Annotated in this window: 62 protein-coding genes, 7 tRNA genes, 1 rRNA gene, 2 pseudogenes and 1 riboswitch; of the genes and pseudogenes, 68 read left to right on the forward strand and 4 right to left on the reverse strand. The window is 46.0% G+C overall.

Annotated features, from left to right (window positions below):
* Positions 1–148: 148 nt before the first annotated feature.
* From rrf to H9630_RS08565, 8 genes are all read left to right on the forward strand, one after another.
* Positions 149–264: ribosomal RNA gene (gene rrf / locus H9630_RS08530) — 5S ribosomal RNA — on the forward strand.
* A gap of 43 nt (positions 265–307) precedes the next feature.
* Positions 308–380: transfer RNA gene (locus H9630_RS08535), tRNA-Thr, on the forward strand.
* A 51-nt stretch (positions 381–431) separates the two neighbouring features.
* Positions 432–506: transfer RNA gene (locus tag H9630_RS08540), tRNA-Glu, on the forward strand.
* Positions 507–510: 4 nt separating this feature from the next.
* Positions 511–586 (forward strand) — tRNA-Val (locus H9630_RS08545).
* A gap of 20 nt (positions 587–606) precedes the next feature.
* A tRNA-Tyr gene (locus tag H9630_RS08550) sits at positions 607–690 on the forward strand.
* Between the two features lie 16 nt (positions 691–706).
* Positions 707–781, forward strand: a tRNA-Gln gene (locus tag H9630_RS08555).
* 10 nt (positions 782–791) lie between these two features.
* Positions 792–864 (forward strand) — tRNA-Lys (locus H9630_RS08560).
* A gap of 30 nt (positions 865–894) precedes the next feature.
* A tRNA-Ala gene (locus tag H9630_RS08565) sits at positions 895–967 on the forward strand.
* A gap of 70 nt (positions 968–1,037) precedes the next feature.
* On the opposite strand, the pseudogene H9630_RS08570 reads toward H9630_RS08565, so the two are convergent.
* A pseudogene (locus H9630_RS08570) lies at positions 1,038–2,117 on the reverse strand (citrate synthase/methylcitrate synthase).
* 104 nt (positions 2,118–2,221) lie between these two features.
* On the opposite strand from H9630_RS08570, the gene H9630_RS08575 reads away from it, so the two are divergent.
* From H9630_RS08575 to H9630_RS08620, 10 genes are all read left to right on the forward strand, one after another.
* On the forward strand, positions 2,222–3,103 hold the full coding sequence (locus H9630_RS08575) for a LysR family transcriptional regulator (protein WP_191715104.1): 882 nt from the start codon (positions 2,222–2,224) through the stop codon (positions 3,101–3,103).
* Between the two features lie 15 nt (positions 3,104–3,118).
* A complete protein-coding gene (locus H9630_RS08580; RefSeq protein ID WP_191715105.1) occupies positions 3,119–3,682 on the forward strand; it encodes a GNAT family N-acetyltransferase in 564 nt (187 codons plus the stop codon).
* 70 nt (positions 3,683–3,752) lie between these two features.
* Positions 3,753–4,661, forward strand: coding sequence for an arginase (gene rocF, locus H9630_RS08585; protein ID WP_191715106.1), 909 nt, complete (start codon positions 3,753–3,755; stop codon positions 4,659–4,661).
* 192 nt (positions 4,662–4,853) lie between these two features.
* A complete protein-coding gene (gene sigW / locus H9630_RS08590) occupies positions 4,854–5,417 on the forward strand; it encodes an RNA polymerase sigma factor SigW (protein ID WP_191715107.1) in 564 nt (187 codons plus the stop codon).
* 12 nt (positions 5,418–5,429) lie between these two features.
* The gene (locus tag H9630_RS08595) at positions 5,430–6,065 is read left to right on the forward strand and encodes an anti-sigma factor family protein (RefSeq protein WP_191715108.1); all 636 of its coding nucleotides are present in this window, start codon (positions 5,430–5,432) and stop codon (positions 6,063–6,065) included.
* 101 nt (positions 6,066–6,166) lie between these two features.
* Positions 6,167–7,003, forward strand: coding sequence for a diadenylate cyclase CdaA (gene cdaA / locus H9630_RS08600; RefSeq protein ID WP_191715109.1), 837 nt, complete (start codon positions 6,167–6,169; stop codon positions 7,001–7,003).
* Positions 6,996–7,982: a CdaR family protein gene (locus H9630_RS08605; protein WP_191715110.1), complete on the forward strand. Its 987-nt coding sequence runs from the start codon at positions 6,996–6,998 to the stop codon at positions 7,980–7,982. Before cdaA ends, H9630_RS08605 begins: the two co-directional genes overlap by 8 nt.
* A gap of 80 nt (positions 7,983–8,062) precedes the next feature.
* Positions 8,063–9,412, forward strand: a complete 1,350-nt coding sequence (glmM, locus tag H9630_RS08610; protein ID WP_191715111.1) for a phosphoglucosamine mutase — start codon at positions 8,063–8,065, stop codon at positions 9,410–9,412.
* Positions 9,413–10,205: 793 nt separating this feature from the next.
* Positions 10,206–12,008 carry a glutamine--fructose-6-phosphate transaminase (isomerizing) gene (glmS, locus tag H9630_RS08615; RefSeq protein ID WP_191715112.1) on the forward strand — a complete coding sequence of 601 codons (1,803 nt, stop codon included), beginning with the start codon at positions 10,206–10,208 and terminating at the stop codon, positions 12,006–12,008.
* Positions 12,009–12,226: 218 nt separating this feature from the next.
* On the forward strand, positions 12,227–13,042 hold the full coding sequence (locus H9630_RS08620; RefSeq protein ID WP_191715113.1) for an STAS domain-containing protein: 816 nt from the start codon (positions 12,227–12,229) through the stop codon (positions 13,040–13,042).
* A gap of 54 nt (positions 13,043–13,096) precedes the next feature.
* On the opposite strand, the gene H9630_RS08625 is transcribed toward H9630_RS08620, so the two are convergent.
* Entirely contained in the window at positions 13,097–14,914 is a 1,818-nt protein-coding gene (locus H9630_RS08625) for a putative bifunctional diguanylate cyclase/phosphodiesterase (protein WP_191715114.1), read from the reverse strand.
* A 405-nt stretch (positions 14,915–15,319) separates the two neighbouring features.
* Between H9630_RS08625 and H9630_RS08630 the strand changes: the two genes are divergently transcribed.
* From H9630_RS08630 to flgL, 22 genes are all read left to right on the forward strand, one after another.
* The gene (locus H9630_RS08630) at positions 15,320–16,738 is read left to right on the forward strand and encodes a purine-cytosine permease family protein (RefSeq protein WP_191715115.1); all 1,419 of its coding nucleotides are present in this window, start codon (positions 15,320–15,322) and stop codon (positions 16,736–16,738) included.
* A gap of 80 nt (positions 16,739–16,818) precedes the next feature.
* Positions 16,819–17,298: an SRPBCC family protein gene (locus tag H9630_RS08635; RefSeq protein WP_225218467.1), complete on the forward strand. Its 480-nt coding sequence runs from the start codon at positions 16,819–16,821 to the stop codon at positions 17,296–17,298.
* A 222-nt stretch (positions 17,299–17,520) separates the two neighbouring features.
* Entirely contained in the window at positions 17,521–18,648 is a 1,128-nt protein-coding gene (locus H9630_RS08640; protein WP_191715117.1) for an HD-GYP domain-containing protein, read from the forward strand.
* A gap of 17 nt (positions 18,649–18,665) precedes the next feature.
* Positions 18,666–19,010: a DUF3307 domain-containing protein gene (locus H9630_RS08645; protein WP_191715118.1), complete on the forward strand. Its 345-nt coding sequence runs from the start codon at positions 18,666–18,668 to the stop codon at positions 19,008–19,010.
* Positions 19,011–19,021: 11 nt separating this feature from the next.
* The gene (locus tag H9630_RS08650) at positions 19,022–20,845 is read left to right on the forward strand and encodes an adenylate/guanylate cyclase domain-containing protein (protein WP_191715119.1); all 1,824 of its coding nucleotides are present in this window, start codon (positions 19,022–19,024) and stop codon (positions 20,843–20,845) included.
* 106 nt (positions 20,846–20,951) lie between these two features.
* Complete coding sequence (gene fliW, locus H9630_RS08655; RefSeq protein ID WP_191715120.1) at positions 20,952–21,407, forward strand: flagellar assembly protein FliW; 456 nt, start codon at positions 20,952–20,954, stop codon at positions 21,405–21,407.
* Between the two features lie 3 nt (positions 21,408–21,410).
* Positions 21,411–21,635: a carbon storage regulator CsrA gene (gene csrA, locus H9630_RS08660; protein ID WP_191715121.1), complete on the forward strand. Its 225-nt coding sequence runs from the start codon at positions 21,411–21,413 to the stop codon at positions 21,633–21,635.
* A gap of 173 nt (positions 21,636–21,808) precedes the next feature.
* Positions 21,809–22,954, forward strand: a complete 1,146-nt coding sequence (locus H9630_RS08665; RefSeq protein ID WP_191715122.1) for a flagellin N-terminal helical domain-containing protein — start codon at positions 21,809–21,811, stop codon at positions 22,952–22,954.
* Positions 22,955–23,012: 58 nt separating this feature from the next.
* A complete protein-coding gene (locus H9630_RS08670; RefSeq protein ID WP_191715123.1) occupies positions 23,013–23,189 on the forward strand; it encodes a YjfB family protein in 177 nt (58 codons plus the stop codon).
* A gap of 205 nt (positions 23,190–23,394) precedes the next feature.
* Positions 23,395–24,084 carry a glucosaminidase domain-containing protein gene (locus H9630_RS08675; RefSeq protein ID WP_225218468.1) on the forward strand — a complete coding sequence of 230 codons (690 nt, stop codon included), beginning with the start codon at positions 23,395–23,397 and terminating at the stop codon, positions 24,082–24,084.
* Between the two features lie 127 nt (positions 24,085–24,211).
* Positions 24,212–24,556, forward strand: a complete 345-nt coding sequence (gene flaG, locus H9630_RS08680) for a flagellar protein FlaG (RefSeq protein WP_191715125.1) — start codon at positions 24,212–24,214, stop codon at positions 24,554–24,556.
* 18 nt (positions 24,557–24,574) lie between these two features.
* Positions 24,575–26,056, forward strand: coding sequence for a flagellar filament capping protein FliD (gene fliD, locus H9630_RS08685; RefSeq protein ID WP_191715126.1), 1,482 nt, complete (start codon positions 24,575–24,577; stop codon positions 26,054–26,056).
* Positions 26,056–26,445, forward strand: a complete 390-nt coding sequence (locus tag H9630_RS08690; RefSeq protein ID WP_191715127.1) for a flagellar protein FliT — start codon at positions 26,056–26,058, stop codon at positions 26,443–26,445. The genes fliD and H9630_RS08690 overlap by 1 nt, the downstream gene beginning before the upstream one ends.
* Positions 26,446–26,466: 21 nt before the next feature.
* Positions 26,467–26,844: a flagellar export chaperone FliS gene (fliS, locus tag H9630_RS08695; protein WP_191715128.1), complete on the forward strand. Its 378-nt coding sequence runs from the start codon at positions 26,467–26,469 to the stop codon at positions 26,842–26,844.
* 233 nt (positions 26,845–27,077) lie between these two features.
* The gene (motA, locus tag H9630_RS08700) at positions 27,078–27,887 is read left to right on the forward strand and encodes a flagellar motor stator protein MotA (RefSeq protein ID WP_191715129.1); all 810 of its coding nucleotides are present in this window, start codon (positions 27,078–27,080) and stop codon (positions 27,885–27,887) included.
* Positions 27,865–28,629 carry a flagellar motor protein MotB gene (gene motB / locus H9630_RS08705; protein ID WP_191715130.1) on the forward strand — a complete coding sequence of 255 codons (765 nt, stop codon included), beginning with the start codon at positions 27,865–27,867 and terminating at the stop codon, positions 28,627–28,629. The genes motA and motB overlap by 23 nt, the downstream gene beginning before the upstream one ends.
* A 10-nt stretch (positions 28,630–28,639) precedes the next feature.
* Positions 28,640–29,074, forward strand: a complete 435-nt coding sequence (locus tag H9630_RS08710) for a flagellar basal body-associated FliL family protein (RefSeq protein WP_225218469.1) — start codon at positions 28,640–28,642, stop codon at positions 29,072–29,074.
* Positions 29,075–29,173: 99 nt separating this feature from the next.
* Positions 29,174–29,602 (forward strand): flagellar protein, encoded by a 429-nt coding sequence (locus H9630_RS08715; protein ID WP_191715131.1) that lies wholly within the window; start codon positions 29,174–29,176, stop codon positions 29,600–29,602.
* A 30-nt stretch (positions 29,603–29,632) separates the two neighbouring features.
* Positions 29,633–29,902 (forward strand): flagellar biosynthesis anti-sigma factor FlgM, encoded by a 270-nt coding sequence (gene flgM, locus H9630_RS08720; RefSeq protein ID WP_191715132.1) that lies wholly within the window; start codon positions 29,633–29,635, stop codon positions 29,900–29,902.
* Positions 29,903–29,922: 20 nt separating this feature from the next.
* Entirely contained in the window at positions 29,923–30,408 is a 486-nt protein-coding gene (locus tag H9630_RS08725; protein ID WP_191715133.1) for a flagellar protein FlgN, read from the forward strand.
* A 25-nt stretch (positions 30,409–30,433) separates the two neighbouring features.
* Entirely contained in the window at positions 30,434–31,705 is a 1,272-nt protein-coding gene (gene flgK, locus H9630_RS08730; RefSeq protein WP_191715134.1) for a flagellar hook-associated protein FlgK, read from the forward strand.
* Positions 31,706–31,722: 17 nt separating this feature from the next.
* On the forward strand, positions 31,723–32,604 hold the full coding sequence (flgL, locus tag H9630_RS08735) for a flagellar hook-associated protein FlgL (RefSeq protein WP_191715135.1): 882 nt from the start codon (positions 31,723–31,725) through the stop codon (positions 32,602–32,604).
* A 54-nt stretch (positions 32,605–32,658) separates the two neighbouring features.
* On the opposite strand, the gene H9630_RS08740 is transcribed toward flgL, so the two are convergent.
* Together H9630_RS08740 and H9630_RS08745 are read right to left on the reverse strand one after the other, a co-directional pair.
* Positions 32,659–33,501, reverse strand: a complete 843-nt coding sequence (locus H9630_RS08740; protein WP_191715136.1) for a flagellar hook-basal body protein — start codon at positions 33,499–33,501, stop codon at positions 32,659–32,661.
* A gap of 16 nt (positions 33,502–33,517) precedes the next feature.
* Complete coding sequence (locus tag H9630_RS08745; protein ID WP_191715137.1) at positions 33,518–34,354, reverse strand: flagellar hook-basal body protein; 837 nt, start codon at positions 34,352–34,354, stop codon at positions 33,518–33,520.
* Between the two features lie 221 nt (positions 34,355–34,575).
* Positions 34,576–34,662, forward strand: a riboswitch (cyclic di-GMP riboswitch).
* A gap of 82 nt (positions 34,663–34,744) precedes the next feature.
* On the opposite strand from H9630_RS08745, the gene flgB reads away from it, so the two are divergent.
* From flgB to H9630_RS08885, 28 genes and pseudogenes are all read left to right on the forward strand, one after another.
* The gene (gene flgB, locus H9630_RS08750) at positions 34,745–35,146 is read left to right on the forward strand and encodes a flagellar basal body rod protein FlgB (protein WP_191715138.1); all 402 of its coding nucleotides are present in this window, start codon (positions 34,745–34,747) and stop codon (positions 35,144–35,146) included.
* A 5-nt stretch (positions 35,147–35,151) separates the two neighbouring features.
* Positions 35,152–35,607 (forward strand): flagellar basal body rod protein FlgC, encoded by a 456-nt coding sequence (flgC, locus tag H9630_RS08755; RefSeq protein WP_191715139.1) that lies wholly within the window; start codon positions 35,152–35,154, stop codon positions 35,605–35,607.
* 346 nt (positions 35,608–35,953) lie between these two features.
* Positions 35,954–36,250 carry a flagellar hook-basal body complex protein FliE gene (gene fliE / locus H9630_RS08760; RefSeq protein ID WP_191715140.1) on the forward strand — a complete coding sequence of 99 codons (297 nt, stop codon included), beginning with the start codon at positions 35,954–35,956 and terminating at the stop codon, positions 36,248–36,250.
* A 25-nt stretch (positions 36,251–36,275) separates the two neighbouring features.
* Positions 36,276–37,922: a flagellar basal-body MS-ring/collar protein FliF gene (gene fliF / locus H9630_RS08765; protein ID WP_191715141.1), complete on the forward strand. Its 1,647-nt coding sequence runs from the start codon at positions 36,276–36,278 to the stop codon at positions 37,920–37,922.
* Positions 37,923–37,933: 11 nt separating this feature from the next.
* Positions 37,934–38,947, forward strand: coding sequence for a flagellar motor switch protein FliG (fliG, locus tag H9630_RS08770; RefSeq protein ID WP_191715142.1), 1,014 nt, complete (start codon positions 37,934–37,936; stop codon positions 38,945–38,947).
* Positions 38,940–39,737, forward strand: coding sequence for a FliH/SctL family protein (locus tag H9630_RS08775; protein WP_191715143.1), 798 nt, complete (start codon positions 38,940–38,942; stop codon positions 39,735–39,737). Before fliG ends, H9630_RS08775 begins: the two co-directional genes overlap by 8 nt.
* Positions 39,718–41,034 (forward strand): flagellar protein export ATPase FliI, encoded by a 1,317-nt coding sequence (fliI, locus tag H9630_RS08780; RefSeq protein WP_191715144.1) that lies wholly within the window; start codon positions 39,718–39,720, stop codon positions 41,032–41,034. The genes H9630_RS08775 and fliI overlap by 20 nt, the downstream gene beginning before the upstream one ends.
* Positions 41,021–41,506, forward strand: coding sequence for a flagellar export protein FliJ (fliJ, locus tag H9630_RS08785; protein WP_191715145.1), 486 nt, complete (start codon positions 41,021–41,023; stop codon positions 41,504–41,506). The genes fliI and fliJ overlap by 14 nt, the downstream gene beginning before the upstream one ends.
* Positions 41,507–41,510: 4 nt before the next feature.
* On the forward strand, positions 41,511–42,860 hold the full coding sequence (locus H9630_RS08790; RefSeq protein WP_191715146.1) for a flagellar hook-length control protein FliK: 1,350 nt from the start codon (positions 41,511–41,513) through the stop codon (positions 42,858–42,860).
* 16 nt (positions 42,861–42,876) lie between these two features.
* On the forward strand, positions 42,877–43,338 hold the full coding sequence (gene flgD / locus H9630_RS08795) for a flagellar hook assembly protein FlgD (RefSeq protein ID WP_191715147.1): 462 nt from the start codon (positions 42,877–42,879) through the stop codon (positions 43,336–43,338).
* Positions 43,339–43,380: 42 nt separating this feature from the next.
* Positions 43,381–44,133, forward strand: coding sequence for a flagellar hook-basal body complex protein (locus tag H9630_RS08800; protein WP_191715148.1), 753 nt, complete (start codon positions 43,381–43,383; stop codon positions 44,131–44,133).
* Between the two features lie 27 nt (positions 44,134–44,160).
* The gene (locus H9630_RS08805; protein ID WP_301610584.1) at positions 44,161–44,397 is read left to right on the forward strand and encodes a flagellar FlbD family protein; all 237 of its coding nucleotides are present in this window, start codon (positions 44,161–44,163) and stop codon (positions 44,395–44,397) included.
* Between the two features lie 13 nt (positions 44,398–44,410).
* Positions 44,411–45,394: a flagellar motor switch protein FliM gene (gene fliM / locus H9630_RS08810; protein WP_191715149.1), complete on the forward strand. Its 984-nt coding sequence runs from the start codon at positions 44,411–44,413 to the stop codon at positions 45,392–45,394.
* Positions 45,384–46,431, forward strand: a pseudogene (gene fliN, locus H9630_RS08815) (flagellar motor switch protein FliN). The gene fliM and the pseudogene fliN overlap by 11 nt, the downstream one beginning before the upstream one ends.
* 26 nt (positions 46,432–46,457) lie before the next feature.
* Positions 46,458–47,099: a flagellar biosynthetic protein FliO gene (locus H9630_RS08820; protein WP_225218470.1), complete on the forward strand. Its 642-nt coding sequence runs from the start codon at positions 46,458–46,460 to the stop codon at positions 47,097–47,099.
* Entirely contained in the window at positions 47,096–47,785 is a 690-nt protein-coding gene (fliP, locus tag H9630_RS08825) for a flagellar type III secretion system pore protein FliP (RefSeq protein ID WP_191715151.1), read from the forward strand. Before H9630_RS08820 ends, fliP begins: the two co-directional genes overlap by 4 nt.
* Before the next feature lie 16 nt (positions 47,786–47,801).
* Positions 47,802–48,071: a flagellar biosynthesis protein FliQ gene (gene fliQ, locus H9630_RS08830; protein WP_191715152.1), complete on the forward strand. Its 270-nt coding sequence runs from the start codon at positions 47,802–47,804 to the stop codon at positions 48,069–48,071.
* Positions 48,072–48,077: 6 nt separating this feature from the next.
* Entirely contained in the window at positions 48,078–48,857 is a 780-nt protein-coding gene (fliR, locus tag H9630_RS08835; protein ID WP_191715153.1) for a flagellar biosynthetic protein FliR, read from the forward strand.
* On the forward strand, positions 48,858–49,946 hold the full coding sequence (flhB, locus tag H9630_RS08840) for a flagellar biosynthesis protein FlhB (RefSeq protein WP_191715154.1): 1,089 nt from the start codon (positions 48,858–48,860) through the stop codon (positions 49,944–49,946).
* 22 nt (positions 49,947–49,968) lie between these two features.
* Complete coding sequence (gene flhA, locus H9630_RS08845) at positions 49,969–52,008, forward strand: flagellar biosynthesis protein FlhA (protein ID WP_191715155.1); 2,040 nt, start codon at positions 49,969–49,971, stop codon at positions 52,006–52,008.
* Positions 52,005–53,045 (forward strand): flagellar biosynthesis protein FlhF, encoded by a 1,041-nt coding sequence (locus H9630_RS08850; protein ID WP_191715156.1) that lies wholly within the window; start codon positions 52,005–52,007, stop codon positions 53,043–53,045. The genes flhA and H9630_RS08850 overlap by 4 nt, the downstream gene beginning before the upstream one ends.
* Positions 53,038–53,907 (forward strand): MinD/ParA family protein, encoded by an 870-nt coding sequence (locus tag H9630_RS08855; RefSeq protein WP_191715157.1) that lies wholly within the window; start codon positions 53,038–53,040, stop codon positions 53,905–53,907. Before H9630_RS08850 ends, H9630_RS08855 begins: the two co-directional genes overlap by 8 nt.
* Positions 53,908–53,943: 36 nt before the next feature.
* Positions 53,944–54,702: a FliA/WhiG family RNA polymerase sigma factor gene (locus tag H9630_RS08860; protein ID WP_191715158.1), complete on the forward strand. Its 759-nt coding sequence runs from the start codon at positions 53,944–53,946 to the stop codon at positions 54,700–54,702.
* Positions 54,703–54,729: 27 nt separating this feature from the next.
* Complete coding sequence (locus H9630_RS08865) at positions 54,730–55,161, forward strand: DUF6115 domain-containing protein (RefSeq protein ID WP_225218471.1); 432 nt, start codon at positions 54,730–54,732, stop codon at positions 55,159–55,161.
* Complete coding sequence (locus H9630_RS08870; protein ID WP_191715159.1) at positions 55,162–55,599, forward strand: YaaR family protein; 438 nt, start codon at positions 55,162–55,164, stop codon at positions 55,597–55,599.
* A gap of 20 nt (positions 55,600–55,619) precedes the next feature.
* Positions 55,620–55,970: a PilZ domain-containing protein gene (locus H9630_RS08875; RefSeq protein ID WP_191715160.1), complete on the forward strand. Its 351-nt coding sequence runs from the start codon at positions 55,620–55,622 to the stop codon at positions 55,968–55,970.
* Between the two features lie 148 nt (positions 55,971–56,118).
* Entirely contained in the window at positions 56,119–56,892 is a 774-nt protein-coding gene (locus tag H9630_RS08880; protein ID WP_191715161.1) for a hypothetical protein, read from the forward strand.
* Between the two features lie 39 nt (positions 56,893–56,931).
* On the forward strand, positions 56,932–57,396 hold the full coding sequence (locus tag H9630_RS08885; RefSeq protein ID WP_191715162.1) for a hypothetical protein: 465 nt from the start codon (positions 56,932–56,934) through the stop codon (positions 57,394–57,396).
* Positions 57,397–57,479 lie beyond the last annotated feature (83 nt).

Below are 57,479 nucleotides of genomic sequence, written 5' to 3' on the forward strand. Positions count from 1 at the left end.
GAGGTAGATAGGTTCGAGGTGGAAGCGTGGCGACACGTGCAGCTGACGAATACTAATCGATCGAGGACTTAACCAAACAATGTACGGAACCTTGCATAGTTCCGGTGTCGTGTATCCAGTTTTGAGCGAACAAGCTCAATGAAAATAGTCCAGTGATGATGGCAAAGAGGCCACACCCGTTCCCATCCCGAACACGGAAGTTAAGCTCTTTTGCGCCGATGGTAGTTGGGGGTCTCCCCCTGTGAGAGTAGGACGTCGCTGGGCTATTCTATGTTTACTTTTTGTACCTGAATGATTCTTTTGCCTTGCTTCCATAGCTCAGCAGGTAGAGTGCTTCCATGGTAAGGAAGAGGTCACCGGTTCGAATCCGGTTGGAAGCTTTTGTTCTTTTTAAGAGTTTCTTTGCAGAAAGTTAAACAGTTTTTAATTAAGGCCCCTTGGTCAAGCGGTTAAGACACCGCCCTTTCACGGCGGTAACACGGGTTCGAATCCCGTAGGGGTCACCATTTTGGAGGATTAGCTCAGCTGGGAGAGCATCTGCCTTACAAGCAGAGGGTCGGCGGTTCGATCCCGTCATCCTCCACCATTTTTTTCGAAACAGCATACGGTGGGGTAGCGAAGTGGCTAAACGCGGCGGACTGTAAATCCGCTCCTTCGGGTTCGGCAGTTCGAATCTGCCCCCCACCACCAGTTTTCTTTTAGTTATTGGGGTATAGCCAAGCGGTAAGGCAACGGGTTTTGATCCCGTCATGCCCTGGTTCGAATCCAGGTACCCCAGCCATTTTTACTATGAGCCATTAGCTCAGCTGGTAGAGCATCTGACTTTTAATCAGAGGGTCGAAGGTTCGAATCCTTCATGGCTCATTTTTTATTTTCCTTGCGCCTGTTCAGCGCGGGGCCTTAGCTCAGCTGGGAGAGCGCGTCGCTGGCAGTGACGAGGTCAGGGGTTCGAGCCCCCTAGGCTCCATTGTTCCATGTGTATTTGTACTATCCATGTGTAAAAAACCCGTATCCATTAACTTGGATACGGGTTTTTTTTATTTTCCGACATATTCGGATTGTGGGCGGAAAATGACGTTGTCCTGCTGCTGTTCCAAGGCATGTGCGGTCCAGCCGACAATGCGGGCAACGCTGAATGTCGGAGTGAACAGCTGCGTCGGCATGGCAATCGACCGCATGATGGCGGCTGCGTAAAATTCCACATTGGTGTAGAGGGCGCGTCCTGGTTTGCGTTGGTTCAATTGTTCAATGATGCGGGTTTCAGCCGCAACGGCTAAATCCAGCCAGGCGTCTTCGCCTTGCAGTTCCTGGCATTTTTTCCGGAGGATCACGGAACGGGGATCTTCGGTCCGGTAAACCCGGTGGCCAAAGCCCATGATTTTCTCGCCGCGGTCGAGTTTGTCTGCGATGACGGCATCGATGCGGTCTTCGGTTTCTATTTCATCCAGCAGATCGATTACGCCGGATGGTGCACCGCCGTGAAGTGGGCCTTTCATAGCACCGAGTGCCGAAGTGACTGCAGAGACAAGATCGGATTCAGTGGAGATGGTGACGCGTGCTGCAAATGTCGAGGCATTCATGCCGTGCTCCATGGTCAGCTTCAAGTATGTTTCCAAGGCTTAGGTTTGGGCACTGGTCGGCTCTTGGCCGTTGATCATCCACAAGTAATTGGCGGTATGCCCCAAGTCGTCACGCGGTGCTGCAGGGTCCTGTCCATTTTGAAATCGGTAAAAACAAGCAGTCATGACCGGCAAGGCAGCAGTCAGCGCAACAGCTTGTTCCCGGGAAGGCAAAGCGGTGAAAGCCGCATGCGTATAGGCCGACGCCAAGGTGCGCATGGCGTCCATCAAAGGTGTTTCTTTTGGCAATGCCTGGGCAATCGCGATGATATGTGCAGGCAGTTTCCGGTAGCCAATCATTTGCTGCTGCAGCTTTTTCAGCGATTCGGCATCCGGCCATTCCCCGTACCATAGATAATAGGCGGTTTCTTCAAACGAGCGATTTTTAATCACTTCATCCACCAGTTGGCCGCGATACCGCAACTCTCCTTTATCTCCATCTACGGAAGCAATAGCTGTCTGAACTGCTACAATTCCTTTCAACCCTTTTTGGAACATAAGAAATTCCTCCTTTTCTTTTAGTTTACCCCCGTGGATTGATAAAAAAAATTAAAGATATATAATTAGAATAATTAAAATTATTAATTGAAATGGGGAATGTCATGGAAGTCCAGTGGTTGAGAACCTTCGTGGACGCATCCGAAACATTGAATTTCAGAATGACATCGGAGCGGCTGATGATGTCACAGCCCAGTGTTACTGTCCATATCCGTTTATTAGAGGAAAGCTTGGGGCTGCTTCTCTTTATACGCAGCAATAACCGGGTGTCATTGACCGAAGAAGGCCGGCATTTTAAAGAACGGGCCAGCAAAGTGCTGGAACAGCTGGATGACAGTGTCGAAGAACTTCATTCATTTGCGCAGGGCTATCGAAAAAAGTGGATTTTGGCCATTTCCCCTTTGATGGCGGAAACGATTTTGCCTTATGTGCTGAAGTCATTCACAGCTGAGCATCCCCAAGTGGAATTGGTGATCCGCGTGGAGGAATCCGAACAGATTGAAGCTTTGGTGGAAGCGGGAGAAGTATCCGCAGGCATCTCTGCTTTGCCGCCTCACGGGCGCAGTATCGCTCAGCATGTGGTTTATGAGGATCCGTTGTTGTTCATCCTGCCGCGGGACGCTTATGACGATGAGACAGGGCCAGCGATTTCCGTCGAGCAGGCGCTTCGGACCTCGGTGCTGTTTTCTCACCATCATCCGTTGTTTTGGGAAGAGCTGTTGGGGAAGCTGCGGCTTCATGTTCCAGGCATCCGGACAATGAAAGTGACACAGGCTCACATTGCCAAACGTTTTATTCAGGAAGGTTTGGGTGTTTCTTTTTTGCCGAAATCGATGGTCCGGCGGGAACTGGTGGAAGGACGACTAATGGAAGCCCATTTTGACTTGTTCCCCTTGCCGGTAGCATCGACTTACTTTTTAACAAAAAGAATGGGAGAGCTTGAGCAGGATTTTCTGCAGCGGATCCAATCAGTGTATTTTATTTAATAGGGGGAAACCGGTATGATTATAGAATCGGATGGCATTCGTTTGCGGTTATTGAAAAGAGAGGATTTTGAAGCTCTATGGGCTCTTTATACGCCCAAGATCTTCGAGTATATGCTCAATAAAGTCGAGGTTTTTGAAGACATGGTGACGTGGCTGGAAGCCGGATTGAACCAGTCGAATGTGCTGATATTTGCGGTGGAAAATCCACTGACGGATGAAATCATCGGCACCACACGCATATATGCAATTGATGAAACCCATAAAAGCTGCGAAATCGGTGCCACTTTTTATGCACAATCGGCGCAGCGGACGCATGTCAATACAGCAGTCAAACGGGCATTGCTCAGTTATTGCTTTGAAGAACGCGGTATGATCCGTGTGCAATTCAAAACGGATGCCGAAAATATCCGGTCGCAGAAAGCGATTGAACGCATCGGCGCTGTAAAAGAAGGTGTCATGCGCAATGAACGCATCCGTTCAACCGGCAAGCCAAGAAATGCCGTGGTTTATTCAATTATCGATAAAGAATGGCCGAAAGTTAAAAAAGACTTAGCAAAAAAAGTGAATAAATATACCTGATTTTGTACGGTTGAGCCAATGAGACCTTAGCGGTTACAATGAATCTATCTTGCTAAGGGGGTATAAAATAATGAATAAATTAAATATATCTATTATCGGCGTTCCAATGGACCACGGTCAAAATCGCCGTGGTGTCGACATGGGACCAAGCGCTATCCGTTATGCGGGTGTCGTAGAACGCATTGAAGAATTGGGCCATCACGTAACGGATGAAGGGGACATCCAAATCGGCCTGGCAGACGGCAGCGTTGATACATCAACAAATTTACGCAACTTGAAAGTGATCACTGAAGCGACTGAAGCGCTTGGAGATAAAGTATTTGAAGTGGCAGAAGCGGGCAATTTCCCGTTGGTGCTGGGCGGCGACCACAGCATTGCCATCGGCACGCTTTCCGGAATTTCGGAGCGCCACGAAAACCTGGGCGTCATCTGGTACGATGCACATGCAGACATGAACACCAGCGAAACGTCGCCATCCGGCAACATCCACGGCATGCCGCTTGCTGCAAGCTTTGGGCATGGCCACGAAAAGCTGACGAACATCCGTGGCTATTCACCAAAAGTAAAACCTGAAAACATCGTCATCATCGGAGCCCGTTCAGTGGATCCCGGTGAGCGCCAATTGATTAAAGAGCATGGCATCCGTGTTTACAGCATGCACGAAATCGATAAAATGGGCATGAATGCGGTTATCGAAGATTCCATCCGTTATTTGAAGGAAGAGCGCAAAACGGACGCAGTCCATTTGTCGCTGGATCTGGATGGCATCGACCCGATGTACACACCAGGCGTCGGGACACCGGTTCCGGGGGGCATCAGTTACCGTGAAAGCCATTTGGCGATGGAAATGCTGTTTGATGCAGATATCATCACTTCTGCTGAATTTGTGGAAGTCAATCCGATTCTGGATGAGAAAAACCGCACAGCTGATGTAGCTGTCGCATTGATCGGTTCTTTATTCGGTGAAAAATTATTGTAATCCAAGACAGGCGAAAGCCTGTTTTTTTATGCCGTTAAACAGGAAACTTTTCCTTTATCAAAAACGTCACAAAATTGGTTGGATTTATTTGGGTATTGTCTGATACGATAGAATAAGGAAAAAATAATTGAAACCTTTAGAGACAACGGACGTATATAAAGTACAGCCGCATAGGCGGAGGGAAATGAGATCATGGATGCGTTAGTCAATAAACGAATAGCTAAAGTATTAAAAGGCGATCAGAACGCATTCGCCGAAATCGTGGAGCTTTACCAAAACCAGCTGTATCAGATCTGCTACCGGATGCTTGGCAACAAGCAGGAAGCGGAAGATATTGCACAGGAAGCTTTTATGCGGGCTTATGTAAATATCCACACGTTTGACCAGAATCGGAAATTTTCGACATGGCTGTACCGCATCGCCACCAATCTGTGCATCGACCGGATCCGCAAGAAAAAGCCGGATTACCATTTGGATGCTGAAGTGCGCGGGACGGAAGGCTTGAACATGTATTCGAAAATTGCCAATGATGACGAGCTTCCGGAAGAAGAATTAATGCGGATGGAAGTACAGGAGCGGGTACAGTACGAGATAAGTCGCTTGCCAGATAAGTACCGTGCCGCTATTGTATTAAAGTATATTGAAGAATTGCCGCTGGCGGAAATCAGTGAAATCCTTGATTTGCCGTTGGGTACGGTAAAGACGCGTATACACCGAGGAAGAGAAGCTCTTCGCAAGCAATTGAGCAATTTGTAGGAGGCGAGCACGATGAATGCGTGTCCGGAAAATGTGCTTCATCTAATGGACGATTACCTGGATGGGGACATCAGTCAAAACGATGAACGACAACTGAGAGAACACCTGGAGAGTTGCAGCGACTGCAGAAAGCTGTACCAGGAATTAAGCAAAACCATTGCATTTGTCCAAAGTGCATCACATATACAAGCACCAGCCGACTTTGTCCAAAAGACAATGGCGCGGCTGCCGAAAGAAAAACAGCGGGCGGGTGTCCAGCGTTGGTTCAGAAGACATCCGATGCTGGCAGCTGCCGCATTGTTCTGTGTGCTCATGAGTGCCGCGCTGTTCACGAACTTCAACGACGACCAGCAGTTTGCTTTTACCAAGCAGCCGAATCTGGTGGTTGAAGGACAGACGGTGGTCGTCCCTGAAGGCGAGAAAGTAGTCGGCGACCTGACTGTGCGCAATGGCGATTTGCGTGTGGAAGGCGAACTTGAAGGGAACGTCACCATCGTGAACGGCCAGTACATGGCTTCAAGTGGTGTCATTACCGGTGAAATCGAGGAAATCGATAAAGCTTTTGAATGGCTGTGGTACACCATCAAAAACGGCTTCAAGGATGCAGCCGCTATTTTTGATACAGACGGCACCCAAACAGACGAGTAGAACCCATCCTCCTAAAGGATGGGTTTTTTCTATGAAGGCAAGCCCAATTCACTTATGATATACTGAATGCATATGCAGATGTAGAAAAGCGAGGGTTGCAGATGCCTTTTTTGGAAAATTTAACAGACCAAACACCACTCGAACTTCTAGGAAATATCATAGATATTTTATTAGTTTGGTTCGTTATCTATAAATTGATCACCGTCATCAAAGGAACGAAAGCCGTTCAATTGCTGAAAGGAATCTTTGTCATTATCATTGCGCGCCTCGTAACACAAGCACTCAACCTGGAAACGCTTGGCTGGATTATGCAGCAGGTGCTTGAATGGGGCTTCCTGGCCATCATCATCATTTTCCAGCCGGAACTGCGCCGTGCACTTGAACAGCTCGGACGCGGCAAGCTGTTTTCCAGCAGTACCTTGAATGAGGAGTCTGAACGCAACCGGTTGATCGAAGCGATGTCCAAATCTGTCAGCTATATGGCAAAACGGCGGATTGGCGCGTTGATATCGATTGAACGCGAGACCGGTTTGAGCGAATACATTGAGACGGGCATTCCAATGAACTCGGATATCACGTCTGAACTGATGATCAATTTGTTCATTCCCAATACACCGCTGCACGATGGAGCGGTGATCGTCCAAAAAAACCGGATTGCCGCAGCGGCTTGTTACTTGCCGTTGTCTGAAAGTCCGTTCATTTCAAAAGAGCTGGGAACCCGCCACCGTGCGGCTCTCGGCATCAGTGAAGTGACCGACGCGATCACCATTGTCGTCTCGGAAGAAACAGGCGCCATCAGTTTGACAGCGAATGGCGATTTGCACCGCAATTTGTCACTTGAAGACTTCGAAGTAAAGCTGCGCCGGATCTGGTTTGGTGCAGAACAGCAGGAAGTCGCTCCGGCCTGGTGGAATTGGAGGGGGAAAAAGAATGGATAAGATGATGGACAATCGCTGGTTTTTACGGATTACGGCGCTGCTGTTAGCCTTTCTATTATTCTTCTCGGTACAGGCGGAAGACAGTAACACGGGAACGACGGATACCAGCCGCGTTTCGGAAGTGATTGAAGATGTGGAACTTGAGGTATACCATGATAACAGTCTGATGGTCAGCGGTGTGCCGAAAACAGCAGACCTGCATTTGAACGGCCCCGTCAGTATTGTTCAGACGGCCCGGCAATTAGAAGACTTCACCTTGTTTGTGGATTTGCGCAACTTGCCGGTGGGAGAGCATCAGGTCCCAATCCAAACGGAAAACCTGTCTGAACAATTAAATATCCGGGTTGATCCGGCGTTCGTCAATGTCGTGATTGAAGAGCGGGTATCGCAGGAATTCCGCATCGATCCAGAAGTGAATGAACGGATGCTGGCGGAAGGTTTTATCCTGGAAAATGTGTCTGTTAAACCGGAAACGGTGACAGTTACAGGTCCGAAAAGCATGATCGATGCCATCAGCTTCGTGAAAGCGACGGTTTCGGGCGAACAGGGAGTGAAGGAATCCTTTACGACTGCCGCGCGTGTCCGTGTTTTGGCGGAAGATTTGACGAAGCTGGAAAGTGCCGAAATCGAACCGCAGGAAGTTGAAGTGGACGTCGATGTGATTGAATACAGCAAACTGGTGCCTGTGAGGCTCGAGCCTACCGGGGAAGCCCGTCCTGGCATCACCATCAACGATTGGAATACAGCCACCGAAGAAGTCCGGATTTTTGGCCCGAAAACGGTGGTGGATGAAATCGCCGAATACGTGATCGAAGTCGATGCGGCAGACGTGACGGCTGAAGATGCCACATTAGAAGTAGAACTGGCGATTCCATCTGGAACTTCCGGCGTTTCGCCAGGGCAAGTCTCGGTGAAGGCGGAAACCGTGATCGATGAAGATGCATTGCTTCCGGAAGGTTCCGGAGCTTCCGGCAATTGAAAGCATAAAGTTTAAAATAAAAAAAGCGAAAGCTTAACTAAAAAAATCAGAGTTACATGATTGAAGGAGCGAAAAGTAGAATGGGAAAATATTTTGGTACAGATGGAGTGCGGGGAGTCGCCAATAGCGAGCTGACACCTGAATTGGCTTTTAAATTAGGACGAATTGGCGGATACATTTTAACGAAAAGTGCGAAAGACAAGCCGAAAGTGCTGATTGGCCGCGATACACGGATTTCAGGTGAAATGCTGGAAGGCGCACTTGCTGCCGGACTTCTTTCTGTAGGAGCTGAAGTGATGCGCCTCGGCGTCATCAGTACACCAGGCGTCTCGTATTTGACGCGTGTCATGAGTGCTGAAGCGGGTGTCATGATTTCCGCTTCACATAACCCGGTGGAAGACAACGGCATCAAATTCTTCGGCTCAGACGGCTTTAAATTGTCCGATGCACAGGAAGCCGAAATTGAAGCATTGCTTGATAGCGAAGAAGATCTATTGCCGCGTCCGACTGGAGGCGACCTTGGCAGCATTACGGATTATTTCGAAGGCGGCCAGAAGTACCTTCAGTACTTGAAACAGACAGTCGATGAAGAATTCGACGGCATCCACGTGGCACTTGATTGTGCGCATGGAGCGACTTCTACACTGGCAACGCATGTATTCGCGGACCTGGATGCAGACATTACATCAATGGGAGCTTCACCGAATGGTTTGAACATCAACGCAGGCGTCGGTTCTACACATCCAGAGAAATTGGCGGAATTGGTTCTTGCGAAAGGCGCAGACATTGGGCTTGCTTTTGATGGCGATGGCGACCGCTTGATTGCAGTGGACGAAAAAGGCAATATTGTCGATGGCGATCAGATCATGTATATTTGCGCCAAACATCTTCACTCAGAAGGCCGCTTGAAAAAAGGCACTGTAGTTTCGACGGTCATGAGCAACATGGGCTTCTACAAAGCTTTGGAAACTCACGGCATGAAGAGCAACAAGACAGCTGTCGGTGACCGTTACGTAGTGGAAGAAATGAAGAACAATGATTACAACCTGGGCGGCGAACAATCAGGCCACATCATTTTCCTTGATTACAACACAACAGGCGATGGCTTGTTGACGGGCCTTCAGCTTGTCAATATCATGAAAATCACCGGCAAGAAATTGTCGGAGCTGGCTTCTGAAATGACCATCTATCCGCAAAAACTTGTTAATATTCGAGTGACGGATAAACATGCGGTGACAGACAATGCCAAAGTGGCAGCTGTTATTGCCGAAGTTGAAAGCGAGATGGCCGGCAATGGCCGTGTACTGGTGCGTCCATCCGGTACAGAACCATTGGTGCGCGTCATGGTGGAAGCAGCTTCTGCAGAAGACTGTGAAAACTACGTGGAACGCATCGCAGAAGTTGTGCGCAGCGAAATGGGCTTAAACTAATCGAATGCATTTGGAGAGACCGTGAGCATCCTTGCTTGCGGTCTTTTTTTATGTTGAGAAATTGCTTCAGGCGGACGCTATCCCACTGGAAAGAAGATCGGTTTGCAGAATAATAGAAATAGAATAGAAGCTATATAAGTTGAACTAATGATTTGTAGTAGTCGATATTCCACAAAACAGCTACGCTTTCCAGCGGGCTCGCGCCCAATCCTCCTCGTCCGCTGCGCTCCCTGCGGTGTATCGGTCGTCTCGCTATGCCGCAGGAGTCTTCGCTGTTTTGCTCCATATCTTCAGAGTTTTCTCTTAGAAGCAAAGAGGTAGATAAAATGCTATTTCTTTAGTTTAACTTATATGGTCGGAAAATCAGTTTACCCATATAGATTGGATATTAATATATAAAGATATCTTAAAAGGAAAAAGAACCATTTAACGGAAAAGAATACTGAATTAGACCTAAATAACTATCTGCTTTTATTGACGGGATTGTGTGGAGCCTGTATGATGGTAGAGTCGGTTTACGACCGCACCAAAAGGGGGAAAGAGAGTAGTGCGAGGAAAACAATTACAGCGCCTGTACTGAAGAAATCGGACGGACCAGTCATCTTCAGTAGACGAGGAGAAGGAGTATCGAGATTTCGGCGGATACCTTCCGGCCGTGAAGCCCGGTCGTTATGTCCACTCTTAAAACAGTCGAGCGATCGATTGGACAACAAGATGGATGGGCTCAAGCAGAAGTGTTTGAAAACTTAGCAAACACTTTATTTGGATTTTAGAAAAACGGAGGAATTAGACTATGTGTGGAATTGTTGGGTATATCGGAGAAAATGATTCAAAGGAAATTTTATTGAAAGGCTTGGAGCGCTTGGAATACCGCGGTTACGATTCAGCAGGAATTGCTGTCCGCAACGGCAACGGCGTAACAGTCTTTAAAGAAAAAGGACGCATTGCAGATTTACGCGGCGTTGTTGAAGAAGAAGTCATGGGTACGACAGGAATCGGCCATACACGCTGGGCAACACACGGCAAGCCGAACCGCGCCAATGCTCACCCGCATCAGAATACATCGGACCGTTTCACGATCGTCCATAACGGCGTAATTGAAAACTACCACCACATCCAACGCGATTATTTGGCAGGAGTGGAAATGGAGTCGGATACAGATACAGAAATCATCGTTCAGCTGATCGGTAAATTTGTGGAAGAAGGCCAAACAACACAGGAAGCTTTCAGCAAAGCTCTTACCTTACTGAAGGGTTCATACGCAATCGCGTTATTGGATGCAGAAGAAGAGCAAACGATTTTTGTTGCGAAAAACAAAAGCCCGTTGCTAGTTGGACTTGGCGAAGATTTCAACGTCATCGCATCAGATGCAATGGCTATGCTTCAATTGACTGACCAGTTTGTTGAATTGATGGATAAGGAAATCGTCATCGTCCGCAAAGACAGCGTGGAAATTTTGACGTTGGAAGGCGAAACTGTAAGCCGTCTGCCTTTCACTGCTGAAATCGACATGAGCGATATCGAAAAAGGGACATACCCGCATTACATGCTGAAAGAAATCGACGAGCAGCCAGCGGTTGTCCGTAAAATTGTTCAAGCTTACCAGGACGAAAACGGCAAATTGACCATCCAACCGGAAATTCTGGAAGCGATGCAAGCTGCAGACCGCATCCACATCATTGCGGCTGGAACAAGCTATCATGCAGGATTGATCGGCAAAGAATACATCGAAAAACTAGCGGGAATTCCGGTTGAAGTGCATGTTTCAAGTGAATTTGGCTATAACATGCCATTGCTGTCGGAAAACCCATTGTTCATCTTTATCTCCCAATCAGGGGAAACAGCGGACAGCCGCCAAGTATTGGTGAAAATCAAAGAGATGGGCCATGCTTCATTGACCATCACGAATGTTGCAGGATCTACATTGTCACGTGAGTCTGACCATACCTTATTGTTGTATGCAGGCCCTGAAATTGCAGTAGCTTCAACGAAAGCTTACACTGCACAATTGGCAGTATTGTCTATTTTGGGTGCAGTAACAGCAGAAGCACGCGGCATCGACATCGGCTTTGACCTGGTTCAGGAATTGGGAATCGTTGCGAATGCCATCCAGGCACAAGTGGATTCGAAAGAAGAAATGGAACAGATTGCTGCAGACTACTTGTCTACAACACGCAATTGCTTCTTTATCGGCCGCGTTATGGATTATTTCGTTGGACTTGAAGGTTCATTGAAATTGAAAGAGATTTCATACATCCAGGCTGAAGGCTTTGCCGGAGGCGAGTTGAAGCACGGCACGATCGCTTTGATCGAAGAAGGCACACCGGTTATCGCACTTGCAACGCAAGAAGCGGTTAACTTAAACATCCGCGGAAACGTCAAAGAAGTAGCGGCACGCGGCGCCCACACATGCATCATTTCAATGGAAGGCTTGCAGGAAGAAGGCGACAGCCTGGTTCTTCCGAAAGTCAACGAATTGTTGTCACCGCTTGTATCGGTTATCCCGATGCAATTGATCAGCTATTACGCAGCGCTTCACCGCGATTGCGACGTGGACAAGCCACGTAACCTGGCGAAATCAGTAACAGTTGAATAAATAAAATTTTAGATTACCTATGACAGCACCCCTTCGAATCTGAAGGGGTGCTTTGTTGTTTGTTTGGAATTCTTATCTACTGGAGCAGTCAACATGATTTCAATATACTGCTTTTTATAAATGGACAAAGAATTTACAAAGAATAGCCTTGTATTTTCTAACCCAAACCCTGCCAAATGGTATAATTAGTTCAACATAAAGAAAAAGGTGTGAAATAGATGTCGTCGTTAAATGACTTTTCCCAATACATAAGTGAAAACGCTGAAACTTTATCAGCGGAAGTGGTTGAATCAGTTGTCCAGGAGATGAAGCTGGACATTCCTGAGTGGGAAAAAGAACAGGCTACCCAGATGTACGTGGAGCTGCTTGGATTCTTTGGTAAATTCCTTCGAGAAGACCGTTTTGAAGTTCCAGAATCGTTGATCGAGTGGAGCAAAAAGAATGCCGAAATGCAGGTGGCTTCGGGAGGCAAGATCTCGGAAATCGTCGTTCGTTATCCGGCGACACGGCAGGTCTTTTCAGAGCTCTTCACGCGGCTTAGCCTGAAGTTCGGATTGACGGTCGTGGAAAATGCCAAGGCAACCAGAGACATCAATGCTATCTTGGATGTTAGTTTAAATGAAACCTTCTATGCTTTTGAGCGGCTTTCTGAACGCTATCAGGCGGAAACCCAGATGGAACTGCTTAATTTGTCTGCGCCCATCGTTCCGGTTCTTGAAGATGTAGTGGTGTTGCCGCTGATCGGTGTGATGGACAGCTACCGGATTGCTCATATCATGGACAATGTCATTCCAAGAATCGCGGAGAAGAATGTCCAACACGTCATTACGGACTTTTCGGGAGTCTTGACCATCGATGACCAAATTGCACAATCACTTCAGCAAATCGGCAGTACGCTGCAGTTGATGGGGATCCATGTCATCATTGCGGGATTGCGTCCGGACCTTGTCCAGACCATCGTCCACAGCGGAATCGATATGCTGGATACGGACGCCTATGCAACAGTCAAGCAGGCGCTGGAAAGTGTTAAATAACTGAATTGGACAAAGGCGCATCCCCCGTTTATCCGGTGGGATGCGCCTTTGTTTTCATTGGATGGATTTTGCAGCGGGCTGATAAAACTCTTTGATTTTTTCAGGCGGCAACGGCGGGTTAAAGTAATATCCTTGTGCCTGATTGCAGCCTTGTTGTTTTAGGAATTGCAGTTGTTCTGCAGATTCGACACCTTCAGCTATGACATTCAGCTGCAGGTTGTGCGCCATTTGGATGATGGTATCGACAAGTGCCGCGTCTTTTGGATCCGTAGTGAGGTTGCGGGTGAAACACTGGTCGATTTTAAGGGTATCAATCGGAAACAGCTTCAAATAGCGGAGCGATGAATAGCCGGTGCCGAAATCATCAATGGACAGATGAATGCCCATCGCCTTGAGTTTCCCCATTGTTGAGATAGCGCTGGGGGAGTCTTGGATAATGCTTTCAGTCAGCTCCAGTTCCAGGTAACGTGGAGCGAGTCCCGATTCCGACAGTGCGGCCTGAACGGTTTCGGTCAAGTTGCTTTGTGAGAACTGGCGGGAAGAGATATTGACGGCAACCCGAAACTGCGGCAATCCAGCCTTCTGCCAGGCCATGTTTTGCAGGCAAGCCTGCCGCAGAACAAATTCACCAATCAGGATGATGCTGCCTGTTTCTTCTGCGATGGGAATAAATTCAGCAGGCGAGACGTTCCCCCATTTGGGATGTGTCCAGCGAAGCAAAGCCTCCAGCCCCACGGTCTTTTCGGTTTTTAAATCGATTTGTGGCTGATAATGAAGAGAGAATTCACCGCGTTCCAAGCCTTTTTTCAAATCCATGGCCAGTTTGGATTTTCTGGAAACCAATTGATTGGTTTCTTCTGAGAAAAATTGAAAATTATTTTTGCCATGATCTTTTGCTGAGTATAATGCAATATCTGCATTTTTTATTAACGTCTCTACGTCGTTGCCATCAGAAGGGAATCTGCTGATGCCGATGGATGGCGTGATAAATAATTCTTCCTGCTGGAAATGGAAAGGTTCTTCAAATAACTCCAAGATCGCTTGTGCATGAGCAGCTGCTTCTGCATCATCGGTATTCGGCAATAATAGGATGAATTCATCTCCACCCAAACGGGAAATGGTGTCATTTTTTCGTGCGATGCTTTGGAAACGCTCAGATGTTTTAATCAATAATTGATCTCCAGCAGAATGGCCATAGGTGTCGTTGACTATTTTGAAATGGTCCAAATCAATATACAGGAGGGAGAAACTTTGCTTATTTCCATCCGCCTGGTCTAAAGCAGCTTGTATTTGGTCAATGAAAAGACGGCGATTTGCCAAGCCGGTCAAGGAATCCCGGTAAACGAGCGTGTTGATCTTGGCTTCCGTATCTTTCCGTTCGGTGATGTCGCGGATGATGCTGCTGAAAAATATACACTTATCTGTTTTCCAGGTTCCGAGAGACATTTCAATCGGAAACTCACTGCCGTCTTTGCGGCGGCCAATCAATTCAACCCGTGTGCCGATTACATGGGGGACAGCAGTGTCCAGGTAACGCTTTAATCCTTTCCGGTGTGCCTCCCGTAAAGGCTTGGGAATGATGATTTCTAAATTAGAACCCAACGCTTCGTCTTTGCTGTAATGGAATATCGCTTCGGCGCCTGAGTTCCACTGCAGAATAATGCCTTGGTGGTCCGCTACGATAATGGCGTCAGTAGTGGATTCGAAAATCGATTCGAACTTCTTTTCCGATTCAGCGGAATTCGCTTTCAGCTGGAGCTTTTGGCGCTTCCGTGAACAGAAGAAAAGCAAGGTCGCCAACAAGAGGGAAACGGAAAGAATAATCGGCAGAAAAACAGGAGAAAGCTTATCTGTGATTGAAATAATGTCCATAGAGTATACATCACTCTCTTTTCTTTAAATGGATTGGGCTGGAATCATACGGCTTGCGTAGAAATGGCAATGCCTATCTGTATTGTTTACATATCATAGCACAAGAATTACTTCCAATAAACGTAAGTAAAATAAAACTTTGGAACGAGTTGAAGCCCAAAAGCCATTAATTTTTCAAATGTTATGTTAAAATAGGAAGTACGTAATTTTATTTCTTCCAGCAGTTTTGTATGGGCGAATAAAATTCCGCTATTTTTTTGTCTTTTGTGAATCGAGTTTAAGCTTCCCCTTTTCCAACCTCAGAACGACTCCTTTATATCCACCCACGTACGCGAACGGGAATAGGCCAAGCCTAGACACATTCCCAAAGGACAATGAAAATTGAATAGGAAAGGAATTGATTAAATGAGATCTGAGATTACTGCAGATCAAGAGTTAGTTAAAAAGAAACAAAGCCACGGAGACGAATCAACAGGCGACTATACGTTTGACCGTGTACCGCGGGAAGAACGCAAAATGGGTTGGCTGAGCATCACCAATATCACCTTCGGCATCGCGACCGCCATCTTCTACTTCCAGATGGGAAGCGTCATGGCGCTGCAATTCGGAGCCGCCAATGCCATCATTTCTGCCATCTACGCGATCCTCGTCGCAGGCATCCTCGGAACCATCATCGTTTACCTATCGGCCAAGTCCGGTATGAACGTCAATTTATTATCCCGCGGAGGGTTCGGTTACATCGGAGCCTCATTAACCTCCTTAATCTACGCATCGAATTTTATTATGTATTGCGCTTTTGAAGGCATGATCCTGGTCGCTGCAGTCCATGCTTATTTTCCCGCCGTCCCCATGTGGCTTCTAATTATCGGATTCGGTTCAGTGGTCATTCCATTAAACTGGTTCGGCATTAAACAATTGGACAAATTGCAGAAATGGTCATTGCCGGTGTTTGCGATTTTCCTGGTTGCGGCAATTTATGTCGCTTTCAACACCACATCGAAATTTGACGGAAATTTCTGGACTTATATGCCTGAAGGCGTACAAATCGGCGGAACCGCATTGCTGTTGTGCATCGGCATGCAGCACGGCATCATGGGGCTCACTGCGTTGATCGCTTCCGATTATGCCCGTTTCCTGAAGCCGAAAGATTTGAAAATCGGTTCGGTCGCCATCGGCTTTATTCCGCAGATTTTCTGTTTTGGTGTTATGGGTGGACTCGGCATCTGGTTCGGTGTGACACTTGGCGAATCCAACCCGGGTGTCTACATCGTCGTCCTGCTTGGGCTTGGCGGTGTACTGTTTACGATGCTGACGCAAATCCGCATCAACATCACCAATATCTACAGCAGCTCGCTGTCCCTGTCGAGCTTTTTTGAAAACATGTTCGGCTTTACACCGGGTCGCCGTTTCTGGGTCGTCGTGGCAGGCGTCATCGCCATCGTCTTGATGCTTGGCGGCATCGTCGACCACCTGGATGTCGCGATGACGTTCCAAGGGGTAGCGCTGATGAGTTGGGCAGCGATTCTCGTGACGGACGCTTTGGTCGTCAAGAAATGGCTGAAAATCGGGCCGGGCTATTACGAATCCAGACAGCGGAACCTGCATAAATGGAATCCGGTCGGGGTGGTGTCCTTGCTTGTGCCGACTGCACTCGGAACCATCGCAGCACTCGGTTACATGGGCACATTCCTGCAAAGCACAGCCGCGTTTTTCGCGTTGATCCTGGCATCGATTTTGACTGTCGTTTTGGCCGTAGCTACAAAAGGGCGCTATTACGTGAAACGAGAAGCGCATGATATTCCGAAAGAAGATTATATTGCCTGAGTAAAAATTCTGCGTTACACTGTTGGCAATAAATAAAAGAACCTGTTCCTGTCGAATCCTATTCAGAAAGGATGATCGAGTTGACGACTTCTACTGTCGTGTTATCCATGGCGCGCCGATTCAATGCCAGCGACAAAGCCGTATACGAAGCTTGGACCAATCCGCAACTGATGAAGAAATGGCTGTTTACGACGGAAGACACCAACCAGGTAACCAAGAATTCCTTGCGCGCGGGCGGAAGCTGGGAAATCGCCGACCGCCGGGAAGGCACCGATTACCGGGCAGTAGGCGAATACCTCGAACTGAAGCCGCCGCATAAACTGATGTTCTCTTTCAAGATGCCGCAGTTCAACGACCTGGAAGACCGCATCACGGTATGGATTTCCATGGTGCAGGACCGTTGTGAAATGGCGTTTGTCCAGGAAATCACGGTGCCGCATGAAGAAGGCTGGACGGAAGAAGACATCAAGAAAGCCGGCGACGACTACAGCAGCCAAAGCCAAGAAGGCTGGAGTGGGATGTTTGAGAAGTTGAGGCAGTTGGTGGAAACACCTGAATAGGAAAAACCGCAATCTCCCGAAACTGGAGAGATTGCGGTTTTTTCATTTGAAACAGTGCAATAAAAAATATGGGTAATATTGCATAATGGCATTTAAAAGGATATGATCGACAAGAAATAAAAAAATGTTAAAAAATAACGCAAGAATGACAATGACCCTAAGTTTATTAGTAAGTTGAACCGCTGAAAAGGCGAACCTACTTTAGCATATCGGAGGAAGTCCATGACCCAAATAACGGATTTGGAATTTAAAGTTCAAGAGCTGGTAACGCTGCTGGAAGCGTCAAAGCAATTGAACTCGAATATCGAAATGGAAGAAGTGCTCGAAAACATCCTGTTGCAGATGGTGCAGATTGTAGGAGCGGAAGCAGGGACCTTGTGGGTGCTGGACAAGGAACGGCAACAGATCAAGGCGTCCGCGGCTTACGGACCGTCTGCGTTGGACATTCTGAACATCGAACTGGAACTGGATGAAGGCATTGTGGGAAAAGTAATCCGGACGGGTGAAGCCCAGCTGATCGAACATGTGGCATCCAATCCCGACTGGACAGACCGTGTGGATCATTCAAGCGGATTCGTGACCAAGTCGATGATCACCGTTCCATTAGCTGTCAAAGGAAATGTGCTTGGCGCTTTGCAGCTGCTGAATAAAAAAGACATCGCCTTTTTCTCTGAACAGGACATCCGCCTCGCCGTTGCACTCGCCAACCAATCTGCATTGGCACTCCACAACAGCCAGATGTACGACGAATTGCAGCGCATGCTGCTGAGCATGATCCGCACGCTGGCAAAAGTGCTGGACGCGCGTGACCCGTATACCGCCGGGCATTCAGAGCGCGTAGCGAAATATTCGCTGTGGATCGCCCAAAAGCTCGAGTTCGATGCGCATACGTGCGAAGAATTATATAAAGCGGCATTGCTTCATGACATCGGAAAAATCGGCATTGCGGACGATATTCTCCGGAAGCCCGACCGGCTGACGTCTGAAGAGTATGAGGCGATTAAACAGCATACGGTAATCGGAGCGGACATTCTGTCCAATATGGAGCCGAAAGAAGCGGTGGCACATGCCATGGAAACTGCGCTGTCCCATCATGAACGGCTGGACGGCACCGGCTACCCGCATGGACTGGCAGGAGATGATATTCCCTTATTTGCACGGATTGTCGGTGTGGCCGATGCCTTCGACGCTATGACGACGGCGCGTTCCTACAGCGAAGGCTTATCTTTCCGCTTGGGTGCAGAAGAACTGATCCGCTGCAAAGGCACGCTGTTCGACAGCGAAGCCGTAGATGCCTTTACGGCAATTCTTGCCGACTGTGAATATGAATTGGAACGTTATGAGAAATAGGAAAGAGGCTGTCGGCTATGAGCCAGTTTGATTACTTATTGATTGCCCACTTGATCGGCGATTTTCTGCTGCAGACCGGCTGGATGGCGAAACACAAAGCCAACAAATGGCTGCCTCTATTAACACATGTCTCTATTTACACAGCAGTCATCGCGCTGTTCGGCCATTTTTCAGGAGGCTTGTCCTTTGCGGCGGTGGCTGTCGTTTCTATCGGTCATATCATTCTGGACCGGAAAACCTTTGTCTTGTTTTGGGTGGAGCGGGTCCAGATGGCTAAAGGGCCGGAGAAGGTTTGGCTGTCGATCATGGCTGACCAGATTTTCCATATTATTTTGCTGGCTGTTGCCGTAGCGATTTCTTAGGAGTGAAGACCATGAAGCCCAAAACCTATGTGCTTGAAAAAGAATATGCAGTAGACCGGAAAACCGCTTGGCAGCTGCTCGCAGACAATAACCGCATGAACCTATACATCGGTTTGTTTCCGGTAAGCTTCAGTCCGGCAAAACAAGACGGCGCGGAAGTGTTTTACAGGGAAGCCTATGCCAAAGTGCTGGGGCTTGTGCCAATTTCGTGGCAGGAGTTTCCCTTTCAGTGGCAGGAAAACGACAGCTATACCGTTGAACGCCGTTACCTGACAGGCCCGCTCAAGCATTACACGCTGAAAGTGGAAGTGTTCGACAGTGGAAATAAAGCGACACGGGTAAAGCTGTCGGCTGATTTTGTACCGCTTAATCCTTTAGGCTACGGTGCTATTTGGGCGACTGGCCTGCCGTCTGTCAAAAAGATCATGCGTTATTTGGATGATTATTTGGCATCGGGTGCGACAGATCCTTTGGAAGCGCCGCAAAAACCGGCAACCGTCAAAATCAACCTGCTGGAACTCGATCGGCTGTCAGCTCTGCTTGCAAAATCACCTGTCGACAGCAGCTACGTCGAACGGCTACACCGGTATTTAGCCGGGAAAGGTGACCACGACGTCGCACAGATCGAACCGATTCAGCTGGCGAAGTTATGGAACGCCGATTTGGATGATACCTTGCGCGTACTGCTCTATGCCACAAAAGCGGGCTTGCTGAACTTGGGCTGGAACGTCATCTGTCCGAATTGCCGGGTGTCGAAAGTTGAGCACAGTTCATTGTCGCAGCTGGAGCAGGAATTTCATTGCGACCTGTGCGGCGTCAATTACGACGCCAATTTCGATCAATTCGTCGAGCTGAACTTCTCGGTGCATCCAAGCATCCGCCAAGCCTATGCCGAAGTGTATTGCATCGGCGGCCCGATGATCACACCGCATGTTAAAGCCCAGCAGGTTATCCAACAAGGCAGAACGGCGCGGTTTGTGATGCCAGAAGGTGAAGGTGCACTGCGTTTTCGGGTGTTGCAAGCAAACGATAGAGTGGCCATAGATAAAAATGCGGAAGCGGATTCGCTGGATTACTCCGATGGAGGCTGGTCGCAGGATTCTGTATCTGGCTTTAGTGACGTTGTCATCACAAATTCCAGTTCTGCGGACATCGTTGTCGCGTTGGAACATGCCGATTGGAACAAACAGGCCGTAACAGCTGCCAAAGTGACAGCGATGCAGGAGTTTAGAGATCTGTTTTCTTCTGAAGTACTATCGCCTGGCCAAAAAATCGGCATCGATCACGTGACGATCCTGTTTACGGATTTAAAAGGCTCGACTTTACTGTATGAAACGATGGGGGACTCGAACGCTTACGGCCAGGTCCGCAATCATTTTGATTTCCTGACCGGACATATCGTGAGAAATTCAGGCAGCGTCGTAAAAACGATCGGCGACGCTGTCATGGCGATATTCAATAAACCGGAGGACGGGTTGAAGGCGGCACTGGGGATTCAGAAAAACCTGGCAGCGTTTAATGACACAACGAATGAAGACTTGGTACTGCGCCTCGGCTTATACAGCGGAGCGGCCATCGCCGTCAATTCCAACGACCGCCTTGATTACTTCGGGCGAACCGTCAACCTCGCTGCGCGTATTCAGGGGCAGGGCGAAGGCAATGACATCGTAATCAGCCGCGAGATATTGGCACAGCCGATGTCTGCGGAATTATTAGCCTCTACAGATATTGAGCTGGAAGAGTTTTCAGCTGCCTTAAAAGGGATTGATGGAGCAGTGGAGTTGGTGAGGATCCGGTTAAGGGAAGAGAGTATAGTTGAAGAGCAGGCGGGTTGAACGGTTTCCAATAGCTGGAGTTAATTAAAAATAGTTTGTTAATAAATGCCTGTTGAGATATCTTTATCTTAAGAGGCATTTTTTTGTTATGGAAAGGGAGTTGGGCATGAAAGTTCAAACAGAGCAATTCGGTGAAGTGGAACTGGCGGAAGAACGCGTCATTACATTTGATAGAGGCATTCCAGGATTTGATGAATATAAGAAATATGTATTGCTGCTTGCGGATGCAGAAGGAGAATCACCATTCTTTTTCCTGCAGTCGGTAGATATGGTGGAAGTCAGCTTTTTCCTGGTCGATCCGTTTACGTTTTTCCAGGACTACGACATCAAACTGGAAGAGCAGATGGTAGAACGGTTGCAGCTGGAAGATCCGTCAGATGCTATTGTATTAACGACGGTAACGGTCAAAGGGGATATCAGCAGCGCGACGACGAATTTAAAAGCGCCGCTGGTCATCAATAATAAGAAACAAATGGGCATGCAGGTGGTCTTGAACAATAAAGACTACCAAATCAAGCAGGCTTTATTCCAGAGCGGCGACACCGCTGCAAGGCAGGTGTAGGGAATGTTAGTACTGGGACGGAAAAAAGGCGAAACGATCATCATTAACGACGACATTGAAATCACAGTTACTTCTATAGAAGGCGACATGGTACGCCTCGGCATCAATGCGCCGAAGCAAGTGACCATCCACCGGAAAGAAGTGTACCTGGAGATTCAGGAAGAGAACAAACAAGCGACCTCGAATGTTATTAATTTGAGTGACTTCCTGAGCATGCGCAAGAAATAGAGTAAGAGCCTGCAGATTTTGCAGGCTTTTTAATTGGTTTGAAAAGAAAAAAGAAAAAGTTTCAAAAAACACTAAACATTTATTAAACCCCTCCGATATAACTATTGTAAGGCGGTTCAAAAGGATTTGGGCGCTTGCAAAAAAACAAAAACATTACACGGAGGTAATACACAATGATTATCAATCACAATATCGCAGCACTTAACACTCACCGCCAAATGGGCTCGGCTCAAAGCGCACAAATGAACAGCATGGAAAAGCTTTCTTCTGGACTTCGTATCAACAGCGCGAAAGACGATGCAGCTGGACTTACAATTTCAGAAAAAATGCGCGGACAGATTCGTGGATTAGAACAAGCTTCAACTAACGCTCAAGATAGTATTTCGTTGATTCAAACTGCAGAAGGTACATTGAATGAAACTCAGGACATTCTTCAGCGTATGCGTGAACTAGCAGTTCAATCTGCCAACGATACAAACACTGATACAGATCGCAAAGAAATCCAAAAAGAAGTAACTGAGTTAGCTTCTGAAATCACAAGAATCGGTAATGATACTGCATTCAATACTAAAGATTTATTAAACGGTGATTTTAAAGCTACTTTCCAAATTGGTGCAAACTCTGGTCAAAATCTCTCCATCTCAATCAGTGATATGCGTTCGGAAGCTCTTAAAGTAGGTACTGATTACACAGCTACAAGCAATACACTGATTTCTTATACAAATGCTGCAGGAGATGCTTCTACAGCAACGTTTATGACAGCTGCTGAAGTTGAAACGGAAACAGCAACAGCGGCAACAAATGCAAGAACGGCTGCTACTGGAGCAAGAACAGCAGCAAATGATGCTCCGACAGATACTGATTTAGCAGCAGCAGCATTAGCAGCAGAAACAGCAGCCACAGCAGCGGAAGCTACAGCAGCAAAACCTGGAGTAGCTGGTTATTATGATAACACCACTAACGCACTAGCTGTAACAACATCAACAGCTTTTGAAACAGGCGCTAAAGGTGTAATTGGAATTGACGTTTCTTCACAAAAAAATGCTGATGCTGCGATTACAACAATCAATAACGCAATCGAATCAGTTTCTTCTGAGCGTTCTAAACTTGGTGCAAGCCAAAACCGTTTGGATCATACAATCAACAACTTGAACACATCTTCTGAAAACCTAACAGCTGCGGAATCACGTATTCGTGACGTCGACATGGCGAAAGAAATGATGGAACAAACAAAGAACTCAATTCTTGCACAAGCATCACAAGCAATGCTGGCTCAAGCAAATCAGGCGCCTCAACAAGTACTACAATTGCTGCGTTAATCTTAAGAATCAAAAGGAGCCTAATTTTAGGCTCCTTTTTCTATAAGGAGGTCATCCAATGGATGTCGCTGCGTTATCAATGGCCTTGAGCCAGATGAATGTCCGGACAGAAGCGAATGTTTTGATTATGAAGAAGACAATAAATCAGGCGGAAACCAATGGTCAGGATGTTGTGAAGATGCTGGAACAGTCTGTTCAGCCTCATATTGGAAGTCACTTAGATATTAAAGGGTGAAGAGAAAGAAAGTCTATGACTGTAATAGGTCATGGACTTTCTTTCTTTTTGTTGTAAAAATATTTTATTTCCTCCCACAATTAACCTATTCTTTTTTCCTTTGTTATCTTGTAAACTAAAAAAGATTAACTCAAGCAAGGGGTGTGAGAACCGATTGACCAGTCCGATTTCTAATAATTTTCTTTTATATAATACGATTGCTTCAATGGCGAAGACGATGCCTGCTTTAGGTCAAGCCGACAGTGGTGCTAATTCAGTCGGCAGTTCGACAAGTCCGAGTACGTTTTTTGCCATGTTGATGAATGCCATGATGGAAAGCATGGAACAAGCGAATACTGGAACGACACCGCAAACGGGCGTTCAGGCTGCTGCGCCATCTTTGACTACACCATTGACAGCACCGCTAACAAATTCCTACAATCCGGCGATCACGATTCCGCCGATCGATAAGAAAGAAGTTGCGACCGCTGCGACAGATACGAGTGATTTGAAGTTCAAGCCGACGCAATTTATCAAGCTGGATAATACGTTGGAAGGCAAATTGAGCGGAACAGCTGCTCACTTTATCAATGCCGGGAAGAAATACGACCTGGATCCGAATTTATTATCAGCCATCGCCATCCATGAAACCGGCAATGGCTCATCACGTGCGGTCAATGACAAAAACAATGTCGCCGGCATGATGGGCAAGAATGGCCTGCGGAGCTATGCTTCCGTGGAAGACAGCATTTTCGATATGGCCCGCAATCTGCGCCAAAATTATTTAAATGAAGGTAAAGACACCATCGCGAAAATCGGGGCGAAGTATGCGCCGGTTGGAGCCGCTAACGATCCAACCGGATTGAACAACCACTGGACACAAGGCGTCAGCAATTATTACTCCAAACTCACATAAAATAAGGCAGGCTCTTTACGGGCTTGTCTTATTTTTTTTGATTTATTGCTAAAAAAATCTGCTTTTCTGCCGATAACTAATATAGAGAACGATTTAGCGAGTTTAACCAATTAGGAGAGTGTCCATTATGGAAGTAACCAATACATCAATACCGCATTTTCCGAAAGTCAATGAGGCAGATCCGGTAGTCTCGAAGGAGACAGCTGCTGCTGGGAAAAACAACGGCGAAAATGCAGAAAAACCTATTGCGAAGGAAGCACTCATAGATAAAGTGGACAGCATGAACAAATTTTTAGAGCCAACATCGACAAACGTGAAATTTCAGCTGCATGAAGAGCTGGAAGTTTATTATGTGCAAGTCATTGATTCCAAAACTGACGAAGTTTTAAGGGAGATTCCCAATAGGAAGTTTTTGGATATGTATGCTTCGCTGGATGATTTAGCAGGCTTGATGATGGACGAGAAACGATAAGAAGGGAGTGAAAACCCAATGCGCGTTGGCGGATTAGCATCAGGCATGGATACCGACTCAATCGTTAAAGACATGATGAAGATCCAAAAGATGCCTTTAGATAAATTAATGCAGCAAAAAACGTTTACCGAATGGCAGCAAGAAGCAACCCGCGATACGAACCTGTCCATGACGAACCTGCGGACAAGTGCCAGTAACTTACGTCTGCAATCGTCATTCAACTCTTATAGCGCCACGTCGCCGACTCCAAACAGCTTCACGGTTGCGACAACAGCGAATGCGATGAGCGGATCGTATCAAGTACAGGTAATAAGTGTGGCGAGTGCAGCGAAGTTGAATTCAGCTAACTCAGTTACAAATTCAGCAGGTACTGCGGCAAAATCAACAGACCAAATCGGTGTAGCCGGAAGAATCACCATAGGCGACATAAGTATCGATGTGGCGAGCACCGATACCTTTGCGGACGTAGCCAAAAATCTACAGGACAAAACAGCAGCTTCAGTTCCAGCGTTACGGGCCAGCTTTGACAACACGACTTCCCGATTTTTCATCGCGACAAAAGGAATGGGAGCTGACCAGAATTTTACACTGGAGTTTAAGAATGCAGATGGAACAGCAGCAAGCACTGAATTGGCTAACAAGATAATGAATAACAGCGGTGCTACTTCAGCAACGGCAACCGGAGCAGCAGATGGCGAAATCATGTTTGATAATATCAAAATCGAAGGATTAAAAACTAATCAGACAACAGTTAATGGAGTAACGGTCAGCCTCCTACAGGCAGGCACTGAAGTAACCATCAACGTCCAATCCAACCCGGAAAAACCACTGGCGATGATCAAAGACTTTGTCGACAAATACAACGAAACAATCGAAAACCTGCAGAAGCAGCTGGTCGAAAAGCGCTACCCGGATTTCCAGCCTTTGTCTGACGAACAGAAAAAAGACATGACGGAAAAGGAAATCGAATTATGGGAAGACAAAGCACGGAGTGGTTTATTGCGCAATGACCCCGTATTGAAATCCGCCATGCAGGACTTGCGGAGAGCTTTTATGGACAGTGTAACCGGTCTTGCGGAAGGCAATATCAATCATTTATCGCAAATTGGCATCAACACCGGATCGTATACAGAAGGTGGTAAATTATTCATTGATGAAAAGAAATTGAGCGAAGCGCTTACCAATAAACCCGATGAAGTAATGGCGCTTTTCACCACACGTGATGCAGCGGGGAATGGCGTTGGAGCCCGTGTTTATGACACATTGAACAACATCGTCAAAAATCTCAGCGAAAAAGCTGGCAGTTCTTCAAGCTCTGTCGATAACAGTACATTGTCCAAAAAGATCAAACAGATGAACGATGAAATCAGCCGCTGGCAGGACCGTCTGACACGTGTTGAGGACCGCTACTGGAAGCAGTTCACTGCAATGGAGAAGGCGTTAAGCCAAATGAACTCACAAAGCGCCTGGATGCAGCAGAACCTGTTTGGAGGTGCGTAATGAACAGCGCGAAATCGATCATGCATGCATTTCTGAAACAGACACAGGAACTTTATGAAAGAGCGCAAACTATCCATTCCCGCATGGAAGCCAATGAAGAAGGAACAGTCGAAGCTCTTGAAACCTTATTCTTCCGGCGGCAGGAATCGATTAAGCAATTGGAGACGTTTATGAGGCAAAAGAACTTTCAATGGACTACAGAAGAGTACTTCATTATCGAGCAAGTAAAAGAAAGCGACCACCAGCTCCAACAATTGCTTAATAACCTTCATTTTGCCTTCCTGACGCAGATCAAACGCATTGCCCAAACAAAAGAAGTATCGAAAAAATACAACGGTGCTTATCAGACGATGGCGACCGGTGGCTCATTTATAGACAAACGGAATTAGAAGCAAGGGGGAATTATTTACATGGCAACGATCAATCCTTACCAGACTTACCAGCAAAACTCAGTACTGACCGCATCACCGCAGGAGCTAACGTTAATGCTTTACAACGGCAGCCTGAAATTCATGAAAATGGCAAAGCGTGCGATGGCCGAAAAGAAATTCGAAGAAAAAAACACCAATATCATCAAAGCCCAAAACATCGTTCAAGAACTTCGCATCACTTTGGATTTGGATATCGAAATGTCAGCCGCTCTTGCCCAGATGTACGAATACATGTACACCCGCCTGATGGATGCCAACATGAAAAATGACATAACGGCCTTGGAAGAAGTGGAAACACTCATGGCAGACATGCGCAACACCTGGAAACAAGCGATGGTTTTAGCAAAAAATAATTAATTTAACCACATTTACTGATCAAACGATCTCACCGGCAGATATAAAAATTGTGGAAGATTTGGAGTTACTTATAGCTCAACAATTTTTTTAGCGCCGGCGCGTCCACGGGCTAGGTGAAGCAAGAAGACGGGCGTATTTTGCCCGGCTTCTTGCGGGAGCCATGCCCAAAGCGTCCGAAGCGATGTGCAACAGGTAATTTTTTAGTATGTATATAAATGAAATGAGGTATGAACGTGGATAAGACATCATGGATAGGGGTCATTTTGGGATTTGCGGTGCTGGTTGGCGGAATGATCCTGAAGGGATCAAGCCCAATCGCATTATACAATCCCGCGGCGCTGGTGATCATTTTTGCTGGGACCATCGCCTGTATCCTCGTTGCTTTCCCAATGGATGAAGTCAAGAAAATCCCTAGTTTGTTCAAAGTGATTTTCAGAAACGAGAAAACGGTTTCCATTAAAGAAATGATTCCCATGTTCACGGGATGGGCAATGCTGGCAAGAAAACAAGGTTTGCTGGCGTTGGAAGAAAAAGCGGAAGAAGTGGAAGATCCTTTTTTGCAGCGTGGACTGAAAATGGTCGTTGATGGCCAATCGCAAGAACAGATTCGTGATTTGATGGAAGAGGAAATTGCCGCCATGGAAGATCGCCATGAACTAGGCGCCAAAATCTTTGCCCAAGCTGGAACCTATGCACCAACACTGGGTGTACTCGGTGCCGTAATCGGACTCGTTGCCGCACTTGGCCACTTGGACGACGTGGCGCTGCTTGGAAAATCGATTTCCGCAGCCTTTATCGCTACCTTGTTCGGGATTTTCTCAGGCTATGTATTATGGCATCCATTTGCCAACAAGCTGAAGCGGAAATCGGAACAAGAAGCCAAAATGAAAATGATTATGCTCGAAGGCTTGCTAGCTGTTCAGGAAGGTTTGCCTGTCCGGACAGTGGAAGAGAAGTTATTGACTTATTTGCCGGCGAAAGACCGTGTGCTCGACTCTGAAGAAGGAAGCGGTGTTCCACTTGAAGCGCAAAAAGAAGCATGAAGAACACGTTGATGAAGCCTGGCTATTGCCTTACGCGGATATTTTAACGCTATTGTTGGCGTTATTTATCGTCCTCTTTGCTGCAAGCGAAGTGGATTCGAAGAAATTCCAAGCGATTTCCAGTTCCTTCAATAGTGAATTGCAGGGCGGCACCGGGATCTTGGATCAGGAGGCGCCGGTTGAAAGCTTAGATCCATCGACGACAGCTAAGTTGAACGAGGATCTGCCATCGGGTGAAAGTGAAGAAGAAATCCTGGCTGCTAAAGACCAGCAGGAATTAGAGGATTTTCAGACCAAGATTGAAGCGTATATTGATGAAAAAGGGTTATCGCCTCGCCTGCAAACTGAGGTGACTGTAAAAGGCTTAATGATCACCATTAAAGAAGGGGTCCTATTCGAATCGGGCAGTGCTGATATTATCGGCGGTTCACAGACCATTGCGGATGAGATTTCAAATCTGTTGGTTTCCGATCCGCCACGGATGATTTTCATTGAAGGGCATACCGACAATATTCCGGCAGGAACAAAAGAATATCCAACGAATTGGGAATTGAGTTCTGCACGCGCCATTAATTTCATGAAAATCCTGTTGGAGAACGACAAGTTAGATCCGGAAAAATTCAGTGCGACCGGTTACAGTGAATACCATCCGATTGCCACAAACGATACGCTTGAAGGACGAACAGAAAACCGCCGTGTCGAAGTGTTGATCTCACCTTACGAAAAAGAAACTGAAGAATAAGAGGTGCACCATGGGGAAATTGGGGAAACTAGAGAAAATAATCGCTGTTGTCATTATCGCGACTATTGTCGGCGGAGGCGCCGCATTTTATGTGGGGCAAAAAGATGCTGAGGCGGAAGTGGACAAGCCGCTCAGCGCTGAAGAAGTAGAAAAATTGAGCGTTGCCACCGATATCATTACAACCAACTTGGCATCTCCCGGAAGTTATGGTATTGTCCAATTCAATATTTTGTTAAGTGATAAAGACACAAAAAAAGAAGCGGAAAAACGGACCGCTGAAGTGCGTGCTGCGGTTATCGCAACAGTTGCAAGCTTCGAGAAAGACGAACTGATCGGTGAAAATGGGATTGAAACGCTCGAAACCGAGCTTGCCGCCCGTTTAGCTGAAGTTTTTCAAAAAGGTACCGTCGACCGGGTGCTGGTGACAGAATTTAAAGTGCAATAAGAAGATTTCTTTAAATAAAAGAGAAATAAATTGAAATTACCACTAAACTTTTCGTGGAAACTACCGATATAAATCTATAGAGAAGATCAGGTGAATGATATGGGAGCAAATCAGCTGGATAATTGCCGGATTTGCGGTACATTATACCTTAAAGACCACACGGATTATTGCTTGGACTGCTACAAGGATATCGAGCAGGAATTCAAGACAGTGAACGAATTTCTGAAAATCGAATGCAATCGCTTTGCGAATATACAAGAAACCAGCCAATCCACAACTGTATCTGTTAAACGGATTACCGATTTTATTCGCGACGGGCGCATTTATGCAGATGATTTCCCGAATTTGGGTTATCCGTGCAAACATTGTGGTACAGAGATTAAGAAACAGATTCTATGCGATGACTGCTACATCGAGTTTGCGGCGGAAATTGATGCGACATTGAAGAACGATGAGTTTTTACGAGCTACCGGCAGAAAACGGGAAAGACCGAAGATCAATGCGCAATACTGGCAAGCACGAAAATAGGACATAAAAAAATTAGAGGGCGGTGAAGGAATGAATATTGATAAAACGAATGCTTCTTCCTTTATTCAATCTTATCAAAAAATGCAGGTGACTCCGGCAGCTAAGACGAAGCCGCTGCAAAAAGAGGACGAATTGCAGATTTCAAACCAGGCCAAAGCTATGTTTGAAAAAAATGCCAACGTGGATATTGAAAGACAGGAAAAGATCAAGCAGTTAAAAGCGCAGGTCCAATCCGGTGAATACGAAGTCAACAGCAGCAAAGTAGCCGAACAAGTCTTTAAATTCTGGTTTGATAAATAAGTGAAAAGGGAGGGTATCGGATGCTGAATTTAGTAGTCAATACGCTGGATGAATTGATCAGTCTACAAAAGCAGCTTATCCGTTATGCCGAACGCAAGCAGACAGTGTTGATCGAACGAAAAGTCGATGAACTGACGGAGCTTGTAAAAGAAGAAGCGAAGCTGGTCAAACAGCTTAGCCAATTGGAAGACGAACGGCAACTGCTTGTGGCCGACGTATTGGAAGAGCATCCGGGTCTGACATTCAGCCAGTTTGCAGAACAGATTCCAGATGAACATGTAAGACAAGAGCTGCATTTACAATTGAAAACTTTACAAATGCTTTTAACAGAGCTTCAGGCGAAAAACAAAAGCAATGAAAAGATCCTGGAAGACTCGATGAGCTTTGTTCAACATATGATTACTCAAGTAACGAAATCAAAACAACAGCAATTCAACTACCAATCGCCGGCAGGGCAGCAAAAACCACAAACAACCAATCAAGGCTTTTTCGATACAAGAGCCTGAAGGTTGCAGGAAAGCAGGGAAAACAATGGTTTCATCATTTCACGGTTTGGAATTAGGGAAACGCGGATTGTCCGTTGGGCAGGCAAGCATTTCGACGACTGGCCAAAACATCGCCAACGTCAATACGAAAGGCTACTCACGCCAGCAGGTGAATTCAAGCGCTTCGCCATCTTTGGATGTTTGGACTAGCCAAGGCGCAAACACAGGCCAACTAGGAACCGGCGTCAACCTCGATTCGATCACCCGTGTAAGAGACCGTTTTTTGGACCAGCAATTCCGGGATCATTCAGAAACTCTTGGCCAGTGGCAGGCAAAACAGACGACATTGGACCGGTTGGAAACCATCGTCAACGAACCGAGCGACAGCGGTTTGAATAACGCGATGGACGGACTGAAAAATGCATGGCAGGATTTGGCCAATGAGCCGGACAGCCTGTCGGCACAGGCAGTAGTGAAAGAACGTGCGCAAGGCTTTATCGAAGTGGCCCAGTCGATGAACAAGTCGATGGACAATTTGAACAGTGAACTGGTGCAGCAGTCGCAGCAGACTGTTGAGGAAGCAAATGCCTATTTAAAACAGATAGCAGATTTAAATAAAAGCATCGTCCGCGACGGCAACCAGTCAAATGACTTAAAGGACAAACGGGATGCGTTGGTGGAAGAGCTATCGACTTTGGTGTCCATCAAAGTGGATGAAAAATCGAACGGCAGCTATTCCATCAGCCTTGCTTCAAACAACCAGCCATTGGTCAGCGGTGAAGAAGTTTCTGAAATCGACGACAAAACCGGTGCTGAAGGAAATGGAGTATATGGTGGTAAACTAGCTGGACTAAGCGAGTCGATGGCCATTGCAAAAGATTATCAAACAGACTTGAATAAGGTGGTTGCTGATTTTGCGTCAGCCAATAGCCTGTCCGCAACAGGCGGGAAGGACCAGGCTTTATTCATCGGCAATGCGGCAGAATTCAAGCTTTCGGAGTTGAAAGTCAATTACGCAGCTGATCCTTTAAAGCAGCCGGCTGGAACAGGAAAAACATCCGAAGCGGCGCAAAGCGATTTCCGTAAACTGGTCAGCCAGCTGGGTGCGCAAAGTCAGGCGGCGGTCAATTCCGTAAGCAATCACGGTGCAGCTCTTCAAGCGACAGAAAACCGGAGGCAGTCTGTGACCGGCGTTTCCCTTGATGAGGAAATGGCCAATTTGATCAAATTTCAGCATTCATACAATGCGGCAGCACGGTTAGTATCAATGACAGATCAGATGCTGGATACCATCATCAACCGTATGGCCGCCCGTTAAGCAGAGGGGGAAGCAAAATGAGAGTGACACAGCAGATGCTCAACCAAAATTCAATTCGCAACATGAATCAGAACTTGAGCCGCTTTGAAAAAATCAATAATCAGGTGTCGACAGGAAAATTGCTTCACCGGCCATCGGATGATCCAAATGGAGTCAGCCAAGCAATGAACTTGAAAAGTTCACTTGCTGCCAATGCACAATTTGAACGCAATAGCAGCGAAGCGAAATTGTGGATGGATGAAACCGACCAGAATATCGGTTCCATGGTGGATATTGTGCAACGGGTTCGCGAGCTCGCTGTACAAGGCAATAACGGTACTTTATCCGAACATGACCGTACAGTGATTTCCAAAGAAGTGGAAGAATTGACCGAGCAGATGCGCCATTTGGCGAATGCCAAGGTCAACGGAAAGTCGTTGTTCAACGGACAGAAAACAAGCGAAATTCCTTTCCCTGAAAAAGGAAACTTTACTTTCGACAGCAATGGACTTGCCGCAAAAATGGTTAACATTGGAGAGGGCATCAGCATCCAATCAAGTTTCTTGCCAGATGATTTGTTTGGAACAGCAACAGACGGCAATAACCTCTTTAAAACATTGGAAAGCATGAATGCTTCTTTAGAGGCTGGAACTTCCATTGATTTGGAGAAAATCGATAAAGGAATGGAGCGGCTGTTGACAGCCGCTGCTGAAAACGGCGCCCGCCAAAATCGTGTGGAAGCTGTGGAAAATCGGATGCTCGACAGCAACCTGCAATTGAAAACGATGCTGTCAAATGTTGAAGATATCGACTATGCTGAAGCCATTATCAAGTTAACCAGCGAAGAAAGCGTCTACCAGGCGAGTCTTGCTGCTTCTTCAAAAATAATTCAACCGAGCTTGATGGACTTTCTAAGATAACTTAAAAACTATAGGAAAGAGCAGGCACCCCGCGGGGTGCCTGCTCTTTTTGCATTATCCTTTAATCGAATTGACCAAGCCCATCATATCATCCGCGTAGGAAATGGCTCTTCCTTGTGATTGGAACAATCGCTGCGTTGCAATCAATTCGGTCATTTCATCGCTCAGTTCCACATTGGAAGCTTCAAGAGCCCCTTGCTTAATGCTGACGGAACCGTCATTTTGTTGGGACAAGTTGATCAGCTGCAAATTGCCGTTGGCGATTTGCTCAGCTTCGGTGCCGGCCAGGCGGTAAAGATTGCCGCCTATTTTTTCAAGTGAATTCGTCCGGTTTACTTGGGCGATGCCCATTTGGATTTCTGTCGGTTGTTTAGCGGAATCTTTATAGGAAACTTCCAAAACGCCATTTTCATTCATCTGGAGGGTTTCGTAATCCGCATCAAAAACAACCGGCTGGTTATTGGCTCCAAGAATGGCGTCTCCGTTGGCAGTGACCAAACTTACTTGATTTGAATTTAACACCGGTTGGACTTGGAAAGAGCCATCTTTTGTATAAGATACTCCGTCTTCAGAAGAAACCCGGAAATAAGCGTTTTCTCCTTGGATCATGAAATCAAGCGGCCGGTCAGTTTGCCGGACAGAACCTTGTTCGTTGCGCACAGCTGTTTGTGAAAGAATCGCACCTGCCCCGATACGCAACCCATAAGGTGTATTTCGTCCGACTTCATGTTGCTGGCCGACTTGTTTTTCAATGGATTGCACCAAGGCGTCTGAAAAACTGGCTTCCTGGCGCTTATAGCCATTGGTGTTGACATTGGCAATATTGTTGCCGATCAAGTCGATTTTCTTTTGCAGTTCACTCATTGTATTACTGGCTGTATTCATTTGGATATTCAACTTTATAACTTCCTCCTTACACGCGTCCTATTTCATTGACGGCTTTTTCCATGCTTCGATCATATGCTTGAATCACTTTCTGGTTGGATTCGAAGCCCCGGTATGTCGTCATCATATCGGTCATCGTCCGAGTCAGGTCGACATTCGACTGTTCAATAAATCCTTGTTTGACAAAGGACTCTGTATTATTAAGAAGAGCAACATCCCCGACATTTTGAGGAGCTTGATCTGTATCTCCTTGCCAGCGCAATAAATTCTGGCCTTCTTTTACAAGTTGATCGGGATTTTCAGTATGGCCAATCCATAGACGCCCCACTTGTGTACCGTCAGCCAAAACGACTTGGCCGTTATCGGCTACAGTAAAGTCAGTGGACCCGACTTGAATCGGCTGCAGGTTTTCGCCTAATACCGGGAATCCTTCGCTAGTCGTTAATGTGCCTTCAGGATTTACAGCAAAGGTTCCATTTTTTGTGTAACGTGTGTCTCCATTTTCAGCAGTGACTGCGAAAACCATAGTGCCTTTTTGTTGAGTATCTGGATTTACGGGAAGCAGCTCATCCAATAAAGCCATATCTGTGGAATTTCCGGTTTCTTTTAAAGGACCTTGCAAAAAAGAAGGAATTCCTTCTTGAGCATATACTCCTGTAGTTAAAGTCCCGATATTTTGTGAGGCTATTGTACCTTTTTTACCGGTTTCCATCGCTTTAATCAACTGATCAGGAAAAGCGCGAAGGACCGTTTGATCTTCTTTAAATCCTGGAGTATTGGCATTGGATAGGTTATTTGTCAATATTTGTTGTTGCCTATTATTGGCCATCATCCCTGATGTAGCAGTATATAATCCACGAAACATGGTCTTTTCTCCTTTTTGAACAACGGTTAGTATTTCTCGCGTAGCATACCATTAAAAAAACGAAAAAAATAGAGACTATTCTATTAAAATGGAAAAAATATGATAAAAAATTTTATTAAATAAAAATATACAAAAATGTAGAAACATGATACTATCACTTTGCTATTATTTTTTGAAAATAGTACGAAATAACGAGTTTGAAAATCAAATACTTGAAATCATTGTGATAATGGCAAACTTATTCGAAAGATAAAGACGCAAAGCCACGGGCCTAAATACGCAATGTACAGGGCAGCCGGGTTACCAAAAATGGTAGATTTGAAAGAAATCCACCTTTTTTAAGGGTGGATTTTTATATACCAAATAACTGTAAAAAAAAGGAGTTTATTGATGAATATATTCCCTAAATCTCTGGAAACGATGGAACAAGCTTTATCGGCTTCCACTTTACGTCAACGGGTTCACTCGGCAAACATCGCCAATGTGGATACGGCCAACTACAAAAGCAAAAAAGTCGATTTTCAAGCGGCCTTGGATACAGCAATGAATAAGCAAAGTTTAACGAGTTATAAAACAAATGATCAACATCTATCGTTCAGCAATGAAGTTTCCAAAACGACGACAGAAATCACCACTAATCATTCCACTCAATACAACAACAATGGCAACAATGTCGACATGGATGCCGAAATGGCCGAGCTGGCCAAAAACCAATTATGGTATAACGCGGTCACTGAACGGGTCAACGGCAAGCTTAACAGTCTCAGCTCCGTCATTAATGGAGGGAGATAAAAAAGATGAGTTTATTTAATGGATTTAACATCAGTGCTTCAGGGCTGACGGCGAACCGGTTGCGCATGGACGTTGTCTCTGCCAATATCGCCAATGCGAACACGAACCGTGCTGAGCTGGTGGATGGAGAGTGGATGCCTTACCGCCGGAAAACAGTGGAATTGTCGCAAAGTGGCGTATCGCCTTTTGCCAACCAATTGCAGTCGGTAATAAATAGAGGGAATACGGCTGTGTCGGGTGTGAAAGCATCGGAAATCAGAGAAGACCAGACACCTTTCACCATGGCCTACGATCCGGAACATCCGGATGCGGGAGAAGATGGTTATGTGCGGTCATCCAATGTCGATCCACTGAAAGAAATGGTCGATCTGATGTCCGCAACCCGTTCATATGAAGCGAACGTCACTGCAATGAATGCTTCGAAAAGCATGTTCATGAAAGCATTGGAGATTGGGAAATAACTGATTAGGTTTGGAAGAAATCGCTCCAGGCGGACGCTTTCGGGCCCGCAGGATGGGGGTCATGCAGCTAGCGCGACAGGACGTCGCGGTGCTAGCTGCCGCGGGCACGGATTCAGCCGCTTCCACTCTTTCTTCTAAAAGACATGCAAACATGAATGAACGAAAAATTTCGTTGCAACTTAACTACTAGGGTATGGAGCAAAACAGCGGAGACTCCCACGGGATAGCGAAGTGTCGAAATCCACTCGGGCACCTAGCCCGAGTTAGTTCGGCGCAAGCCCGTAGGAAAGCGTAGCTGGTTTGCGGAATACCAGCATAAACTACTATAGATTATTAAGGAGGCACCATGGAAAAAATTAGCCAAGTTCAGACGCCTTTCATTCAAAATCAATTGCTGGATAAAGTAAAACCTGAAAACAAAGTTGAAGGGTTTGGAGAAATATTCAAAGATGCGTTAAAAGAGGTAAGCAAAGCACAAAATGAATCAGATAAATTGACCAATCAATTGGTGACAGGAGAAGTACAGGATGTACACGAAGTCATGATCGCTTCGCAAAAAGCCAGCTTATCGCTGCAGATGACCATGCAAGTGAGAAACAAGGTTGTCGAAGCTTACCAAGAAGTTATGAGAATGCAAGTATGATACGAACTGGCGGGATGATGACTAGATGAAAGAAAAGTTTTCGGCATATAAATCGAAGTTGAGTGAATCATGGGCCAGTTTTTCTCCTGTAACAAAATGGTCTGTCATTGGCTCATTTTTAATCACTTTATTAATTTTGATTGTCTTCGTTTTTCTAAGCAACCGCTCCGATTTTTCGGTATTGTACTCAAATTTAACAGCGGCAGAAGCAGGAGAAATCAAAGCGGCAATTGAGGCACAGACCATTCCGGTGGAAGTATCAGCCGATGGCACGACCATCAGTGTGCCTAAAGAACATTTAGCGAACTTGAAAGTCAGTTTGGCTGCAGAGGGCATTCCGAAAAACGGCAATGTCAATTACGGCATATTCAGTGAAAACATGGGCCTCGGCATGACCGACCGCCATTTTGATGTGGTCGAGCGTGACGCGATGCAGAACGAGTTGGCGTATTTGATCCAACAGATTGATGGTGTGACGGAAGCGAATGTCATGATCACGCTGCCGAAAGAAAACGTCTGGATTACCGATGAAGAACAGACATCTACAGCGTCCATCGTCGTCAAAGGCGATCCGACATTTCAATTAGATCAGAAACAAGTTAATGGGTTGTATCACTTGATCAGCAAATCGGTTCCAAGTTTACCGCCTGAGCAGATTGTCATCATGGATCAGAATGGGCAAGTGTTTGAAGTGCAGGATGCGAGCCAAGCGGATACAAATTTGACAGCTTATCAGCAGCACCGCGAAATCCAAAAAGGGATCGAGCAGGACATTCAGCGTGAGCTGCAGCAAATGCTCGGCTTGCTTTTGGGGCAGGATAAAGTCGTCGTTTCCGTGATGACGAACATTGATTTCACCAAAGAAAAACGGGAAGAGCAATTGGTTGAACCCGTCGATATTGAAAACAACGAAGGCCTTGATATCAGTGTGGAACGGATTGTGGAAACCTACTCGAGTGAAGGTACTGTAGCGGAAGATGCAGCGGGAACCGGAGACACCGAAGTCGCGAATTATCCGGCTGGAGATGCAGCTGGAAACAGCGAATCCGAACGGACAGAAGAACGCATCAACAGTGAAGTCAACCGCATCAATCGCCAAATTGAAATGAGCCCGTACGTCATCGATGACATTACAATCAACGTAGGTGTGGAACCGCCAGTGCCAGAAAATCCAGCGAGTTTGTCGCAGGAAAACATTACCGACATCAGCAACTTGCTGAAAAATGCAGTGAGTACTTCATTGAGCATGAATGAATTCCCAGTAACGGAAGCGGAACTGGAAGACAAGATTTCGGTGTTTGCAACAGAATTCCAGGGCCGTCCGGCAGTTGAAGAAGAAGAACCGGAAACCACGTTCCTGTCAGGCATTCCGAATAATCTGCTGCTCGTTATTGGTGCAGCCGTAGTATTGCTGATCATCATCATTATTGCGGTGATCTTGCTTCGCAGAAAGAAAAAAGAAGAGCAATTTGAAGATGACTATGATTTTGGAGGATTTGAACAGGCATTAGCCAAGTCCAATCAAGTAAATCTGGAAGCAGAAGAAGAAGAAATGGACTTGTCCGAGTTCAGTGCCAAAGCAAATCCAAAACGAAAAACTATTGAAAAGCTTGCCAAAGGACGACCTGAAGACTTTGCTAAATTGTTGCGGTCATGGATGGCAGATGACTAGGAGAGTGGCAAATGGTTAGACGCATGAGAGAGTTCACAGGGGTACAAAAAGTAGCCATTTTGTTGGTCGGCTTAGGGCCGGATGTCTCCATTGAAATATTCAAGCAGTTGACAGAACCGGAAATCGATCAATTGACTATGGAGATTTCCAACGTTCGCCAATTGAAAAAAAGCCAAACGGAAGACGTCATCAATGAATTCTATGAAATGATTTTAGCTCAGGACTATATGAATGAAGGCGGATTAAGCTATGCCCGCAACATTTTGGAACAGGCATTGGGGAAAGAAAAAGCGATAGATACCATCAACCGCCTCTCGAACAGGCTGCAAGTAAAGCCATTCAGTTTCGCCCGAAAAGCCGATCCCAACCAGATTTTAAATGTTTTGCAGCACGAGCAGGCTCAAACGATTGCGTTGGTGCTGTCGTATTTGGATCCCAAGCAATCTTCACAGATTTTGTCTCAGCTTCCTGCTGAAAAACAAGCGGAAGTGGCAAGAAGAGTTGCGTTGATGGAAAGCACATCACCTGATGTCATCCATCAAGTGGAACAGATTTTGGAACGTAAGCTGACTGCCACAGGAACACATGATTATACAGCTACCGGCGGAGTCGAAACCATCGTCCGTGTATTGAGCAATGTTGACCGAGGAACAGAAAAATCCATTTTGACGAACCTTGAAAATGGCAGTCCGGAATTGGTCGCTGAAATTAAGAAGCGGATGTTTGTCTTTGAAGATATTGTCAATCTTGAAATTCGTTCGGTGCAACGGATTGTCCGTGAAGTGAGCGATGCTGATTTGATGTTCGCACTGAAAGTAGCGAGTGAAGAAGTCAAAGACAGCATTTACAGCAATATGTCGACTCGCAGAGCGGAAGCCATCCGTGAGGAAATTGACGTGATGGGTCCTGTGAAGCTGAAAGATGTAGAAAACGCACAAACAAATATTGTTGGATTGATTCGAAGCCTTGAAGAAAAAGGAGAAATTAGCGTTTCCCGTGGAGAAGGGGATGAAATGATTGTCTAATATCATTCGCCTTTCTCAGACATCATCAAGTGAAAAGAAAATCATCCATACCCGAAAGATTGAAATGAAAAAAACGGTGTTCAATGATTCCGAAACGGATCCGAGGGAACAGCGGCAACAATTATTGCAGGAAATCATGGATTTGGAAACACGCCGTGAGCAATTGCGGATCCAGATTTCTGAAGAGCAGCAAAATGCTCAACAGGAAATCAGTGAATGGTGGCAAGTCAAACAGCAGGAAGCCCGACAACAAGCTGAAAAGCTGGCGAAGGAAGCTGAACAACAAGGTTTTCAAGCTGGATTTACGCAAGGTCTCCAACAAGCAGAGCAGGACAGTGTTGAAAAGCGCTCGGAGATGAACCGTTTACTGGAAATTGCTTATGAAGAAAAAGTGAACATCATTCAACAGGCAGAACCGTTTTTATTGTCGTTAAGTGTCAAGATTGCAGAAAAAGTGATTCACAACGAATTAAACCAAGATGAACAACAAGTGCTGCACATTATTCAACAGGCATTAAAGCAGGTGGAAGAATCGGAAGACGTGACAATGCAGGTTTCTCCTGAAGATTACCCGTTGATTATTCCCTTTTTGGAAGAGCTCAAGACCTATGTTAAAGCGGATTCGGAATTGAAGCTGATTCCGGTCGCCAGCCTGACGCCAGGGGGCTGCAGAATTCATACAGCAAGCGGTTCTTATGACGCGATGGTCGATAATCAGCTGGAAGAAATCAAGAACCAACTGCTTTCTTACTGTGAGGAGAAAACAAACGATGAATCTGTGGGCAGATGAATATTTAGAATTGATGAATGACATTGAACCGATCAAAAAGCATGGAAAAGTGATCCAGGTCATTGGTTTGACGATTGAATCAAGAGGGCCGAATGCAAAAATCGGTGAACTTTGTCTGCTATACCCGAACCGCAATGAACCGCCCATTGAGGCGGAAGTCGTCGGCTTTAAAGAAAACCGGATCATGTTGATGCCTTTGCAGGATCTTTCGCAGGTCGGTCCGGGATGCCTGGTGGTTGCGACAGGAGGACCGCTTCAAATCAAAGTGGGTCCGTCCATTCTAGGGAAAGTCCTCGATGGAACAGGTATGCCGTTAGATGAGAGTTTGTTGCCGCGTGGCCTGAAAAAGTATTCGACCAACAACGCTCCGCCGAATCCGTTGAAACGTCCGCGGATCGACAAATCGCTGGAAGTCGGCGTCCGTGCAATCGACGGCTTGCTGACAGTCGGACAAGGCCAGCGGGTTGGCGTGTTTGCGGGAAGCGGCGTCGGAAAAAGTACGTTGATGGGCATGATCGCCCGCAATACAGAAGCCGATATCAACGTCATTGCGTTAGTCGGAGAACGTGGCCGGGAAGTCCGTGATTTCATTGAACGGGATCTTGGGCCAGAAGGATTGAAGAAATCGGTGGTCGTCGCAGCGACTTCCGACCAGACCCCGATGCAGCGCATTAAAGCTGCATTGACTGCGACCGCGATTGCGGAATATTTCCGTGACCAAGGGAAAAACGTCATGCTGATGATGGATTCGGTTACCCGTTTCGCCATGGCCCAGCGTGAAGTCGGGTTGGCGGTGGGTGAACCGCCGACCAGTAAAGGCTATACGCCGAGCGTCTTCGCCTTGTTGCCTAAATTGCTGGAGCGCTCAGGCACTTCAAGCAAAGGGTCCATCACCGCTTTCTATACGGTTTTGGTGGATGGCGACGATATGAATGAACCGATTGCCGATGCGGTACGCGGAATTTTGGATGGCCATATTGTGTTGGACCGCAAAATTGCCCAAAAAGGCCAATTCCCAGCAATCAATGTCATGGCAAGCGTCAGCCGGGTCATGCATGAAGTCGTATCGGCGGAACATCAGCTGGCCGCGCGGGAATTCAAGCGCCTTTTGGCGGCTTATGAAACATCGGAAGACCTCATCAACATCGGTGCTTACAAGAGCGGTGCCAATAAAGAGATTGACGATGCCATCCGGTCGCATCCGCTGATTAAAGAGTATCTGCAGCAGGACATTTACGAAAAAGCCAAGCTGGAACAAAGTGTAGAACGGTTAACAGCACAATTTGGAGGCGTTTAAACTGACGGGATTCAACTTTCGATTTCAAAAAATATTGGATTTAAAAGAAAATGAAAAAGGCGTTGCGCAACTCCAAATGGCTGAAGCTATTAAACAGCATGAAGTGGGACATCAACGCACCAAAGCTATTGAAAATAAAATTAATGATATAGAACAATTGAAAAATGCCAAGCAACAAGGCGGCGTCAATATATCGGAATTGAGAATGCTGGAAGAATACATCCATCAGCTTCAAGACCAATCGCTTTCCTCTAAGAGAGAGCTTGAATATTTACAGAAAAACGTTTCGGCGTCTCAAGGTTTCTTGCAAAAGAAAGCGCAGGAAGAAAAAACCTGGGAAAACCTGAAACAGCAGAAACTGAATCATTTTCAGGAAGAAAGCAAAGCGGCTGAGCAAAGCTTTTTTGATGAAATGGCCAGTACGCGCTTTTATCGCTTATCCAAAGCGAATAGCTTAGCGGAAGGAAGTTAATCGGATGGAAGCCATAAAAATAGCGGTTCCCCAAACGGTTACTCTACCTGCAAAACCAATCGTTGCAACGGCTCAAGATCAAGCAATGTTTGCTTCTCTGCTGGAATCGTTAAGTGGAGAAGCGGAACTTCCGGCAGAAGAACAGGCACCTGAAAAAGAATTGTTGGAAAGTCTGGAAAGCCTGCTGGCATTGTTACAGGAACTGCCGACTGGCAAACAACTGCCCGAAGCGCAGGATTTTCAATACGCTGTCTATCAGTTGGCGAATCTTCAAATTGAAAATGGAGAGATTCGCATCCCTTCAACCAGCAAGTCGGGTGAAACTAGTGAACCTATAACTGATGGCACGGGAAAGCTGATTGGGTTGCTTGAAAAAATCCAGCAGAACCTGCAGATTCTCTCCGCCGAATTTACTACAGAATTCGCAGGCTCGGTTGTCTTTACGGGGGCAGATGGAAAAAAGAATGCGATAAATGCCAATACCTTAGAAAAAATTTCAACCCAACTCGATAATGTGATTTCGATTCTCGAAAAGCAACAGCAGCTAATGTCGGTTCAGCAATCTAAGATAGATGGACAAGAATTAGCAGTGTTGCCACCGATTGAAGGAATGAAACCTGTCAGAGAGGCTTTGAAGTATTCAAATGAAATCACCAAACCGGTAGAGGATGTGTCAACAAAGCCTGTTGACATCCAGCAGATTCCGCAGAAAAACGAAGCGAAGGAAGTACAGCCGGCCATCAAGCAACAACCCACTGACGAACTTCAAACGAAAGTGCCGGCCGAAAAAAAAGCGCCTCAAGAGCCGGCTGTTCAACCGACTGCGGCTGTTGAATCTGGAAAGACTGCAGGTGCTGTGGTCCGGACGGAAACCAATCCCCCGACTCCTTTTGTCCGGTTAGCCAACCTTTTGGAAGACTTGGGCGGCATGTTGAAAAGCTCCATGCGTTTGGTGGAAAGCCAGGAAGGCATGAAGATGCGCGTTAATATTTTCCCTGAGCATCTAGGCCATCTGGAAATCTTGCTGACGTCAACAAATGGCAAGCTGGCCGCACAAATACTGGCGAGCACTCCAATGGCGAAAGAAGCCATTGAACTTCAGCTGAATCAATTGCGGGCTTCGCTGGTTCAGCAAGGGGTGGCGGTGGAGAAAATTGAAGTGCTGCAGCAAAGTTCGCAGCAGCCATTCAACCAACAGCACTCCCAAAACAACCAACGGTTTACACAGCCTCAGCAAGGCCAAGGTTCTTCTGGAAACAGCAAAAATGGTTATTTGAAAGAAGACGACAATGTCGTTGCTGAACGCAGGCAATCGTTAGGTGAGGGTTTGATGAAAGTGGATTACACCGTATAGAAGAAAGGGTGTTTAGATGAACGTTACAAATGCAACGGCAGGAACGACTAACACTCCGGCTGCTGATACAGCAAGCAAAACAGACCCTAAAAATTCGTTGGGGCAAGATGCCTTTCTTAAAATCCTGGTGACGCAAATGCAGCATCAAGACCCAATGGAGCCATTGAAGGATACAGAATTTATTGGGCAAATGGCGCAGTTCACCAGTTTAGAGCAACTGACGAATTTAAATAAAACAATGACGCAATTTGTCAGCAACCAGGGAGCTTCTTCCCTGGCGGATTACGCACACTTAATTGGGACTTCAGTTAAATGGGAAACAGAAACGGATTCAGGCGAAGGAATCGTCAAAGCCTTGTCCAGCAAGAATGGCGAATTGATTGCTGAACTTGAAGGATCCGATATAAAAGTGCCGATCGAGTCCATTCAACGAATCGAGAAACAATCAGCAAGCACAAATGAACAAGAAACTGTGTAATCCATTTTGGATCAAATGCAGTTCTTGAAAGGGGAAAATTAAATGTTACGTTCAATGTACTCAGGTGTATCAGGTATGAAAAATTTCCAAACGAAACTGGATGTTATCGGGAACAATATTTCCAACGTCAATACAATCGGCTATAAGAAAAGTACGATTAACTTCCAGGACTTGATGAGCCAGAACATGTCCAATAGCGGAAGCAACCCGATGCAAGTTGGATTGGGATCATCAACTTCTTCCATCAATGTGGTTCACACACCGGGTTCTTCGATGTCTACAGGTGTGGGAACAGATTTGACGGTCAGTGGAGACGGATTTTTTGTGGTTGGTTCAAATGAAGATCCTCGTCTAACTCGTTCTGGAAGTTTTACTGTCGATGATGACGGAGTTTTAAAAACGACTCAAGGACTGAGTGTTTTAGACTCTGAAGGAAAAGAAATTAAGATTGATGAAGACTATCGAAGTTCTTTTATTATTAATAGTCGAGGGGAAATTAAAGTACCTGGTGAAGATACTGCGACTTTTCCTAAATTAGGTATTGTTACCGTCGACAATCCAAGCAGTCTTCGGAAATTGGGAGGTTCTATGTATGGAAAACCGACTGATGCGCCAATTCGAAATGCAGAAGATGCAAAAGTAGCCATCGGTTCCGGACAACTTGAAATGTCCAACGTTGACTTAACGGAAGAGTTTACCGAAATGATCATCGCACAGCGTGGATTCCAAGCAAACTCACGGACAATCACCACTTCAGATGAACTTCTGCAGGAAGTCGTCAACTTGAAACGTTAATAGAGGAGGCTTAGGCTGAGCAAAGATTTGCTTTGCTCAGCAATCGATATGATTCAATTAACCAGGTTAAACCGATCAGCGATCGTATTGAATGCAATCTATATTGAACGGCTGGAATCGACACCGGATACGGTGGTGACATTGACGACCGGCAAGAAAGTCCATGTGTTGGAAACCGTTGAGGAAGTTATGGATAAAGTGACGGTGTATTACCGGAAACTGAACATTTTGCCTCGTTTGCATGAGCCGAACCTGGACGAATGAGGGGGCAATCAATTTGACAGATGTTTTATCAGAAGAGAATATCGAAACCATTCTTTCGGCAATGGGGCAACAAGAACCGAAAGCTGTTGAGAAGGAAAGAAATGTCCAGGTTTACGATTTTAAAAAAGCGTTACGCTTTTCGCAGGATCAAATCCGGACTTTGTCCCGAATCCATGAAAATTTTGCACGTTTGTTGACTTCTTATTTTTCTGCCCAGCTGCGGACTTATGTTCAGATCCACGTAGATGCAGTTGAGCAGGTTTCTTATCACGAATATATCCGGAATGTCCGGAAAAAATCGATTTTAGGTGTGTTTGAAGCAATGCCGCTGCAGGGCAGCATGGTCATGGATTTTTCCCCGAATGTGGCATATGTCATGTTCGACCGGCTTCTGGGAGGCCAAGGCACTGTTCTGGAAAAGGACAATGAGTTGACTGAAATTGAAATCAGCGTTATTGAGCGGGTATTCTCGAAGTCATTGGAAAGTTTCCAGGAGGCTTGGTCTTCAGTGTTGAAGCTAACTCCGGAACTGAAAGAGATTGAAGTGAATCCTCAATTTTTAACAATGTCCCCACCAAACGAAACGGTCATTCTGGTCAAGCTTAGCGCGAGAATAGGGGAAGTCGAAGGCTTCGTCAATATCTGTTTGCCCCATGTGGTGCTAGAGCATATTCTGCCGAAGTTATCGGCGAAACACTGGCTGGCAAATCAGAAAAAAGCAGTTGAGTCACATGAGCTGGAAGCACTGGAAGAAAAGCTCCAAGGCACCAAAATGGAAATAAAAGCTGTTTTAGGAAAATCAACGATTGAACTTGGAGATTTTCTGAACTTGAAGAATGGCGATGTGATTCGTTTGAATGAATCCTACGATGCACCTGTCACACTTCTAGTAGACAACAAAACGAAGTTCCATGCACAGCCTGGAGTCTCGAAAGGCAGAATGGCAGTACAGATAACGGAAGTGACCGTTGCGGGAGACTTGTCTGATGAAGATTAATCAGCTATTTTCTGAAGAATTATCACGAATGCTAAAGCATAAAAAGACAGGGGGAAAAGGCGATGCCTGAAAGTTCATTGTCCAAAACTGAAACAGAAGCAGTCAGCGAATTGCTGAATGCATCATTGAGCGGATCGGCTGCCGTGTTGTCTTCTCTGCTTTCTGAACAGGTTTTTGTGACTGCGCCCGTTTTGAGCGTGACCCATAGAGATGAAGTGTTGGCATCAGCCGCTGCACCATTTTATGTGGTTTTGGGGGAATACAGTGGAGCAGCCAATGGAATGCAAATTCTGTCCTTATCGAAAAAAGATGTTGATGCTGCGGCTGGAATAGCTGGCTTAGTTGATGTGGAAGAAGAAAAGCAATTTCAGCGGGTACAGAAAATAATCGGAACGATGTTTGAATCGGTGGCAAAATCGATGTCGGCGCTGCTGGAAGTGGAAATTTCCCATTCTTTGTCCGGTATGGATACTGTAGAACAATTGGAAGATTTTCCGTTAGCTAATTTCACTAAAGAGCAATGGTTTGTGGAAGCTAAATTTGAACTCAATATTGGCGGCAAACAGAATGTTCGTTTCCATTTATGTATTTCAGTGGCGTTGGCAACACAACTGGCAGCGATACTGACCGAACCGTTTAATGATGAAGAAATAGAGGAGATACGCGAAATGCCAATGCAATCAGATAAGCAGCCGAACGAAACAATCCAAGAAACACCGACTGTGCAAAATGTCCAGTTTTCAAGTTTCGACAATACGGAAACAGCACAAACCGAACCAAATAACCTGAATATGCTGTTGGATATACCGCTTCAAGTGACGGTGGAACTGGGGCGCACAAAGCGCATGGTTAAAGACATACTGGAAATCTCCCAAGGGTCCATCATTGAACTGGATAAATTAGCTGGAGAACCGGTTGATATCCTCATCAATAACAAGTTGATCGCAGTGGGAGAAGTAGTGGTCATCGACGAGAATTTCGGTGTCCGTGTAACGGATGTGCTGAGCACAGCTGAACGCATCTCGAAATTGCGTTAATGCCTGAAAGAAGGAGTTTGTCCAGATTGAACAAATCATTGTTTTTAGTCATACCGCTAATTATGGCGATACTAATGCTGTCTGTACTGTCCGTGCCATTGTCTGCTCAAGCCAGCCCGAATGTGGTGGAATGGCTGAACAATGAAGAACCGGCAGAAGAAACACCGGTAGATGATGCGGCGCCAATAGAAGAAAAAAGCCTGGCCGGCATCATTGTCCAATTGGTGCTTTATACGCTATTGATCGTGGCGATGATTTACGGCTTGATCAAGTTTTTAGCAGCACGCCAGAAAAACTTTCAGCCGAATCAAGCGGTCAAACTCATGGGCGGTACGCCTCTTGGCAACAACAAATCGCTGCAGTTGGTGAAAGTCGGCGGACAGATGTATTTGATCGGTGTGGGCAATGAAGTAACGCTGATCAAGGAGTTCTCGGATGCAGCGGAAATCAGCGGCATTGAAAAGGATTTTGAGCAGCAATCGCCGCCGCTTTCCAAAAATCTGTTCGACTTTACAAAAAAGAAAATCGGCAGTTTTTCAAAAAACCCACAAAAAAGTGGTTTTGATCAACTGTTCAAGCAAAGCCTGAACAAGCAGAAGGCCCAGCAACAGGAACTTGAAGCAAGGCTTGGGCAAGAACAGAAAGATAAGGAAGGACGTCCGCTATGATTCCGGAAATTTTATCATCCATCAATATTCCGGGCATCGATTTTGGCGGAGAGTCACCTGAAGATGTCTCGACGACGCTCCAGTTGTTCTTCCTGCTGACTGTTTTGTCTCTGGCTCCAGGCATCCTCATTTTGATGACCAGTTTCACGCGGATCATCATCGTCCTGTCGTTTGTCCGCACGGGTCTTGGTACGCAGTCCATGCCGCCGAACCAGGTATTGGTCGGATTGGCCTTATTCCTGACGTTCTTCATCATGTCGCCGATTGCGGTGGAGATGAATGAAACAGCCTTGCAGCCTTATCTGGACGGAGAGTTGGGGCAGCAGGAAGCCCTCGACACAGCCATTGTTCCATTAAAGCAATTCATGGCACAGAACACTCGGGAAAAAGATTTAGCTTTGTTTTTCAAATACGCCGAGTTGGAAAAGCCTGACAGCATTGAAGAAATTCCGTTGACATCATTGATTCCGGCATTTGCCATCAGTGAGCTAAAAACGGCATTCCAAATAGGCTTTGTTATTTTCATTCCTTTTTTGATCATCGATATGGTCGTAGCCAGCACGTTAATGGCAATGGGGATGATGATGCTGCCTCCGGTCATGATTTCATTGCCGTTTAAAATTTTGCTGTTCGTCTTGGTGGATGGCTGGTACTTAATAATCGAATCGCTGCTTGTCAGCTTTTGACGAAGGGAAGAAAACGATGACTCCAGATATGGTGATCAAACTAGCCGAACAATCGATATTTACCATTATCCTTATATCTGCTCCGATGCTGTTGATTGCGTTGGCGGTCGGATTATTGGTTAGTGTTTTTCAGGCGATGACGCAAATTCAGGAACAGACATTGTCGTTCATCCCCAAAATATTGGCGGTCTTCATCTCGCTTGTAGTTTTTGGGCCTTGGATGCTGACGCTGTTATTGGATTACACGAGAGACCTGTTTCAGCAACTGCCAAGAATCATCGGGTAAAGGGATATGGAAATGATTTTTGACATACTGCCTTACTTTCTATTGATGCTTGTCCGCTTGACCAGCTTCTTTCTGATCGCTCCGCTGTTCTCGATGCGGGGTGTACCCACTCAGTTCAAAGTTGGCATCGCCGCTTTTCTGGCATATGTAGCTGTTTCGACTCTTCCGATGAACGAATCGATTTTACTGGACTCTTCTTATATTTTATTGATCCTCAAAGAACTCGGAACCGGTTTGGCACTCGGCTTCACAGCGGCGTTGGTGCTATATGTAGTGCAGATTGCTGGAGCGTTCATCGATTTCCAAATGGGTTTTTCCATGGCCAACGTATTGGATCCGCAAACAGGTGCCCAGGTGCCGATCATCGGCCATTTCAAGTACATGCTGGCGCTCTTATTCTTACTGACAGTCAACGGCCATCACTTGATGCTGGATGGCGTCATGCAGAGCCTCCGCGTGTTTCCGGTGGAGCGTTTGGCGATTTCAGTGAAGGCTGAAGACATCGCCCACTTTATGACCGGCTTGTTTACGGAAATGTTCCTGATTGCGTTGCAGATCGCTTTGCCGATTGTCGGCGCTTTGTTTTTAGTGGACATCGCCCTGGGCATTCTGGCCAAGACGGTGCCGCAGCTGAATATATTTGCGGTCGGTCTGCCGTTGAAGATTTTTGTCGGCTTTATCATGCTTTTTCTGACCATGCCCGTGTTCTTCTATATCCTGCAGATTCTCTTTGAGAAACTCCTGGTGAGCATGGCTCAGTTGATCAGTTTATTAGGAGGAACGTAAGTGGTGAAAAGGTATCCTTTGGACCTGCAATTTTTTGCCGGTGAGAAAACTGAAAAAGCGACACCGCAAAAACGCCAGGAATCCAAGCGGAAAGGCCAAGTCGCCAAAAGCCCGGAAGTCGCGGCTGCCATGATTATATTAGGGGGCATCATGCTGCTGAATTCGATGGGCGGCTGGATGTTGGACCGGATATTGGCTATTTACCGCATTCATTTCACTGAATATATTTCCTGGGAAATAACGCCGGCGACGATCCGTACATTATTTGAACAAATGGCGATGAATGCATTTTTATTAATGCTGCCCATCATGCTGGTTGGGGTAATCTTCGGTTTTTTGGGAAACTTTATCCAAGTAGGGGCCATCTTTACAACCGATCCCATCATGGCGAAGCTCGAACGTCTGGATCCGGTCAAAGGGGCAAAGCGGATTTTCTCGCTTCGTGCTCTGGTGGAATTAGGCAAATCTCTGCTGAAAATCGCCATTATCGGCGGTGCCGCTTTTGGTGTGCTGTGGACCAGTAAAGCAGAACTGTTTACACTGTCCCAAAAAAGCATCAGCTTTTCTTTATCCTTTATCGGCTCATTGGTCTTTAAAATGGGTCTGACTGCTGGCATCATCCTGCTGTGTTTATCGATCATGGATTATATGTACCAAAAATACGAATTTGAAAAAGGCATACGGATGTCGAAACAGGACATCAAAGATGAATACAAAAAAGCGGAAGGCGATCCGCTGATCAAAGGAAAAATAAAAGACAAGCAACGGCAAATGAGCATGAATCGCATGATTCAGGATTTGCCTGGCGCGGATGTATTGATCACCAATCCAACGCATTACGCAATCGCCATCAAATACGATGCCGAAACGATGGCGGCTCCGGTCATCATCGCAATGGGCAAAGATCATCTGGCGTTAAAGATTAAAGCAAAAGCAAAAGAATTTGGAATTGTGACGATGGAAAATAAACCTCTTGCGCGCGCACTGTATGCCCAGGCTGAAGTCGGAGATACCGTTCCGGAAGAGTTGTTCCTGGCTGTGGCAGAGGTTTTAGCATATATTTACCGATTAAAAGGAAAAATCCGATGAACAAGAAAGAGGAGGGATACGCGTGAAATTTAGAGATTATGCCATCATGGTAGCCGTCATCATGATTGTGGTGATGATGGTCATCCCTCTTCCGCCGCTCTTATTAGATGTCTTAATCATGATCAATATCAGTCTTGCCTTAACGATCTTGTTAGTGGCAATGAATACAAAAGAACCGCTGCAATTTTCTATTTTTCCTACTTTATTATTATTAACGACTTTATTTCGTTTAGGCTTGAACGTCTCGACGACGCGTTCGATCCTCACTAACCAAACCGGTGGACAAGTCATTGAAACATTCGGCTCATTTGTGGTCGGTGGCAGTGCAATCATCGGGATTCTGGTATTCCTGATCCTCGTCATCATCCAGTTCCTGGTCATCACAAAAGGATCAGAACGCGTAGCGGAAGTGGCTGCACGTTTCACACTCGATTCCATGCCCGGCAAACAGATGAGCATCGACGCTGATCTTGGCGCTGGCATGATTTCGGATCAAGAAGCCAAGAACCGCCGCGAGAAAGTCAGCTCAGAAGCGGATTTCTATGGTGCCATGGACGGTGCCAGCAAATTCGTCAAAGGAGATGCAATTGCCGGCATCATCATTACGCTCATTAACATTATCGGCGGTTTGCTGATTGGTGTGATGGTCCACAAGCTGCCATTCGGTGAAGCGGCCCAGTTGTTCACCCTGCTGTCGATCGGAGACGGTTTGGTTTCTCAAATTCCAGCCCTACTGATCTCTACTGCAATGGGTATTGTCGTAACTCGCGCAGTATCGGATGGCAATCTGGGTTCGGATATCACCAAGCAGCTTTTTGCTTATCCGAAAATGCTGTACATCGTAGCTGGAACCTTGGTCATGTTTGCAGTGTTTACACCGATCAGCCCGTTGTTGGTGGTGCCGATTGCAGGTGTCATCGCTTATGGCGCGTTCAGTATGCAAAAGACCTTGAAATCTGAAGAAAAACAGGACGTCGACTTAAGCAAAGATGAAAAAGAAATCGAAGGGATGAAAAGTCCGGAAAGCGTCATCGACTTATTGCATGTCGACGCCATCGAGTTTGAATTCGGCTATGGCCTGATCCCGATTGCCGATAAAAACCAAGGCGGTGATTTGCTGGACCGTGTCATCATGATTCGCCGGCAATGTGCAATGGAACTGGGCATTGTGGTTCCAGTTATTCGGATCCGTGATAATATTCAGCTTCAGCCCAATGAATATGTCATCAAGATCAAAGGGAACCGGGTAGCTTCGGGTGAAATCATGCTCGACCATTACTTGGCGATGAGTCCGGGCATTGACGACGAAGCGGTAGAAGGCATTGAAACAGTTGAACCCGCCTTCGGCATGCCGGCTCTATGGGTCAATGAAGACATGAAAGAAGAAGCCGAAATGGCAGGCTATGCCATCGTTGACCCGCCTTCTGTCGTTTCAACTCACCTGACGGAAGTCATCAAGCGCCATGCCCATGAACTGATCGGCAGGCAGGAAGTGAAATCATTGATTGAAAATGTGCGGGAAACTGCCCCGGCAGTAGTGGAAGAATTGGTGCCGCAGCTGATGACCATCGGCGAAGTGCAGAAAGTGCTGATGAAGTTATTGAAAGAAAAAGTATCGATCCGCAATTTATTGGTCATCTTGGAAACGCTGGCCGATTATGCTTCGCAGACAAAAGATACAGACCTATTGACGGAATACGTCCGCCAGTCCTTATCGCGCCAAATTACATTGCAATACGCGACTCAGAAAGAGCCGCTGCAAGTGATTACAGCTGGAGCAAGCCTTGAGAAGAAGTTCGCGGATTCGGTTCACCGGACGGAACAAGGCAATTACTTGTCCATCGATCCGGAGTCTTCCCAGACAATTTTCCAGAAGATTACGGAACAAGCCGCACAGCTTCAGCAAACCGGCGTCCAGCCGATTCTGCTGACGTCTCCGGCCATCCGGATTTACATGAGGCAGTTCGTGGAGCGTTTTGCCCCAGATCTGCCGGTACTGTCCTATAACGAACTGGAACCTGAAATTGAAATCCAAAGTGTTGGAGTGGTTAACATCTCATGATGCTGAAAACCTATATCGTCGGCACAATGACCGAAGCGATCCCCCTGATCAAGCAGGATTTGGGTGCTGATGCTTTGATCTTGAATACCAAAAAAATCAAAACCGGTGGATTTCTTGGGTTTTTCCAGAAAGACAAACTGGAAGTCACTGCTGCCGTTGACCCCGAAGTGAAGCAGGAGATGCAGGTCCAGCAAGTTGAATTTCCAAAAGCTGCGACCAGTGTAACACTGGAAATCGAATCCACTGCTGAACTGCTTCAGGGAATAAAAAGACTATTGGCGGCACAGGAAGTGGCAGTGGATGTCCAAGGGGAATTGCTTTCAAAACTGCTTTCAAGACTAAAGGAAAAAACTGACCATACGTTAGAGATTGTGCATCAGATGGCTCGCGAAGAATTGATGGAGATGGTTGAAAATAATCAAAGCCCAAGCATTGTTACAGAACCGGAAATCATTTGTTTTATGGGTCCGACGGGTGTCGGAAAAACAACGTCCATCGCTAAAATTGCTGCTGATTATATGCTGAACAAAGATAAAAAAGTGGGATTAGTTACTGCAGATAAGTATCGCATTGCCGCAGTAGAGCAATTGAAGACTTATGGCAGCATCTTGAACATTCCGGTCAGAGCGGTTGAAACGGCAGGAGAGGTGTTGGTTGCACTGGAGGATTTTCAGGACTGTGACATCATTTTAATGGATACGGCAGGACGCAATTATCAACAGTCCCAGTATATCGAAGAGTTGAAACGATTATTGCCGCTTGCCAGCAAGATTCAAATTCATTTGGTGTTGAGCTTGACCGCAAAGTACGAAGATATGAAAAAAATCATAGATAATTTTCAATCGCTTTCCGTGGATGAATTGTTGTTAACCAAAAAAGATGAAACCAGTTCTGTGGGAGCGATCCTCAACTTAATTCATCATTATGATATCCCCATTCGCCAGATCGCCAATGGGCAAAATGTTCCCAACGACATACTGAAAGTCACTCCAAGTGTAGTGGCGGATTTTATATTGGAGGAAGACAATCATGCTTGATCAGGCAAATGGTCTAAGAGAAAAGATGAAGAATCAGCAACCCGGAAATCCTGGCAGGAAAGCTGGTAAAAAGACCCGTGTCCTGGCAGTCGCCAGCGGCAAAGGAGGGGTGGGAAAGTCAAACTTCGCTTTGAACTTTGCATTAAGCTTGATCGAGCAAAACAAGAAAGTATTGATTTTTGATGTTGATCTTGGCTTTGCCAATATTGAGGTGCTTCTTGGCCTTATGCCGCGGGAAACCATCGCAACGATGATCGAAAAAGATCTGGCTGTACAGGACATAATCGAAGAAGGACCGAATGGCTTGTTGTTCATTTCAGGAGGCAACGGTTTTAATGAATTATTTCAGATGAATGATCTGAAATTGGAAAAAATCTTTAAGGAATTCGGCACTCTGCAAGGCAAGGTGGATTACATCATCCTGGATACTGGAGCTGGCTTATCTTATGAAAATCTCCGGTTTATCTTGGCTGCAGATGATGTCATTCTGGTGACGACTCCGGAGCCGACGTCGATTACGGATGCCTACTCAGTTGTAAAAATGGTCCAGGGCATAGATCCAAATATCCACTTGAAATTGGTGGTCAACCAATGCATCAGCGAAAAAGAGGGGCAACAAACGGCGGACAATTTCAAACAGGCTACTGAGCAATTTTTGGGTAAAGAAATTGGCTCATTGGGGTGCATCCCGAGCGACGCGCGCGTACCGGAAGCTGTGAAAAGGCAGCAGCCGCTTCTCCTGGCCTATCCGAACAGCGAATCGGCAACAGCCATACGCCAGATAGCAAGTGGATTTCTGCAGCTGCCGTTGCCGTATAAGCTCGGCCTTAAAGGCTTTATCATGAAAATCTTGTTTAAATAAGGGCGGTTTTTTCGCTTGGAAATGGTGGTGAAAATCATGCTGAACCAGAAACTATCAAAAGAAGAACTTAATTATTGGGGTGACTGGCAACAGCACCGGGATCCGCTGGCTGGCGAGTATCTGGTTGAACAGTATCTTCCATTAGTAGATTACGTCATTCAACGCTTTATGATCAGTTTGCCCAAAACTGTGGAAAAAGATGATGTCCGCAGCTATGCCTATGAAGGATTGCTTGATGCGTTGAGCAAATTCAACATCGAGCGGGATCTGAAGTTTGAAACCTATGCTTCCTGGCGCATTAAAGGGGCTATTATTGATGGGCTGCGGAACAGTGATTGGCTTCCGCGTTCTGTCCGGGATAAAGTGAAAAAAATTGAAAAGGCCTATCTATTGCTGGAACAGGAGAATAACGAATCGGTCTCTGATGACCAAGTCAGCGCCTACTTGGGCATCACCAAAGCGGAACTTAACAAGACGGTTTCTGAAGCCGCCTTATCGACAATGATTTCAATGGATGATGAACATTTCCAAGAGCAAGGGACAATGGGTAGCTACTATGCCGATTCCCCTGAACGTCACCTGTCAGAGCAAATGACTAAGGAATCATTAGTCCGTGCGATTGATAAATTGCCGGAAAAAGAAAAAATCACTGTTTCTCTATGTTATTTTGAAGAAATGAAATTAACCGAGATTGCGGAAATTCTCAATGTCAGCGTTTCAAGAGTCTCACAGCTTCACTCGAAAGCCATGCTGCGTTTGCATGCTTCGATTTTATCCGTACATGATAATTATTAAGGTGCAATCAAAACAGAAGGTGCGGGGATGACAATGGAATGGCTATCGGTCGCAATAATCTTCTTATTGCTGGCAATGAATATAAAATTGATGCTATCTGTTAAAAAGCAGCAGGCGGAACAAGCCCCAGCTGGAATCCATGAAGATATGGCGGAATTCATAGCCCAACTTGAAAAAGAAAATAAGGAACTTTACGATAAATTACTTTCCCATCTGAAAGGCAGCGAGTCGGATTTAGTGGAGCGAATTGAACGTTTGGAAGAAAAACTTGCCTCTGAGTTTGAAGAGGTGCCGGAAATCGATTCTATAGAAACTGAAAAGATCATGCAGCTTTCCAGACAAGGATTTTCTTTCGAACAAATTGCCAAAGTGCTCCAAACGGAGTATGGAAAAGTGGAACTCGTCGTTAATAGAAACAATCAGCATCATGAGAATACGAAAGAAGACGAGGTGCTGTAAATGCGCATTGACAGTCAAAGCAATATCCAAAACGAACGGCTTTCGGTACAGGGCACGGGAAATAAGAGCGGAGAGCTTTTTATGAATGCCATGAAAAAATCCCAATCAAAGCTTCACAATGATTCCCTGAACCAATTGATGGGGCGTGTGGATGCGCAAGGCCAGAAGCTTTCCAACCAGCGGACACTCGAAAACCTATTGAATTACAAGCAGGCAGTCAAGCAATTCGTCGGCGAATCCACACGGCATGGTTTACGTTTATCGGATGAACAAAGCCATGCGCCAGGCGGAGGCATGAAATCCCATCAGATCATCAAAGTGATTGATCAAAAACTGATTGAAATTCAAGACGAATTATTGAATAATGAAGAAGCTGGCATCGGTACTTTAGATCTAGTTGGGGAAATTAAAGGCTTGCTCGTTAATTTGTATATGTAACCAGGGGTGGAGAGGGCGAAATGGGAGAAAATCGTCGCGAGTTTTTTAGGGTAGTTTTTAATCAGGCCGTAACTGGTAAAGTATCGGTTTACGGAGGCAGATTCTTGCCGATTGAGATTTACAATGTCAGTGTAGGGGGACTGACATTTTCTTCAGCGCTTAATATTCCTTTGCAGGAAAGTGTAAATTGCAGCTTTCAAATACTGGACAGCGCTTTTCTGTTGCCAGGGGCGATTGTTCGAAAATCAACAAGAGTGGACACCATAGAATACGGAGTTGAGTTCTCAGTAAATCAGGGAACTTCTTCGGAATTATTCAAGCAACTGAATTACTACCAGATTCGTCAGCGCAAAGGTTTATTGGCAGAGTGATGCCACAAGCTGCGCTTACAAAGAACAAACCCTCGGGCTTGTTCTTTTTTTGATTACTGTAAATGTCTGTAGTTCGTCTGAGCTTAGAAGGACTTTCTAGAGGGAAAAGAGAAGTAATAGCCATACGAAAAAAGAGAAGGTGGAAAAAATGGAAGCACCAGCAGAAATTCTTTCCGTTTGGCGGCAATTCGATGATTTTCCAATGGAGACCTTGACCAAAGCTTGGTATTCTCAGCGTTCAGGCGAACAGAAACAGCGCAGCGTAGAGTTGATGAAGGAACAGCGGGAGCAGTATGGAATCACCGGCAATTGTTTTGATTTGGCCATTTGGCTGCTTGCAGCTTTTGATGAAGCGGGTGTGAAAGCTTATCCGGTAGGCAGTGAGCTTGGAACGGAACAGGCACATGGCGCTATTATGGCCGAAGACCGGGATGGGCGCAGATTCCTGTGTGATTTAGGGGATCAATGGATACAGCCAATCTTGATGGATGTCGATAGACCGGAGTTTACAGGTGAAAGGCTGGCAGGATTCTTTCCGGGAGCGGAAGTGCAAGTACAGAAAACCGAAGAAGGAATAAAAGTCATTTATTATCGGCCGAACGGCAAACAGTCTCAGCAGATCTATACGATAGAGCCGGTGGATCGCGCAGACTTTATGGAAGCGGCTGAGTATTCCCAGCGCCATATCCATCCAGAGCCGCTCGTTGAAGTCCGGTTGCCGGGAGAAGGCGAAACCGTTCATTGGGAGTTCGACAACTGGACAAGCTTTTTAAGCACCAGTACGGGTCTTTATCCGGACGAACCGATTGAAAGGCTGGAAGATTGGGTAGAAAGAATACATGACAAAACGCATTACGATAAAGAGTTTCTGGCAGAAGCCTTAGGATTTTACCGCCGGCTGAATTTGGGTGGGCATGAATAGATAGAGTGTATGGGGAGAAAAGGGCAGGTGATGAATGGCATGGAACTTAAAACACAATTACAATTTGAACTTACCGAATTCATAGACGGTGATGGAGTCGAAAGAATACCTGCTATCGGAAATTATGATTATTGGCTTTTGCTGATGGAATATTTTCTGGCTAAATCCGATACATTTGAAATTCATTGCTTTAATGAAGAAGCAGGAGTGATTGAAGAGCTTACAACCAGTTTGCCTGGATTGTTCGATATTGATGACAAGCAGGGTATGACCATTTTCTCGGGGTTGTTGACATTGGAAATTGCTGAATACCTGATGAGCTGCCATGTCAGTGAAAAGAAAAAGCTCAAGTGGTTCTCCATTTTCTTGAGCAGAGGAGAACAGCATATTTTCTCTTCCGAACATTGGGGCACTGAATTTTTCGTTCCGGATATCACCGAAAAAGACCTGCTGTTCATCAAGCATGTAGCGCCGGATGATACACATTTTAATGAATACTCATGAATGCATTTGAAGAGCTTAAGACCAGAGAAGAATTTTATGATCGGAAGAAGGACCGGCCAGGTATACGGCCGGTTTTTTTGCTA

It is taken from the genome of Planococcus wigleyi, from assembly GCF_014836985.1.
Lineage (GTDB): Bacteria > Bacillota > Bacilli > Bacillales_A > Planococcaceae > Planococcus > Planococcus notacanthi.

Coding starts and splice junctions, on each gene's coding strand:
- H9630_RS08575 (WP_191715104.1), top strand. CDS start 2,222: ATGGAAGTCCAGTGGTTGAGAACCTTCGTGGACGCATCCGAAACATTG.
- H9630_RS08580 (WP_191715105.1), top strand. CDS start 3,119: ATGATTATAGAATCGGATGGCATTCGTTTGCGGTTATTGAAAAGAGAG.
- rocF (WP_191715106.1), top strand. CDS start 3,753: ATGAATAAATTAAATATATCTATTATCGGCGTTCCAATGGACCACGGT.
- sigW (WP_191715107.1), top strand. CDS start 4,854: ATGGATGCGTTAGTCAATAAACGAATAGCTAAAGTATTAAAAGGCGAT.
- H9630_RS08595 (WP_191715108.1), top strand. CDS start 5,430: ATGAATGCGTGTCCGGAAAATGTGCTTCATCTAATGGACGATTACCTG.
- cdaA (WP_191715109.1), top strand. CDS start 6,167: ATGCCTTTTTTGGAAAATTTAACAGACCAAACACCACTCGAACTTCTA.
- H9630_RS08605 (WP_191715110.1), top strand. CDS start 6,996: ATGGATAAGATGATGGACAATCGCTGGTTTTTACGGATTACGGCGCTG.
- glmM (WP_191715111.1), top strand. CDS start 8,063: ATGGGAAAATATTTTGGTACAGATGGAGTGCGGGGAGTCGCCAATAGC.
- glmS (WP_191715112.1), top strand. CDS start 10,206: ATGTGTGGAATTGTTGGGTATATCGGAGAAAATGATTCAAAGGAAATT.
- H9630_RS08620 (WP_191715113.1), top strand. CDS start 12,227: ATGTCGTCGTTAAATGACTTTTCCCAATACATAAGTGAAAACGCTGAA.
- H9630_RS08625 (WP_191715114.1), bottom strand. CDS start 14,914: ATGGACATTATTTCAATCACAGATAAGCTTTCTCCTGTTTTTCTGCCG.
- H9630_RS08630 (WP_191715115.1), top strand. CDS start 15,320: ATGAGATCTGAGATTACTGCAGATCAAGAGTTAGTTAAAAAGAAACAA.
- H9630_RS08640 (WP_191715117.1), top strand. CDS start 17,521: ATGACCCAAATAACGGATTTGGAATTTAAAGTTCAAGAGCTGGTAACG.
- H9630_RS08645 (WP_191715118.1), top strand. CDS start 18,666: ATGAGCCAGTTTGATTACTTATTGATTGCCCACTTGATCGGCGATTTT.
- H9630_RS08650 (WP_191715119.1), top strand. CDS start 19,022: ATGAAGCCCAAAACCTATGTGCTTGAAAAAGAATATGCAGTAGACCGG.
- fliW (WP_191715120.1), top strand. CDS start 20,952: ATGAAAGTTCAAACAGAGCAATTCGGTGAAGTGGAACTGGCGGAAGAA.
- csrA (WP_191715121.1), top strand. CDS start 21,411: ATGTTAGTACTGGGACGGAAAAAAGGCGAAACGATCATCATTAACGAC.
- H9630_RS08665 (WP_191715122.1), top strand. CDS start 21,809: ATGATTATCAATCACAATATCGCAGCACTTAACACTCACCGCCAAATG.
- H9630_RS08670 (WP_191715123.1), top strand. CDS start 23,013: ATGGATGTCGCTGCGTTATCAATGGCCTTGAGCCAGATGAATGTCCGG.
- H9630_RS08675 (WP_225218468.1), top strand. CDS start 23,395: ATGGCGAAGACGATGCCTGCTTTAGGTCAAGCCGACAGTGGTGCTAAT.
- flaG (WP_191715125.1), top strand. CDS start 24,212: ATGGAAGTAACCAATACATCAATACCGCATTTTCCGAAAGTCAATGAG.
- fliD (WP_191715126.1), top strand. CDS start 24,575: ATGCGCGTTGGCGGATTAGCATCAGGCATGGATACCGACTCAATCGTT.
- H9630_RS08690 (WP_191715127.1), top strand. CDS start 26,056: ATGAACAGCGCGAAATCGATCATGCATGCATTTCTGAAACAGACACAG.
- fliS (WP_191715128.1), top strand. CDS start 26,467: ATGGCAACGATCAATCCTTACCAGACTTACCAGCAAAACTCAGTACTG.
- H9630_RS08710 (WP_225218469.1), top strand. CDS start 28,640: ATGGGGAAATTGGGGAAACTAGAGAAAATAATCGCTGTTGTCATTATC.
- H9630_RS08715 (WP_191715131.1), top strand. CDS start 29,174: ATGGGAGCAAATCAGCTGGATAATTGCCGGATTTGCGGTACATTATAC.
- flgM (WP_191715132.1), top strand. CDS start 29,633: ATGAATATTGATAAAACGAATGCTTCTTCCTTTATTCAATCTTATCAA.
- H9630_RS08725 (WP_191715133.1), top strand. CDS start 29,923: ATGCTGAATTTAGTAGTCAATACGCTGGATGAATTGATCAGTCTACAA.
- flgK (WP_191715134.1), top strand. CDS start 30,434: ATGGTTTCATCATTTCACGGTTTGGAATTAGGGAAACGCGGATTGTCC.
- flgL (WP_191715135.1), top strand. CDS start 31,723: ATGAGAGTGACACAGCAGATGCTCAACCAAAATTCAATTCGCAACATG.
- H9630_RS08745 (WP_191715137.1), bottom strand. CDS start 34,354: ATGTTTCGTGGATTATATACTGCTACATCAGGGATGATGGCCAATAAT.
- flgB (WP_191715138.1), top strand. CDS start 34,745: ATGAATATATTCCCTAAATCTCTGGAAACGATGGAACAAGCTTTATCG.
- flgC (WP_191715139.1), top strand. CDS start 35,152: ATGAGTTTATTTAATGGATTTAACATCAGTGCTTCAGGGCTGACGGCG.
- fliE (WP_191715140.1), top strand. CDS start 35,954: ATGGAAAAAATTAGCCAAGTTCAGACGCCTTTCATTCAAAATCAATTG.
- fliF (WP_191715141.1), top strand. CDS start 36,276: ATGAAAGAAAAGTTTTCGGCATATAAATCGAAGTTGAGTGAATCATGG.
- fliG (WP_191715142.1), top strand. CDS start 37,934: ATGGTTAGACGCATGAGAGAGTTCACAGGGGTACAAAAAGTAGCCATT.
- fliI (WP_191715144.1), top strand. CDS start 39,718: ATGAATCTGTGGGCAGATGAATATTTAGAATTGATGAATGACATTGAA.
- H9630_RS08790 (WP_191715146.1), top strand. CDS start 41,511: ATGGAAGCCATAAAAATAGCGGTTCCCCAAACGGTTACTCTACCTGCA.
- flgD (WP_191715147.1), top strand. CDS start 42,877: ATGAACGTTACAAATGCAACGGCAGGAACGACTAACACTCCGGCTGCT.
- H9630_RS08800 (WP_191715148.1), top strand. CDS start 43,381: ATGTTACGTTCAATGTACTCAGGTGTATCAGGTATGAAAAATTTCCAA.
- fliP (WP_191715151.1), top strand. CDS start 47,096: ATGATTCCGGAAATTTTATCATCCATCAATATTCCGGGCATCGATTTT.
- fliQ (WP_191715152.1), top strand. CDS start 47,802: ATGACTCCAGATATGGTGATCAAACTAGCCGAACAATCGATATTTACC.
- fliR (WP_191715153.1), top strand. CDS start 48,078: ATGGAAATGATTTTTGACATACTGCCTTACTTTCTATTGATGCTTGTC.
- H9630_RS08850 (WP_191715156.1), top strand. CDS start 52,005: ATGATGCTGAAAACCTATATCGTCGGCACAATGACCGAAGCGATCCCC.
- H9630_RS08855 (WP_191715157.1), top strand. CDS start 53,038: ATGCTTGATCAGGCAAATGGTCTAAGAGAAAAGATGAAGAATCAGCAA.
- H9630_RS08860 (WP_191715158.1), top strand. CDS start 53,944: ATGCTGAACCAGAAACTATCAAAAGAAGAACTTAATTATTGGGGTGAC.
- H9630_RS08865 (WP_225218471.1), top strand. CDS start 54,730: ATGACAATGGAATGGCTATCGGTCGCAATAATCTTCTTATTGCTGGCA.
- H9630_RS08870 (WP_191715159.1), top strand. CDS start 55,162: ATGCGCATTGACAGTCAAAGCAATATCCAAAACGAACGGCTTTCGGTA.
- H9630_RS08875 (WP_191715160.1), top strand. CDS start 55,620: ATGGGAGAAAATCGTCGCGAGTTTTTTAGGGTAGTTTTTAATCAGGCC.
- H9630_RS08880 (WP_191715161.1), top strand. CDS start 56,119: ATGGAAGCACCAGCAGAAATTCTTTCCGTTTGGCGGCAATTCGATGAT.
- H9630_RS08885 (WP_191715162.1), top strand. CDS start 56,932: ATGGAACTTAAAACACAATTACAATTTGAACTTACCGAATTCATAGAC.